At 65.1% G+C, this 57,671-nt stretch carries 49 protein-coding genes (2 of these 49 running past the window's edge); 29 read left to right on the forward strand and 20 right to left on the reverse strand.

The window, feature by feature from the left end:
- From dapE to map, 7 genes are all read right to left on the reverse strand, one after another.
- On the reverse strand, nt 1-722 hold the 5' portion of the coding sequence (gene dapE, locus ABIC75_RS06295) for a succinyl-diaminopimelate desuccinylase (RefSeq protein WP_354012978.1). The gene continues 412 nt to the left of window position 1, outside the view; the window shows 722 of its 1,134 coding nt (coding positions 1-722); it begins with the start codon at nt 720-722; its stop codon lies off the left edge, out of view.
- Between the two features lie 41 nt (nt 723-763).
- On the reverse strand, nt 764-1,825 hold the full coding sequence (locus ABIC75_RS06300) for a VIT1/CCC1 transporter family protein (protein WP_354013080.1): 1,062 nt from the start codon (nt 1,823-1,825) through the stop codon (nt 764-766).
- 19 nt (nt 1,826-1,844) lie between these two features.
- On the reverse strand, nt 1,845-2,342 hold the full coding sequence (locus ABIC75_RS06305) for a DUF2165 family protein (RefSeq protein WP_354012979.1): 498 nt from the start codon (nt 2,340-2,342) through the stop codon (nt 1,845-1,847).
- Between the two features lie 13 nt (nt 2,343-2,355).
- A complete protein-coding gene (locus ABIC75_RS06310) occupies nt 2,356-2,712 on the reverse strand; it encodes a Spx/MgsR family RNA polymerase-binding regulatory protein (RefSeq protein WP_354012980.1) in 357 nt (118 codons plus the stop codon).
- The gene (gene dapD / locus ABIC75_RS06315; protein ID WP_436407876.1) at nt 2,709-3,536 is read right to left on the reverse strand and encodes a 2,3,4,5-tetrahydropyridine-2,6-dicarboxylate N-succinyltransferase; all 828 of its coding nucleotides are present in this window, start codon (nt 3,534-3,536) and stop codon (nt 2,709-2,711) included. Before dapD ends, ABIC75_RS06310 begins: the two co-directional genes overlap by 4 nt.
- A gap of 109 nt (nt 3,537-3,645) precedes the next feature.
- On the reverse strand, nt 3,646-6,300 hold the full coding sequence (gene glnD / locus ABIC75_RS06320) for a [protein-PII] uridylyltransferase (RefSeq protein WP_354012982.1): 2,655 nt from the start codon (nt 6,298-6,300) through the stop codon (nt 3,646-3,648).
- A gap of 671 nt (nt 6,301-6,971) precedes the next feature.
- Nucleotides 6,972-7,739 carry a type I methionyl aminopeptidase gene (gene map, locus ABIC75_RS06325; RefSeq protein ID WP_354012983.1) on the reverse strand — a complete coding sequence of 256 codons (768 nt, stop codon included), beginning with the start codon at nt 7,737-7,739 and terminating at the stop codon, nt 6,972-6,974.
- 349 nt (nt 7,740-8,088) lie between these two features.
- On the opposite strand from map, the gene rpsB reads away from it, so the two are divergent.
- The 15 genes from rpsB to ABIC75_RS06400 all read left to right on the forward strand — a co-directional run bounded on the left by rpsB (nt 8,089) and on the right by ABIC75_RS06400 (nt 23,284).
- The gene (rpsB, locus tag ABIC75_RS06330; RefSeq protein ID WP_354012984.1) at nt 8,089-8,979 is read left to right on the forward strand and encodes a 30S ribosomal protein S2; all 891 of its coding nucleotides are present in this window, start codon (nt 8,089-8,091) and stop codon (nt 8,977-8,979) included.
- A gap of 59 nt (nt 8,980-9,038) precedes the next feature.
- The gene (gene tsf, locus ABIC75_RS06335; RefSeq protein WP_354012985.1) at nt 9,039-9,917 is read left to right on the forward strand and encodes a translation elongation factor Ts; all 879 of its coding nucleotides are present in this window, start codon (nt 9,039-9,041) and stop codon (nt 9,915-9,917) included.
- Nucleotides 9,918-10,150: 233 nt separating this feature from the next.
- Entirely contained in the window at nt 10,151-10,873 is a 723-nt protein-coding gene (gene pyrH, locus ABIC75_RS06340; RefSeq protein WP_354012986.1) for a UMP kinase, read from the forward strand.
- 156 nt (nt 10,874-11,029) lie between these two features.
- Complete coding sequence (gene frr, locus ABIC75_RS06345; protein ID WP_354012987.1) at nt 11,030-11,587, forward strand: ribosome recycling factor; 558 nt, start codon at nt 11,030-11,032, stop codon at nt 11,585-11,587.
- A gap of 20 nt (nt 11,588-11,607) precedes the next feature.
- The gene (gene uppS / locus ABIC75_RS06350; protein WP_354012988.1) at nt 11,608-12,348 is read left to right on the forward strand and encodes a polyprenyl diphosphate synthase; all 741 of its coding nucleotides are present in this window, start codon (nt 11,608-11,610) and stop codon (nt 12,346-12,348) included.
- Nucleotides 12,349-12,364: 16 nt separating this feature from the next.
- Nucleotides 12,365-13,183, forward strand: a complete 819-nt coding sequence (locus ABIC75_RS06355) for a phosphatidate cytidylyltransferase (protein ID WP_354012989.1) — start codon at nt 12,365-12,367, stop codon at nt 13,181-13,183.
- Nucleotides 13,180-14,367 carry a 1-deoxy-D-xylulose-5-phosphate reductoisomerase gene (locus ABIC75_RS06360; RefSeq protein WP_354012990.1) on the forward strand — a complete coding sequence of 396 codons (1,188 nt, stop codon included), beginning with the start codon at nt 13,180-13,182 and terminating at the stop codon, nt 14,365-14,367. Before ABIC75_RS06355 ends, ABIC75_RS06360 begins: the two co-directional genes overlap by 4 nt.
- Nucleotides 14,368-14,389: 22 nt before the next feature.
- Nucleotides 14,390-15,736, forward strand: coding sequence for an RIP metalloprotease RseP (gene rseP, locus ABIC75_RS06365; RefSeq protein ID WP_354012991.1), 1,347 nt, complete (start codon nt 14,390-14,392; stop codon nt 15,734-15,736).
- A gap of 216 nt (nt 15,737-15,952) precedes the next feature.
- The gene (gene bamA / locus ABIC75_RS06370; RefSeq protein WP_354012992.1) at nt 15,953-18,421 is read left to right on the forward strand and encodes an outer membrane protein assembly factor BamA; all 2,469 of its coding nucleotides are present in this window, start codon (nt 15,953-15,955) and stop codon (nt 18,419-18,421) included.
- Nucleotides 18,422-18,564: 143 nt separating this feature from the next.
- Nucleotides 18,565-19,593 (forward strand): UDP-3-O-(3-hydroxymyristoyl)glucosamine N-acyltransferase, encoded by a 1,029-nt coding sequence (lpxD, locus tag ABIC75_RS06375; protein WP_354012993.1) that lies wholly within the window; start codon nt 18,565-18,567, stop codon nt 19,591-19,593.
- On the forward strand, nt 19,586-20,059 hold the full coding sequence (fabZ, locus tag ABIC75_RS06380; RefSeq protein WP_046972869.1) for a 3-hydroxyacyl-ACP dehydratase FabZ: 474 nt from the start codon (nt 19,586-19,588) through the stop codon (nt 20,057-20,059). Before lpxD ends, fabZ begins: the two co-directional genes overlap by 8 nt.
- Nucleotides 20,056-20,829 carry an acyl-ACP--UDP-N-acetylglucosamine O-acyltransferase gene (gene lpxA, locus ABIC75_RS06385; protein WP_354012994.1) on the forward strand — a complete coding sequence of 258 codons (774 nt, stop codon included), beginning with the start codon at nt 20,056-20,058 and terminating at the stop codon, nt 20,827-20,829. Before fabZ ends, lpxA begins: the two co-directional genes overlap by 4 nt.
- A gap of 56 nt (nt 20,830-20,885) precedes the next feature.
- Complete coding sequence (gene lpxB, locus ABIC75_RS06390; protein ID WP_354012995.1) at nt 20,886-22,097, forward strand: lipid-A-disaccharide synthase; 1,212 nt, start codon at nt 20,886-20,888, stop codon at nt 22,095-22,097.
- The gene (locus tag ABIC75_RS06395) at nt 22,090-22,728 is read left to right on the forward strand and encodes a ribonuclease HII (RefSeq protein ID WP_354012996.1); all 639 of its coding nucleotides are present in this window, start codon (nt 22,090-22,092) and stop codon (nt 22,726-22,728) included. Before lpxB ends, ABIC75_RS06395 begins: the two co-directional genes overlap by 8 nt.
- Before the next feature lie 355 nt (nt 22,729-23,083).
- Nucleotides 23,084-23,284: a hypothetical protein gene (locus ABIC75_RS06400; RefSeq protein WP_354012997.1), complete on the forward strand. Its 201-nt coding sequence runs from the start codon at nt 23,084-23,086 to the stop codon at nt 23,282-23,284.
- A gap of 49 nt (nt 23,285-23,333) precedes the next feature.
- On the opposite strand, the gene ABIC75_RS06405 is transcribed toward ABIC75_RS06400, so the two are convergent.
- Complete coding sequence (locus ABIC75_RS06405) at nt 23,334-24,767, reverse strand: amino acid permease (RefSeq protein WP_436407888.1); 1,434 nt, start codon at nt 24,765-24,767, stop codon at nt 23,334-23,336.
- Between the two features lie 168 nt (nt 24,768-24,935).
- Here ABIC75_RS06405 and ABIC75_RS06410 point away from each other — a divergent pair, with 168 nt between their 5' ends.
- The 9 genes from ABIC75_RS06410 to ABIC75_RS06450 all read left to right on the forward strand — a co-directional run bounded on the left by ABIC75_RS06410 (nt 24,936) and on the right by ABIC75_RS06450 (nt 35,248).
- The gene (locus ABIC75_RS06410; RefSeq protein ID WP_354012998.1) at nt 24,936-25,487 is read left to right on the forward strand and encodes a TlpA family protein disulfide reductase; all 552 of its coding nucleotides are present in this window, start codon (nt 24,936-24,938) and stop codon (nt 25,485-25,487) included.
- Between the two features lie 92 nt (nt 25,488-25,579).
- The gene (dnaE, locus tag ABIC75_RS06415) at nt 25,580-29,140 is read left to right on the forward strand and encodes a DNA polymerase III subunit alpha (protein ID WP_354012999.1); all 3,561 of its coding nucleotides are present in this window, start codon (nt 25,580-25,582) and stop codon (nt 29,138-29,140) included.
- Nucleotides 29,141-29,768: 628 nt separating this feature from the next.
- Nucleotides 29,769-30,725 carry an acetyl-CoA carboxylase carboxyltransferase subunit alpha gene (locus tag ABIC75_RS06420; protein WP_354013000.1) on the forward strand — a complete coding sequence of 319 codons (957 nt, stop codon included), beginning with the start codon at nt 29,769-29,771 and terminating at the stop codon, nt 30,723-30,725.
- A 6-nt stretch (nt 30,726-30,731) separates the two neighbouring features.
- Entirely contained in the window at nt 30,732-31,112 is a 381-nt protein-coding gene (locus ABIC75_RS06425) for a VOC family protein (protein WP_354013001.1), read from the forward strand.
- Between the two features lie 84 nt (nt 31,113-31,196).
- On the forward strand, nt 31,197-31,952 hold the full coding sequence (locus ABIC75_RS06430) for an NYN domain-containing protein (protein ID WP_354013002.1): 756 nt from the start codon (nt 31,197-31,199) through the stop codon (nt 31,950-31,952).
- Nucleotides 31,945-33,234 (forward strand): tRNA lysidine(34) synthetase TilS, encoded by a 1,290-nt coding sequence (gene tilS / locus ABIC75_RS06435; protein ID WP_354013003.1) that lies wholly within the window; start codon nt 31,945-31,947, stop codon nt 33,232-33,234. Before ABIC75_RS06430 ends, tilS begins: the two co-directional genes overlap by 8 nt.
- A 49-nt stretch (nt 33,235-33,283) precedes the next feature.
- Nucleotides 33,284-33,535, forward strand: coding sequence for an exodeoxyribonuclease VII small subunit (locus ABIC75_RS06440; protein WP_354013004.1), 252 nt, complete (start codon nt 33,284-33,286; stop codon nt 33,533-33,535).
- Complete coding sequence (locus ABIC75_RS06445) at nt 33,519-34,418, forward strand: polyprenyl synthetase family protein (protein ID WP_436407877.1); 900 nt, start codon at nt 33,519-33,521, stop codon at nt 34,416-34,418. Before ABIC75_RS06440 ends, ABIC75_RS06445 begins: the two co-directional genes overlap by 17 nt.
- A gap of 131 nt (nt 34,419-34,549) precedes the next feature.
- A complete protein-coding gene (locus ABIC75_RS06450) occupies nt 34,550-35,248 on the forward strand; it encodes a hypothetical protein (RefSeq protein WP_354013005.1) in 699 nt (232 codons plus the stop codon).
- A gap of 45 nt (nt 35,249-35,293) precedes the next feature.
- Here ABIC75_RS06450 and ABIC75_RS06455 read toward each other — a convergent pair whose 3' ends face one another.
- Nucleotides 35,294-35,734 carry a DUF4870 domain-containing protein gene (locus ABIC75_RS06455; RefSeq protein WP_354013006.1) on the reverse strand — a complete coding sequence of 147 codons (441 nt, stop codon included), beginning with the start codon at nt 35,732-35,734 and terminating at the stop codon, nt 35,294-35,296.
- Nucleotides 35,735-35,836: 102 nt separating this feature from the next.
- Complete coding sequence (gene pmbA / locus ABIC75_RS06460) at nt 35,837-37,189, reverse strand: metalloprotease PmbA (RefSeq protein ID WP_354013007.1); 1,353 nt, start codon at nt 37,187-37,189, stop codon at nt 35,837-35,839.
- A 109-nt stretch (nt 37,190-37,298) separates the two neighbouring features.
- Here pmbA and ABIC75_RS06465 point away from each other — a divergent pair, with 109 nt between their 5' ends.
- Complete coding sequence (locus ABIC75_RS06465; protein WP_354013008.1) at nt 37,299-37,547, forward strand: DUF1653 domain-containing protein; 249 nt, start codon at nt 37,299-37,301, stop codon at nt 37,545-37,547.
- Nucleotides 37,548-37,576: 29 nt separating this feature from the next.
- The gene (gene yjgA, locus ABIC75_RS06470) at nt 37,577-38,161 is read left to right on the forward strand and encodes a ribosome biogenesis factor YjgA (RefSeq protein ID WP_354013009.1); all 585 of its coding nucleotides are present in this window, start codon (nt 37,577-37,579) and stop codon (nt 38,159-38,161) included.
- Nucleotides 38,162-38,402: 241 nt separating this feature from the next.
- On the opposite strand, the gene ABIC75_RS06475 is transcribed toward yjgA, so the two are convergent.
- The 3 genes from ABIC75_RS06475 to tldD form a co-directional block, all read right to left on the reverse strand.
- Entirely contained in the window at nt 38,403-39,824 is a 1,422-nt protein-coding gene (locus tag ABIC75_RS06475) for a YeiH family protein (protein WP_354013010.1), read from the reverse strand.
- 132 nt (nt 39,825-39,956) lie between these two features.
- Nucleotides 39,957-41,150 (reverse strand): DUF4034 domain-containing protein, encoded by a 1,194-nt coding sequence (locus ABIC75_RS06480; protein ID WP_354013011.1) that lies wholly within the window; start codon nt 41,148-41,150, stop codon nt 39,957-39,959.
- A 124-nt stretch (nt 41,151-41,274) separates the two neighbouring features.
- Nucleotides 41,275-42,714: a metalloprotease TldD gene (gene tldD / locus ABIC75_RS06485; RefSeq protein ID WP_354013012.1), complete on the reverse strand. Its 1,440-nt coding sequence runs from the start codon at nt 42,712-42,714 to the stop codon at nt 41,275-41,277.
- A 143-nt stretch (nt 42,715-42,857) separates the two neighbouring features.
- Here tldD and ABIC75_RS06490 point away from each other — a divergent pair, with 143 nt between their 5' ends.
- Complete coding sequence (locus tag ABIC75_RS06490) at nt 42,858-44,063, forward strand: sterol desaturase family protein (protein WP_354013013.1); 1,206 nt, start codon at nt 42,858-42,860, stop codon at nt 44,061-44,063.
- Between the two features lie 42 nt (nt 44,064-44,105).
- Here ABIC75_RS06490 and ABIC75_RS06495 read toward each other — a convergent pair whose 3' ends face one another.
- Complete coding sequence (locus tag ABIC75_RS06495) at nt 44,106-48,044, reverse strand: YhdP family protein (protein ID WP_354013014.1); 3,939 nt, start codon at nt 48,042-48,044, stop codon at nt 44,106-44,108.
- 6 nt (nt 48,045-48,050) lie between these two features.
- Complete coding sequence (gene rng, locus ABIC75_RS06500; RefSeq protein WP_354013015.1) at nt 48,051-49,541, reverse strand: ribonuclease G; 1,491 nt, start codon at nt 49,539-49,541, stop codon at nt 48,051-48,053.
- Nucleotides 49,542-49,720: 179 nt separating this feature from the next.
- On the opposite strand from rng, the gene ABIC75_RS06505 reads away from it, so the two are divergent.
- Nucleotides 49,721-50,218 carry a mismatch-specific DNA-glycosylase gene (locus tag ABIC75_RS06505; protein ID WP_354013016.1) on the forward strand — a complete coding sequence of 166 codons (498 nt, stop codon included), beginning with the start codon at nt 49,721-49,723 and terminating at the stop codon, nt 50,216-50,218.
- Here the strand turns inward: ABIC75_RS06505 and ABIC75_RS06510 are convergent.
- Complete coding sequence (locus ABIC75_RS06510) at nt 50,215-51,108, reverse strand: LysR family transcriptional regulator (RefSeq protein WP_354013017.1); 894 nt, start codon at nt 51,106-51,108, stop codon at nt 50,215-50,217. The two genes, ABIC75_RS06505 and ABIC75_RS06510, sit on opposite strands and share 4 nt — an antisense overlap.
- Nucleotides 51,109-51,198: 90 nt before the next feature.
- Here ABIC75_RS06510 and ABIC75_RS06515 point away from each other — a divergent pair, with 90 nt between their 5' ends.
- Complete coding sequence (locus ABIC75_RS06515; RefSeq protein WP_354013018.1) at nt 51,199-52,179, forward strand: NAD-dependent epimerase/dehydratase family protein; 981 nt, start codon at nt 51,199-51,201, stop codon at nt 52,177-52,179.
- Nucleotides 52,180-52,194: 15 nt separating this feature from the next.
- Here ABIC75_RS06515 and ABIC75_RS06520 read toward each other — a convergent pair whose 3' ends face one another.
- The 4 genes from ABIC75_RS06520 to ABIC75_RS06535 all read right to left on the reverse strand — a co-directional run.
- Complete coding sequence (locus ABIC75_RS06520) at nt 52,195-53,478, reverse strand: c-type cytochrome (protein ID WP_354013019.1); 1,284 nt, start codon at nt 53,476-53,478, stop codon at nt 52,195-52,197.
- Entirely contained in the window at nt 53,475-54,233 is a 759-nt protein-coding gene (locus tag ABIC75_RS06525) for a c-type cytochrome (RefSeq protein ID WP_354013020.1), read from the reverse strand. Before ABIC75_RS06525 ends, ABIC75_RS06520 begins: the two co-directional genes overlap by 4 nt.
- A 173-nt stretch (nt 54,234-54,406) precedes the next feature.
- Complete coding sequence (locus ABIC75_RS06530; RefSeq protein WP_354013021.1) at nt 54,407-56,089, reverse strand: MASE1 domain-containing protein; 1,683 nt, start codon at nt 56,087-56,089, stop codon at nt 54,407-54,409.
- A 230-nt stretch (nt 56,090-56,319) separates the two neighbouring features.
- Nucleotides 56,320-57,671, reverse strand: partial view of a class II 3-deoxy-7-phosphoheptulonate synthase gene (locus ABIC75_RS06535; RefSeq protein WP_354013022.1) — the 3' portion only. It continues 34 nt past the right edge of the window; 1,352 of the gene's 1,386 nt are visible here — the last part of the coding sequence; the start codon falls outside the window, past its right edge; its stop codon occupies nt 56,320-56,322.

Here is a 57,671-nt window from a genome sequence, read left to right on the forward strand (position 1 = left end):
GTGCCCGCATTGAGGTTCGACACCTGGAACGAGGTGGGCGGGAAATCCTGATTGCCCTCGTCCCAACGTTCGGCCGCCAATTCCGCCAGCGCAGGCGCAAACGCGTGGATGGGATTGCGCGCCTTCTCCGGATACGCCACATGCCCCTGGATGCCGCGCACATGCAACGCGCCAGACAGCGAACCACGCCGACCGACACGAATCAGGTCACCCAGCTTTTCCTTCGATGACGGCTCGCCCACCACGCACCAGTCGATGCGCTCGCCGGTGGCGCGGAAATGCTCCGCCACGCGACGCACGCCATCGAGGTTGGTCGGTCCTTCCTCGTCGCTGGTCAGCAACAATCCCACGCGGCCGCGATGATCCGGATGTGCCGCGACAAAGGCCTCCAGCGCCACCACCATCGCGGCTACCGAGCCTTTCATATCGGCCGCACCACGGCCGTATAGAAGGCCATCGCGAATCACCGGCTCGAACGGATCGCTGGCCCAGCTCTCGGCCGGCCCCGACGGCACCACGTCGGTATGTCCGAGAAACACCAGCAGCGGACCGCCCTGCCCATGCGTGGCCCAGAGATTGTCGACCTCGCCAGAGCGCAGGTGCTGGACCTGGAAGCCCGCACGCTCCAGGCGTTCGCCAATGGAAGCCTGGCATCCGGCGTCGTCCGGCGTCACCGAGCGGCGGCGAATCAGGTCAATGGCTAGATCGAGAACTTTGGACATGACATGCCTCAAACCATGAATATGCGATGCGCAGCGCGCTCTTATCCCGCCAACGCCGTTCCCAACACATGCCCCACCACGTACGTGATACCCGCAGCGGCGACGGTGATCGCCAGCTGACGGGCGATGGAAAACGCCATGCTGCGTCCGGTGAACAGCGCAGTGCCCATGCCAATCAACACCAACCCGGCGATGGTGGATGCAATGCTGGCGACGAAAGCGGCGTGGCCGTGCAGGAACAGGTAGGGCGCCACCGGAAACAGTGCGCCCAATGCGAACAGGCAGAACGAGGAAATGGCAGCGCCGTAGGCGGAGCCCCCCAATTCGTCGGGATCGATGCCGAGGTCTTCGCGCACCAGCGTATCCAGGGCGGTGCGTGGACGTTCGGCAATCTGCGCGGCCAGTTCGTCAGCGGTTTTCGCATCCATGCCCTTCTGGCGATAGATGCCGACGAGACTGCGCTTGCCGTCCTCCGGCGAAACGGCCAGGCGCTCGGCGCGCGCGGCGATCTGCGCCTGATAGAACTCGCGCGAGCTGTTCACCGACAGCCATTCGCCCAGCGCCATCGAACAAGCGCCGGCCACCAGGCCCGCGAAACCGGCCAACAGAATGGCGTGGTCGCCTGAAGCGGCGCCGGCCATACCCATCACCAGGCTGCCGTTGGAAACCAGTCCGTCGTTGGCACCCAGCACGGCGGCGCGCAGCGTGTTGCCGCTCTGCGTGCGATGCCGGCCGCTGGGCGCGGAGGGCGCCTGCGCCTCGAGGAAGTGATTGCGATGCCCTTCGCGATCCACCGGCGTCGGCAGATGGTCAGCGTGTTCCAGGCGCACCACCGTCGGCATCACGAACTCGGTGCCAAAGCGGCGCGCAAACCAGGTGAGCACCTTCACGCGTGCACCGATGCGGGCAGGCGGCGCCTGCACACCCATGTGCGTGAGCTGCTCTTCCCAGAACCCGGCGTTGGCTCGCTCGCCATCGGCAATGCGCCGGTAGGCACGCCGCAGGCGCTGGTCGGACGCGAGTTCGGACAGATGCTCGTATAGCGCTGCGTTGTCGCGTTCGATGCGAAGATTGTTGAGATAGTGCCGTGCGCGACGCTCCATCACGACGCCTCCCGAAGATTCATTCGTCCAGCTCGCCGTCGCGCTGCCCCAGATAGAGCAGCGCCGCCAGCAACACGACCACGAAACGGAACGCACTCTCCAAACCGTTCCACTGCGTGGACATCCACATGCCAAACCATTCGCCGCCAATGGCGATGAAGCCGCCCAACCAGAGCATGACGCCCACCGTGAGGCTGAGCACGCTCATGCGCTTGGCGCGATGAAACAACGCCGCCGGCATCTTGCGCGCACGCCACAGACGCCACACACCCAGCCAGCACAGCACCGCCGCCAGCGTTTCCGTAGCGATGATCAGTGCATAGGCCAGGTGTTGCAGCCATGGCAAAGTGATCGCCCGATAGTGGATGCCCGCACCCGGGAAAATGGTATCCATCGCCAGCACGTGCTGCACAAAGGGCCAGTTGCTGCCGTAATCGGTGAGGTTGCCGAAGGCAACCAGCGACAGCCAGAGCGCGATGGTCGCGAGCAACACTATTCGGGAGAGGCGCACCACCATGGCCGGGAGGTCCTCAGCGTCCGAACAGTTTCTTGAAACCGTTATCGGTGAAACCCACGCTGACGGAACCATCTTCCTGCACCACCACTGGGCGACGCACCAGCGCCGGGTATTCCTTGAGCAACAACGTCCACTCCGGATCGCTGCCCGGGTTCTTGCGTTGCGGCAACAAGGTGCGCCAGGTGGTGGAGGATTTGTTCACCAGCTTTTCCCAGCCGCCGAGTTGCTGCGCCCAGCTCTTCAGCGTGGTCGCCGGCACAGGGTTCGCGCGGTAGTCGACGAACGTGTAGCCCACCTCGAAACGATCAAGCCAGTTGCGCGCCTTGCGGCAGGTATCGCAGGTGGTGAGGCCGTACAGGGTCGCGCTCATTCGGCGCTCCGCAGCAGTTCGTTGATGCCGGTCTTGCTGCGCGTCTTCTCGTCGACCTGCTTGACGATGATGGCCGCATACAAGCTGTGCGAGCCGTCCTTCGCCGGCAGGCTGCCCGCCACCACCACGCTACCCGCCGGCACGCGACCGTAGCTGACTTCGCCGGTGGCACGGTTGTAGATGCGCGTGGACTGGCCGAGGAAGACGCCCATGCCGATCACGCTGCCCTTCTCCACGATCACGCCTTCGACCACTTCCGAACGCGCACCGATGAAGCAATTGTCTTCGATGATGGTGGGGTTGGCCTGCAGCGGTTCGAGCACGCCGCCAATGCCCACGCCGCCCGACAGATGCACGCCCGCGCCGATCTGCGCGCACGAACCCACGGTGGCCCAGGTGTCGACCATGGTGCCGGCGCCGACGTACGCGCCGATGTTCACATAGCTCGGCATCAGCACAGCGTCTTTCGCCACGTGCGCGCCGCGGCGCACCAGCGCACCCGGCACCACGCGCGCGCCCAGGCCTTCCAGTTCCTGGTCGTTGCCGTGGGCAAAGCGCAGCGGCACCTTGTCGAACGCCATCGCCGGGCCGCCATCCACCACGCGATTGCCGTTGAGGCGGAAATACAGCAGCACGGCTTTCTTGATCCACTGGTTCACCGTCCAGCCACCGTTGCCGTCGGGCTCGGCGACGCGGCGCTCGCCCGATTCCAGCAGGTCGATCACCTGCTCCACGGCCGGGCGCAGATGCGTGTCGATCTCGGCCTGGGTCAATTCGCTGCGGCGTTCGAAGGCGTCGTTGATGAGGGTTTCGATGGTTTGCATGGTGGTCACGGCAAGGGAAGCGGAAGGATGCGGCAACACGGCGCCGCAAGGGACATGGGATTCTGACAAGAAAAGGCGTGTACCGCGAGTCGACGGCCCCACGCCCGCCTCAGGCGCGCATTTCTTTCGCGGGCCCCAGGCGTTCGAGCAGGGCATGCAACAGGCGGTCCTGCAATTCGATGCCGAGCGGCGCGTCGTGGCGATCGGTGATGAGGAAGAAATCTTCCACGCGTTCGCCAAAGGTGGCGATGCGCGCATCGTGTACCCGCACGCCCGCATCCATCATGCCCTGCGCCACGGCCGCGAGCAGGCCTGGTCGATCGCTGCACACCAGCGCCAGCCGCGTGCGCCCATGGACCGTGCTGAAGGAAATCTTCGGCGCTGCCTGGAAGTGCTTGAGATGCCGCGACATGCTGCGGCGCGACGGCTGGTGCACGTGTCCCGGCTGCGACAAGGCGCGATGCAGGCGCTGCTTCAGCTCCTCGGCTCGCTCGGGCGTCGCCGGTTGCTGGGTGTCCGATTCGAGCAAGAGGAACGTATCGAGCGCCATGCCCGTGGGCGAGCTGAGGATGCGCGCTTCCATCACGGAAAGATGCAATCGGTCGAGCATGGCGGTGACCGCCGCGAACAAGCCGTCCCGATCGGGCACGTAGACGAACAATTCCGTCGTGCCTCGCACCGACTTCGGATGCACCTCCACCAATGGCGTGGCGCCCTTCGCGCGCAGGATGGCTGCGGTCTGCCACGCGATCTGTTCCGGGCGATGGCGCAGGAAACTCGATTCGGGAAAACCGCGCCACACGCGCTGGCACAGGTCGACGGAAAAGCCTTCCTGCTCCAGCAACGCCAGCGCCTGCTCGCAACAGCTGCGCACGCGCGCAGCGGCGTCGGAAGGCAATTCGTCCTCACTGCGCAACGCATAGCGCGTGGAAGTGTAGAGATCGGCAAGCAGGCGATCTTTCCAGCCGTTCCACAACTTCGGGCTGGTGCCGATGATGTCGGCGATGGTCAGCAGGTACAGGTAGTCCAGCCGCTCAGGTGAGCTTACCGTCTCGGCGAAACGATGCACCACGTCCGGATCGGTGATGTCCTGCCGCTGCGCTGTGGTGCTCATCAGCAGATGCCAGCGCACGAGCCACGCGATCAGTTGCGTGTCTTCTTCCGGCAGGCCGAGACGCCGACCGAAGGCGAGCGCTTCTTCCTCGCCCAATACCGAATGATCGCCGCCGCGACCCTTTGCAATGTCGTGGAACAACGCCGCCAGCAGCAACAGCTCCGGCTTGGGCAAGGTCGGCCAGATCTTGCAGGCGATGGGAAAATCAGTCGCGGCATCCGCATCGCCAAAGCGCGCCACGTTGCGCAGCACGCGCAGCGTGTGCTCATCGACCGTGTACACATGGAACAGGTCGTACTGCATGCGGCCGAACACCTTGCCGAACGCGGGAAGGATGGCCGCCAGCAGTCCGTGGCGATTCATGCGCCACATCGCCTCCACCGCCGGCGCACCCAGCTTCAGCAGGCGCAGGAAAGCGGCGAGCACGTCCGGATCGTCGGCCAGCGCGCGATCGAGCATCGCCGATGCCTGGTGCATGCGGCGCATGGTTTCCGCCGTGAAACCGGTGATGCCCGGCTCACCCAGTCGCGCAATAAAAGCTTCGACCAGCGACGCCGGCCTGCGCATGAAGAGATCCGGATCGCGCACGGCGAGGCGCTTGCCGTAACGCACGAAGTCCTCGCCAACCGGCTGCGGATTGGCGGGCGGCTCCAGCATTTCCTCGAAGCGCTCGGCGATCTGCACGCCAAGCCGCTCGACCTGGCTCGCCGCGCGGTAGTAGCCCTGCATGAACTGCTCGACGCCGAGGTTCTTCTCGTGTTCGTCCTGAAAGCCGAGTCGTGCCGCGAGCGCGCGCTGGTAGTCGAACAGCAGGCGTTCTTCGGCGCGCCCCGCTTCCAGGTGCAAGGCATAGCGATAACGACGCAGCGTTGCTTCCGATTGTTCCAGCGTGTCTTTTTCGGCAGGGTCGAGCAGGCCTTCCTCGACCATGTCGTCAAAGTCGTCCGCATGCGCGAGACGACGACCCAGCCAGCGCAACGCATCGAGCGTGCGCAAGCCGCCCGGACCATCCTTGAGATTGGGTTCGAGGTTGTAAGCGGTGTCGTTGTAGCGCGCGTGGCGCGCATCGCGCTCGGCGAGGCGCACGGCGAGATATGCCGCGGGCGGCCACAGCGCGGGATCGTCGACGATGCTCTTGAGCCCTTCTTCCATCGATGCATCGCCTACCAGCCGTCGCGCATCGAGCAGGCTGGTGAACACGCTCGCATCCTGCCTGGCGAGCGCACGGCACTGCACGAGATCACGCACGGCGTGACCCACTTTCAGGCCGATGTCCCACAGCGTGGCGAAGCACTGCTCCAGCGCACGCAGCCGCGCCGGCTCGGAAGGACCAACGAGCGCCAGCAGATCGACGTCCGAATGCGGAAACAGCAAACCGCGGCCGAACCCACCGACGGCGAACAACGCCGCGTCGCTCACATCGCCGAGGCAAGCCGTCCATACATGCACCACGATGCGTTGCACCGACTCGCTACGCCGGTGCGCCAGCGCCGTGGCGTCCGCACCATCACGAAACGCCGTGGCCAGGGCGCGATCCACATCGCCCAGCAGTTGCCGCAACGCCCGCCGCGCATCCGTCGACACACCCGAACGCGGCACCGCCGCACGCAGGCGTGGCAAGGGAGGCAACACGATCGGGGCGACAGGCATGGAAGAGGACGCATGTGGCGATGCAGCAAGTCTGCCACGCATGGGGGTCGAGCGCAGGGCAAATTGCGGTGGAGGACTGAAAAAACTCAAAAGCCCGAACGTTATGGAGAGGCCTCGGCTGCAATGTCACTACAAGCACCCACCTTTCGCCACCTGCTAGGCGGCAACGCTCCCGTAAAGTCGTCAACGCCTGCCAGCGCCCCTGGGAAAGGCGAAATACAGTGTGCAGCGCATTGCTCAAGCCATGCGAAGCGAGCCTCGCTTTAAGTCCTCAGGGATTCGGGCGCGTTGCGCAGCGCTTGGGAGTGCTCGCTATGTGGCCTCCCATGGGTGTCCCGCGACAACCATCCTCGAGCGTTCGGGCTTATCCCAGCACGATGCTGCGAGCCTTTGCTCTGAAGGCCATTTTCTTTGGGTCACTTTTCTTTTGGGCCAGCAAAAGAAAAGTGACTCGAGCGGCGGCAGCCGATCGAAACGCCCGCCGCGTAGGCGGCCAGGTCGCGTTAGCGTCACAACAGCGCGATCAGACGTGATCGCAACCACCTAACACCGAGGCGCTGGATTCCGGCCTGCGCCGGAATGACGAGCAAAAAAGGCCTGCGCCTGGACGGCGAACAAAAGAAAGGCCGCCGCAGCGACCTTCCCTCAACCTTCAAAATCGCAAGATAACCTCACGCCGCATCCGGCCAAGGCGTCAAAATCTCAAACCCATCATCCGTCACCGCAATGGTGTGCTCCCACTGCGCCGACAGCGAGTGATCCTTCGTCACCACCGTCCAGCCATCCGGCAACTGCTTGGTCTGCGGCTTGCCCGCATTGACCATCGGCTCGACCGTGAAGGTCATGCCCTTCTTCAGTTCCAGGCCCGTGCTCGGACGGCCGTAATGCAGCACCTGCGGTTCGTCGTGATACACCTTGCCGATGCCGTGACCGCAGTATTCGCGCACCACGGAGAAGCCGGCCGCTTCCGCGTGCTTCTGGATCGCTGCGCCGATGTCGCCCAGCGTGGCGCCCGGGCGCACCGCCTGGATGCCATGCATCATGGCTTCATAGGTGGTGTCCACCAGGCGCTTGGCCAGCACCGACGGGGTGCCGACGAAATACATGCGGCTGGTATCGCCGTGCCAGCCGTCCTTGATGACGGTGACATCGAGATTGATGATGTCGCCATCCTTCAGCACCTTGCCCGGCGTGGGAATGCCGTGGCAGATCACGTGGTTCACCGAGGTGCACAACGTCTTGGGAAAGCCGTTGTAGCCCACGTTGGCCGGGATCGCCTTCTGCACGTTCACGATGTGCTCGTAGGCCAGCCGGTCGAGGTCTTCGGTGGTCACGCCGGGCTTCACATGCTCCTTGAGCATGGCAAGCACTTCGGCGGCCAGCTTGCCGGCCTCGCGCATGGCCTGGATGTCTTCGGGGGTTTTAAGAGTGACTGCCATAGTTCTACTCACATGGCGGCAAACCTGCTGAAAATCCAGCGACTTGCCGCATCGCCGGCGCACCGGCTACAATTTCGAAGTTTTGCTGACCCGAGGTGTCCGTTTTCAACGGTCCGCACGGTCGTCGCAAAGCGAGGGAGATTGTAACCGCGTTGCGGTGCAAGCCCCACAAGTCCTTGATCGGACACTTAAACGCCACACACGTATCGGCACCGTCTTCGGGGTGCCTTGGTCAGCCTTCCCAATCATAGCGGGCTGCCGGGGTCGAAGTCGGGGATGCGTGGAGGTCCCAACCCCCGGGCCACTCACCTCCCTCATCGGGACGGCCCAACAATTTGGAGTTTTACCCATGGCACAAGTCACCATGCGCCAGATGCTTGAAGCTGGCGTGCACTTCGGTCACCAGACCCGTTACTGGAACCCGAAGATGGCCCCGTTCATCTTTGGCGCCCGCGGCAAGATCCACATCATCAACCTCGAGAAGACGCTGCCGCTCTTCACCGACGCGATGAACTTCCTGTCGGCCATCGCCCAGAAGCGCGGCACCGTGCTGTTCGTCGGCACCAAGCGCTCGGCCCGTGAGCCGTTGGCTGAAGAAGCCGCACGCGCCGGCATGCCGTTCGTCACCGCCCGCTGGCTGGGTGGCATGCTGACCAACTTCCGCACCGTGAAGCAGTCGGTTGCCCGCCTGAAGGAACTGGAAGCCGCCGAGACCGACGGTTCGTTCGACCGCCTGGTCAAGCACGAAGTGCTGGCTCGCCGCCGCGAGCGCGACAAGCTCGAGAACTCGCTGGGCGGCATCAAGGACATGAACCGTCTGCCCGACGCCCTCTTCATCATCGACATCGGTCATGAAGACATCGCCGTGCAGGAAGCCAAGAAGCTCGGCATCCCGGTGATCGCCGTGGTCGACACCAACTACAACCCGGAGCTGGTCGATTACGCCATCCCGGGCAACGACGACGCCATCCGCGCCATCCAGCTGTACGCCCGCGCTGCCGCTGACGCCATCCTGGAAGGCAAGGCCGCCGCGCCGGCCGCCGCCCAGGGCGACGCCAACGAGTTCGTCGAACTCGACGAGGAAGGCAACCCGGTTGCCAAGGAAGAGCGCAAGGCTGCCCCGCGCCGCGACGACCGCAACAATCGTGGTCCGGCCAAGAAGGGCGCTGGCGCGCCGCGTCGTGATGGTGGCCGTGGTGGCCGCGGTCGCGCCGACGAATCCTCGTCGGACGGCGAGTAAGCCTTACCGCCCCGGCCCTTCACGGGCCGGGGTGCATCAAAGATATTCGAGGAACCCAGATGACTGCCATTTCCGCAAAACTGGTTAGCGAACTGCGCGAGCGCTCCGGCGCTGGCATGATGGATTGCAAGAAGGCGCTGGTCGAGAACAACGGCGACATCGACGCCGCCATCGAGTACCTGCGCAAGACCGGCCTGGCCAAGGCCGACAAGAAGGCTGACCGCGTGGCCGCCGAAGGCCGCATCGCCACCGCCCAGGCCAACGGCAAGGCCGTGCTGGTCGAAGTGAACAGCGAGACCGACTTCGTCGCCAAGGCACCGAACTTCGTGCAGTTCACCAACGAAGTGGCCGAGGCCGTGCTGGCTTCCGGCGCCACCGACATCGACGCCGCCAAGGCCGCCGCCTTCCCGGGCGCCGACAACGTCGAGGCCGCCGCCAAGTCCCAGACCGCCACCATCGGCGAGAAGATCGAAGTGCGCCGCGTCGCCCAGATGGCGAACGACGGCCCGCTGGCCACCTACTCGCACGGCGGCAAGATCGGCGTGATCGTGGCCCTCAAGGGCGGCTCGGAAGAGCTGGCCAAGGGCATCGCCATGCACGTGGCGGCCATGAACCCGCCGCACATCAAGCCGGAACACGTGCCGGCCGAGTTCATCGCGAAGGAGAAGGAAATCGCGCTGAGCCAGATGACCGACAAGGACAAGGCCAAGCCGGCCGACATCCTGGAAAAGATCATCTCCGGCAAGATCAACAAGATCGTCTCGGAAGTGACCCTGGTCGGCCAGCCGTACGTGCTGGACACCAACACCACCGTTGGCGACGCCCTCAAGAAGGAAGGCGCTGACGTCGTGGCCGTGGTGCGCCTGGCCGTGGGCGAAGGCATCGAGAAGGTGCAGGAAGACTATCTGGCCGAAGTGGCCAAGGCGATGCAGGTCTAAAACCTTGCTTCCCTGAAGTCTCGAAGAAGCCGCGGGCAACCGCGGCTTCTTTTTTTATGAAAGCCCGCCACCCCGCCCCGCGTTCCCCAGCGCGGGCCCGTCCAGGCGGACTCCATCGCCAACCCCACGATGGAACTGGGTTTTCTTACCCCCGTAACGACACGCAACCCTTACCCGTTCGCGTCACTCTCGTTACAATGCGCGCGTTTTGCCCCACACAATCCGGAGACCCCATGAGCGCACCGCTTAATTACCGCCGCATCCTGCTCAAACTCTCCGGCGAAGCCTTGATGGGTGAAGCCGACTACGGCATCGACCCCAAGGTGATCGGCCGCCTGGCCGATGAAATCATCGAAGTCCAGAAGGCCGGCATCCAGATCGGCGTGGTCATCGGCGGCGGCAACATCTTCCGCGGCGCCGGCCTTGCGGCTGCCGGCATGGACCGCGTCACCGGCGACCACATGGGCATGCTGGCCACCGTGATGAACGCACTGGCCATGCAGGATGCCATCGAGCGCCGCGGCGGCTTTGCCCGCGTGATGAGCGCCATCCAGATCCACGACGTCTCGGAAGACTTCATCCGTCGCCGCGCGATCCGCCATATCGAGAAGGGTCGCATCGTGCTGTTCGCGGCCGGCACCGGCAACCCGTTCTTCACCACCGACTCGGCCGCCGCGCTGCGTGCCGTGGAAGTGGGCGCGGATCTGCTGCTGAAAGCCACCAAGGTTGACGGCGTGTACACCGCCGATCCGGCCCGTCACAAGGACGCCACCCGCTACGACACGCTCACCTACGACCAGGTGATCGAACGCAAGCTGGCCGTGATGGACACCGCCGCCATCGCGCTGTGCCGCGACCACGGCATGCCGCTGCGCATCTACGACATGACCGTGCCGGGCAACCTCATGCGCATCATGCATGGCGAAGCGATCGGCACGCTGGTGTCGGGCGACTAGCGAGAAGCGAAGGAAGAGAATTGAGGAGTGAGAACGCCAGGACCGTCAATCTGGGCGAGTCCGGCAGGCACTCTCACTACTCACTCCCCTCCCTTCGTTCCTGCTTTCCTCCCCCTGCTATACTCGCGGGCTTGCACGGTTTGAGGGGTGTTTCCCATGCTTAATGACATCAAGAACGATGCCCAGACCCGCATGGGCAAGAGCATCGACTCGCTCAAGCACAGCCTGACGCGACTGCGTACGGGTCGCGCGAGCACCGCGCTGGTCGACGGCATCAAGGTGCCGTACTACGGTTCGGACATGCCGCTGAACCAGGTCGCCACGGTTGCGCTGGGTGATTCGCGCTCCATCATCATCACGCCGTTCGAAAAGAGCCTGGTCGCGCCGATCGAAAAGGCCATCATGGCGTCGGACGTCGGCATCACGCCGAACACCGCTGGCACCACCATCCGCCTCAACATGCCGCCGCTCACCGAAGAGCGTCGCCGCGAGCTGGCCAAGCACGTGGCGCACGAAGGCGAGGAAGCCAAGATCGCCATCCGCAACGTGCGCCGCGACGCCATGCAGCAGGTCAAGGATCTGCTCAAGGAAAAGCTGATCACGGAAGACGATGAGCGCAAGGCGGAAGACGAAATCCAGAAGCTCACCGATCGCTTCGTGAAGGACGTCGACGGCGTCGTCAAGAACAAGGAAGAGGAGCTGATGGCGCTCTGAGCGCCATCGCTGCCGCTCCAATGACCAGCGCCGATCCTGCGCGGATACCGCGCCACATCGCCATCGTGATGGATGGCAACGGCCGCTGGGCGAAACTGCGCCATCGGCCGCGCACCTTCGGCCACAACGCCGGGCGCAAGGCCGTGCGCAACGCCGTCGAAAACTGCCTGCGCCAGGGCGTCAAGGTACTCACCCTGTTCGCGTTCTCCAGCGAGAACTGGCAGCGTCCGCAGGACGAAGTCGGCGCGTTGATGGAATTGTTCGTGCGCGCGCTGGACAAGGAAGTCGACGAACTGCACAGCAACGGCGTGCGCATTCGCTTCGTCGGCGACCTGGGCAGCTTCGAGAGCGGCTTGCGCCAGCGCATGATGGCCGCCATGGCGCGTACGGCGGGCAACGATGCGCTGCACCTGAACATCGCGGTGAGCTACGGCGGCCGCTGGGACATCGTGCAGGCCGCGCGCAAGGCAGCCGAAGCGGTGGCGCGTGGCGAACTGCGCGCAGAGGACATCGACGAGAAGCTGCTCGGTCACTGGATGTGCCTGGCCGACCTGCCGCCGCTGGACCTTTTCATCCGTACCGGCGGCGAGTACCGCGTCAGCAACTTTCTTTTGTGGCAGCTTGCCTACGCGGAGCTGCACTTTACCGATACCCTGTGGCCCGATTTCGACGAGGCTTGCCTCAAGAGCGCCATCGACGATTACGCACGCCGCGAACGCCGCTTCGGCAAGACCGGCGAACAGATCGCCCAGAAGGCTTGAGGGCCTAAGGACATCCATGCTGCTCCAGCGCACCCTGACCGCACTGCTGCTCGCTCCGCTGGTGATCGCGCTGATCCTGCTGGCGCCCACGGGCATCTTTGCCGCCATCGTCGCCGCCGCCTTCCTGGCCGCCATGTGGGAATGGACCCGCCTGTCGGGCCTGAAGGAAACCGCGCCGCGCGCCGCCCTGCTCCTGCTCACCGCCGTGGTGTTCGCGCTGTGCTGGTGGATCCGCGGAGGCATCGCCTGGCCGTTGCTCATTGGCATCGGCGTGAGCTGGTGGATCGTGGTGGGACAGTGGCTGCGCCACTTTGCTTTTGGCGCTGCGCCCACCCGCGAAAACTGCCTGATGAAGCTGGGCGCGGGCTTCCTCGTGATCGTTCCGACGTGGATCGCCGCGGTGACCATCCACGGCTCGTCCGATCACGGCAACTGGTGGACGCTGGTGGCCCTGTTCATTGTCTGGGCCGCTGACATCGGCGCCTATTTCAGTGGCCGACAGTTCGGTCGCCGCAAGCTCGCGCCCACCATCAGCCCGGGCAAGACCTGGGCGGGCGTGTATGGCGCCTTCGTTGCCGGCGCCATCGTGGCGGGCGTGGGCGGCTCGATGCTCGGCGCCACGGGCAGCAAGCTTGTCGGCGTGCTCGTGCTGTCGGTGTTCGTGGTGGTCGCCTCCATCGTGGGCGACCTGTTGGAAAGCCTGATGAAGCGGCATGCCGCGGTGAAGGATTCCGGCAGCCTGTTCCCCGGCCACGGCGGCCTGCTTGATCGCCTCGACAGCGTGTTCGCGGCCCTGCCCGTCTTCGCTGCCGGCATGCTTCTGCTGGGTCTATGAGTCACGCGCTTCGCAAGGTTGCCGTGCTCGGCGCTACCGGCTCGATCGGTGGCAGCACACTCGACGTCATCGCCCGCCATCCCGATCGTTTTCGCGCCACCGTGCTCGCGGCGCACAGCAACGTTGCTGCGCTGGCCGAACTGTGTATCCGTTTTCGCCCGGAACTCGCGGTCATTGCCGATCCCGCACTGGAAGGCGAGCTGTCCCGTCGCCTGAGCGCGGCAGGCGTGGACTGCGATTTCGCCAGCGGGCACGACGCCGTGACGCAAGCGGCGTCGGGCACTCTTTGCGACACAGTGGTTGCCGCCATCGTGGGCGCGGCGGGACTCGACTCGACCTTGGCCGCGGCGCGCACCGGCAAGCGCCTGCTGCTGGCCAACAAGGAATCCATCGTGATGGCCGGCGCGCTCCTACTGGAAGCGCTGGCCGTCGGCGGCGGCGAACTGATTCCGGTGGATTCGGAACACAACGCCATCTTCCAGTGCCTGCCGGGCGGACGCCCCAACCTGGCGGCCAGTGGCGTACGTCGCCTCATCCTGACCGCCTCCGGCGGCCCGTTCCGTGGCCGTACCCGCGCGGAGCTTGCCGGCGTCACGCCCGAGCAAGCATGCAAGCACCCGAACTGGGTGATGGGCCGCAAGATCTCGGTGGACTCCGCCACCCTGATGAACAAGGGCCTGGAAGTCATCGAGGCGCACCACCTGTTTGGCGCGGCGCCCGACGTCATCGACGTGCTGGTGCATCCGCAAAGCCTGGTGCATTCGATGGTCGAGTACGTCGACGGTTCGGTGCTCGCCCAGCTGGGCAACCCGGACATGCGTACGGCCATCGCGCATGCGCTGGCGTGGCCGACGCGCATCGAGGCTGGCGTCGCCCCGCTGGATCTCGCCGCCTGCGCGCCGCTGACCTTCCAGCAGCCCGACCTGGCCACCTTCCGCTGCCTTGCGCTGGCCTTCCAGGCCCTGCGCGCGGGCGGTGACGCCACCGCCATTCTCAACGCCGCCAACGAGGTTGCCGTGGAGGCATTCCTGGCCGGCGCGCTCCCCTTCCTCGGCATCGCCGATCTCGTCGAGAGCGTACTTACGGAACTGCCGCCGCAAGCTGTGGTCGATGTCCAGACCCTGAATGAACGCGACCGCACGGCCCGCGAGGTCGCCCGCCGCATCCTTCGCAACGCTTGCTGACAAGCCTGATAAGCTCTCACCGATGAATAGTGTATTTGGCTCAGTGTTTTGGTTGCTCGTCACGCTCGGCGTGTTGGTGACCTTTCACGAATTTGGACACTACTGGGTGGCACGGCGTTGCGGCGTCAAGGTGCTGCGTTTCTCCGTGGGTTTCGGCAAGGCCATCTGGAAGCGCATCGGCAAGGACGGCACCGAATACCAGGTGGCCATGATTCCCCTGGGCGGCTACGTAAAGATGCTCGACGCCCGCGAAGGTGAGGTCGATCCCGCACTCGCCGGCCAGGAATTCACCGCCAAACCCGTATGGCAACGCATCGCCATCGTGGCCGCCGGCCCCGCGTTCAATCTCATCTTCACGCTGTTCGCGTTCTGGCTGATGTTCATCGTCGGCAAACCGGACGTGGCGCCCGTCATCGCCGCGGTGCCGCAGAGCATTGCCGCGCAGGCAGGCGTCCAAACCGGTGACCGTATTCTTAGCGTGGGCGGGCGCGCGGTGCAGACATGGAGCGACTCCATGGATGTCGTCGCCAACTCCCTGCTCGGCCGCGATCCGCTGCCCATGCAGGTGCGCGGCACGGACGGCGCCACGCGCAACCTCGTGCTGCCGCTAGACCACCTTCCGGCCGGCCAGGACATTGGCCAGTACCTGGACGAACTCGGCCTCAAGCTCGCCCCCTCGCCGGCCGTCGTGGCCCTCGTGCTTCCCGGCAAACCTGCCTCGGTGGGCGGCATGCAGGGCGGCGACCGCGTGATCGGTCTCAACGGCACCGCGGTGGACAGTTACGAGGAGTTCCAGCGCCTGGTGCCGCAGGAAGCGGCCAAGTCGCCGACCCTGGCCATCGTGGTGGAACGTGGCGGCAAGACCCTCCCGCTCTCCGTCACGGCCCGCATGGAGTCGCTGGAAGGCCAGCCGACCAATTGGGTGATCGGCGTGCAGTTCGCCCAGCGCGAACCGGCCGTGCTTCGCTATGGTCCGCTCAAGGCCATCGGCGGTTCGCTGGAGATGACCTGGAACAGCGCCGCCTCCACGTTCAACATGATCGGCAAGATGTTGACCGGTCAGGCATCGACCAAGAATCTCTCGGGCGTCATCGGCATCGCCCAGGTCGCCAATGCCTCGGCGAGCATGGGGATGGGCTGGTTCTTCAGCTTCCTGGCCATGGTCTCGCTAAGTCTTGCGATCCTCAACCTCATGCCGATTCCCGTCTTGGACGGTGGTTGGCTGCTGTATTACCTTATTGAGTTGGTTAAAGGCAGCCCCGTCAGCGAACGTGCGATGATGGCAGGTCAGTATGTCGGCCTAGTCATGTTGTTCACGTTAATGGGATTGGCTTTCTACAACGACATCCACCGCTTCCTGCCCACGTGACGCGCGCCGGCTTTGCCGAAAGTCGCGCTTTCGTCCGACGGACAGGTGTACCTGCGGCGTGCGCGATCACGCGCTTGCCACGGGCACACGGCGGTGGTTCACCCGGCGCATCTGGGGAAGATGCAAGCACCCTTTCAAGGCTGGGCTTGTCCTGGCTTCACGTATTGATCGGGGCGGTTTCGGCCGCCTCATCGGAATAAACCAACGGAATCGACGATGAAGCGTATCGCCGCCCTGATCCTGCTTGCCTCACTCTCCGCCAATGCCCTCGCTTTCGAGCCGTTCGTCGTTTCCGATATCCGTATCGATGGCCTCAGCCGCATTTCCGCCGGTACGGTGCTCAATTACCTGCCGGTCAACCGTGGCGACCGCCTGACCAACGACGGCGCCCAGCGCGCCATTCGCGCCCTTTACCAGACCAAGTTCTTCAGCGACGTCGAAATCGATCGCGAAGGCGACATCATGGTCATCAAGGTGGTCGAGCGTCCCTCGATCGCCAAGCTCACCCTGCGCGGCAACAAGGACATCAAAGAAGAAGATCTGCGCAAGGGCCTGAAGGAAATCGGCCTGTCCGAAGGTGAAACCTTCGATCGCCTGTCGCTCGATCGCGTGCAGCAGGAACTGGTGCGCCAGTACTACAACCGCGGCAAGTACAACGTGTCGGTCGATCCGCACGTGACCCAGCTCGATCGCAACCGCGTCGCCATCGATATCGAAATTCGCGAAGGCAAGGTCGCGAAGATCAAGGAAATCAACATCGTCGGCAACAAGGCGTTCACCGACAAGGACATCCGCAAGGGTTTCGAGTCGGACACGTCCAACCTGCTGTCATGGTATTCGAAGGACGACCAGTACTCGCGCGAAAAGCTCTCGGGCGACCTGGAGAAACTGCAGTCCTACTACATGGACCGCGGCTACGCCGACTTCGGCGTCGACTCCACGCAGGTGACCATCGCGCCGGACAAGCGCTCGATGTACATCGCCGCGAGCGTCAAGGAAGGTGACATCTACACCATCTCCGACGTGCACCTGCTGGGCGAACTGATTCTCCCCGAAGATGCGCTGCACCAGCTGGTGTACGTGCACAAGGGCGACACCTTCAATCGCAAGGCGATCGAGGCGAGCACCAATTCGATCAAGAACATCCTGGCGAGCATCGGTTACGCGTTCGCCAAGGTGACGCCGGTGCCCAAGCTCGACAAGGACAAGCGCACCGTCGACCTCACGCTCTACATCGAGCCGGGCAAGCGCGTGTACGTGCGCCGCGTGATCTTCCAGGGCAACACCCGCACGGAAGACGATGTGATGCGCCGCGAAATGCGTCAGCTGGAAGGCAGCTGGTTCTCCCAGCCGGCCATCGACCGTTCGAAGATCCGCCTGCAGCGCCTGGGTTACTTCAAGACGGTCAACATCGACAAGGCGCTGGTGCCGGGCACCGAAGACCAGGTCGACCTGACGGTGAAGGTGGAAGAACAGTCCGCCGGCAGCCTGATGTTCGGCGTGGGCTACTCGCAGTACTCGGGCATCATCCTGTCCGCGTCGGTGTCGCAGAACAACTTCATGGGCACCGGTGACAGCTTCACCGTGGGTGCGTCGCGCAGCGACTACTCCACCAGCATCAACGCCAGCTACTTCAACCCGTACCTCACCGACAGCGGCGTGGGTATCGGTTACAACGCCGGCTACACCAAGAGCAACTACGGCGACACCAACAGCGACTTCGTGAACTACGAAAGTTCGATGAAGTCGTTCTCCAGCTTCCTGAGCTTCCCGATCTCCGAAACGGACAACATCCGCGCGGGCCTGGGCCTCAGCAGCAACAAGATCAACCTCAGCTACCAGTACCTGACCGTCGACGAGAACGGCAACACGGTTACGCAGACGGCCAACTACTCGCCGCAGGTGCTGATCGACTACCAGAACGCGCTGGGCCACCAGACCATCCACACGTGGGATGCCACGCTGGGCTGGAACCATGACACGCGCAACGGTTACTGGGCGCCGACCCGCGGTGGCTTGATCTCGCTGTCGACCGATATCGCCCTGCCCGGCTCGACCGTGCAGTACTACAAGATCATGGGCGAGGCGAATCATTACTGGCCGATCGGCAAGGGCTTCGTGCTCTATGTGGACGGTCAGGTCGGCTACGGCAAGACCTACGGCCAGACCTTCGACAACGACGGCGGCACCACCTACACGGCTGGCGAGAAGATCACCTTCCCATTCTGGGAAAACTTCTACTCCGGCGGTGTGCGCGACGTTCGCGGCTTCCAGGACAACACGCTCGGTCCCCGCGTCTGCGTGGGCACCGTGGCCGACGCCAGCGGCAAGCAGGTGCCGATCACGCCGTCGGCGAACGGCACCTGTAACGGCAGCGTGTACAGCTACGCGCAGCCGCTGGGTGGTGCGTTCAAGGTGCTGGGCACGGCGGAGCTGTACCTGCCGCTGCCGTTCCTCAAGGACATCAACACGGCTCGCGTGTCGTGGTTCGTGGACGTCGGCAATGCTTACCAGGATTACCAGAGCTTCACGGCCAAGACGCTGCGCGTCTCCACCGGCCTGTCGCTGCACTGGCAAGCGCCGATCGGCCCGCTGATCATCAACTTTGCGGTGCCGCTGCGCACCCAGGCGGATGATGGTCACTACGAAGAGCGCATCCAGTTCACCTTCGGCAGCCAGTTCTAACCAACCGGCAGTCCAGGGATCGAACCACCAGGAGGCGCGGCATGGCCGCGCCTTCTTTTTTGCGGCCACCATCGCTGGCGCGATGCGATTTTTTGATGCCCTTCACGGGCCGCCCTACAATGCATCGATTGCAGGGAGCTGATATGAGCGTTTTCCAGATCACCGTATCCGAGCTGGCCGAGCGTTTTGGCCTGGTGTGCCATGGCGACGGCTCGCACGTCATCGATGGCGTCGGCACCCTCGCTGGCGCAGGCCCCAGCCAGTTGAGCTTCCTCTCCAACAGCAAGTACGCCTCGCAACTGGCCGCCACGCGGGCCGGCGTGGTAGTGATGCGCGAGGAGAACGTCGCCGACAGCCCGGGCATCGCCCTGGTGGCCCGCGACCCGTACGTGGTCTACGCCAAGATCGCCGCCCTGTTCGAACGCCTGCCCGCGGCGCCGCAGGGCGTCCATCCCACCGCCGTGGTGGCGCCGACGGCCCGTGTCGCGCCCACCGCGAGCATTGGCCCGGGCTGCGTGATCGAAGACGGTGCCGTGGTGGAAGACGGCGCCATCCTCGGCCCGCATTGCATCATCGGCCCCGAGTGCACGGTGGGCGCACAATGCCGCTTGGTGGCGCGCGTGACCCTGGTCATCCGCGTCACCCTGGGCAAGCGCGTGCTGGTGCATCCGGGTGCGGTGATCGGATCGGACGGCTTCGGCCTCGCCTTCGACCGCGATCACTGGATCAAGCTGCCCCAGCTGGGCGGCGTGCGCATCGGCGACGACTGCGAGATCGGCGCCAACACCACCATCGACCGCGGCGCGCTGGACGACACCGTGCTCGAGGAAGACGTGCGGCTGGATAACCAGATCCAGATCGCCCACAACGTCTACATCGGTGCGCATACTGCTTTGGCAGGCTGTGCCGCCGTGGCCGGCAGTGCCAAGATCGGCCGTTATTGCATGATCGGCGGCAATGCTGGCGTGCTGGGCCATCTGGAGCTGGCCGACCGGGTTACCATTACCGCCAAGAGCCTGGTCACGCACTCCATACGCGAGCCGGGCGAATACTCTTCGGGCGTTCCGCTGCAGGAGAACCGCCTGTGGCGGCGCAACGCAGCCCGTTTCAAGCATCTTGATGAATACGCGCGCCGGATCTCGGCGCTGGAGAAGGACAGCAACAATGAGTGACCTGACCGTGCCCTTCCACCTTCCCGTGAACGTGGAACAGATCCAGCAGCTGCTGCCGCACCGCTATCCGTTCCTGCTGGTGGACCGCGTGATCGAGCTGGTGCCCGACAAGAGCGCCGTGGCGATCAAGAACGTGACGATCAACGAGCCGTTCTTCCAGGGCCATTTCCCTGGTCATCCGGTGATGCCGGGCGTGCTCATCGTGGAAGCCATGGCGCAGGCCGCCGGCCTGCTCACGCAGATCTCCAGCCGCCTCAAGGGCACCACGGGCAGCCCGCTGTTCTACCTGGCCAAGGTGGACAATGCGCGCTTCAACGCACCGGTGGTGCCGGGCGACCAGCTCCGCCTCGAAGTGGAACTCAAGCGCCTGCTGCGCAGCATGGGCCTGTTCGAGGCGCGCACCATCGTCAACGGCAAGGAAGTGGCCAGCTGCGAACTGATGTGCGCCGCGAGGTCCGACAAATGATCCATGCCACCGCGCAGATCGATCCTTCTGCCGTCATTGCCAATGACGTCAGCATCGGCGCGTACAGCGTGATCGGTGCCGACGTGCATATTGGCGAAGGGTCGGTGATTGGTCCGCACGTGGTCATCGAAGGTCCCACGCGCATCGGCCGCGAGAACCACATCAGCCAGTTCGCCTCGCTGGGTGGCGCGCCGCAGGACAAGAAGTTCAAGGGCGAGCGCACCGAGCTGATCATCGGCGACCGCAACCAGATCCGCGAGTTCGTCACCATCAACCGTGGCACCGAAGAAGGCGGCGGCGCCACGCGCATCGGCAACGACAACTGGCTGCTGGCGTACGTGCACGTAGCCCACGACTGCCAGATCGGCAACAACACCGTGTTCTCCAACTACTCCGCGCTGGCTGGCCACGTGGAAGTGGGCGACTGGGTGGTGATGGCCGGTTTCTCGGGCGCGCACCAGTTCTGCAAGATCGGCGCGCATGCCTTCATTGGCATGGGCTGCCTGCTGGGCTCGGACGTGCCTCCGTTCGTGATGATGGCCAACGAGCAGCGCGGCCGTCCGCGCGGCATCAACAGCGAAGGCCTCAAGCGCCGCGGCTTCGACACCACGCGCATTTCGGCGATCAAGCGCGCGTACCGCACGCTGTACATGGCCGGCCTCACCTTGGCCGACGCACGCGAGCAGCTGAGCACGCAGGCCAACGACAGCGACGACGTGCGCGCCATGCTGGAATTCCTCGATCGCAGCGAGCGCTCGCTGGCGCGTTGATATGGGCTTTGCTCATATCAACAAAACAGGCGCTGGCTCTTACGGCGGATGGCGACATGCTTGAGAACCAGGTGACAAGGCGCGCCCCCACCATCGCCGTGATTGCCGGCGAAGATTCCGGCGATCAGCTGGGTGCCGACCTGGTCGCCGCGCTTCGCCGCCGTTATCCCGAGGCGCGCTTCGTCGGCATCGGCGGTGCGCGCATGCAGGCCACCGGCTTCGATTCCTGGTACGACATCAAGGAACTGTCGCTGTTCGGCTTCGCCGAAGTCGTCTCGCATTTGCCGCGACTGTTGAAGCTGCGCAAGGAGCTGGTGGCACGGCTCATCGCCGCGCGCCCCGACGTGGTGGTCGGCATCGATGCGCCCGACTTCAACCTCGGCGTCGAAAAGCGCCTGCGCGAAGCCGGCATCCGCACCGTGCACTACGTGAGCCCTTCGGTCTGGGCGTGGCGCGAAAAGCGTACGGAGAAAATCGGACGCAGCGCCAACCGCGTGCTGTGCCTGTTCCCGATGGAACCGGCCATCTACGCACGTCACGGCGTCGACGCGCGCTTCGTAGGGCATCCGCTGGCCGATCGCTTTGCGCTGGTGTCGGATCGCATCGGCGCACGCGATTTCCTCGGCATTCCGCTCAGTGTTCCCGTGCTTGCCGTATTGCCGGGAAGTCGCGGTTCCGAAATCAAGCAGCTGGGCGCGGCCTTCATCGAAGCCGCGCGCAAGATCGCGGCACAGATGCCGGGACTGCGCATCATCGTGCCCGCCGCGAACGAGCGCGTGCACGCCAGCCTGAAAGAAATCATCGGCCACGCCGAAGGCGAAAGCGCGCCGCAACTCATCGACGGTCACGCGCACGAAGCCATGCTCGCGGCCGACGTGGTGATGCTCGCCTCGGGTACGGCCACGCTGGAAGCGATGCTGGCCAAGCGCCCCATGGTGGTGGGTTACCGCGTGTCGCCGGTGAGCTACCGCATTGCGCGCGCGCTTAACATGCTCAAGACGGACGTCTATTCGCTGCCCAATATTCTGGCCCGCGCCAACGGCATGGGCGACGACGTGGTGCTGGTTCCCGAACTGATGCAGGATGATTTCACCGCCGACAAGCTGGCCGAGGCCACGCTGTCGCTGTTTCACGACAGCGAAAGGCGCGGCGCCATCGTGGCCGCGTTCGAGCAATTGCATCTTGCGTTGCGTGGCAATCTCGAAGGGCACGCCGGCGATCTTGCCGCCAACGCCGTCGCGGAACTGATCGAGGCACGCCATGGTTGAGGTGAAGGCCAGGACGCGTCGCGAGGCGCCTGCCGCCGATGCCGTCGTGCGCTTTATCGCTGGCGTGGACGAAGCGGGACGTGGGCCACTGGCTGGTCCCGTGGCCGTGGCTGCGGTGATTCTCGATCCATCCAAGCCACGCATCCGCGGCCTGGACGACTCCAAGAAACTTACGCACGCCAAGCGCGAATCGCTCTACGAGAAAATCGTGGAACGCGCGCTGTCCTACAGCATCGTTTTGGTGATGTCCGACGAGATTGACCGCATCAATATTTTCCAGGCCACCATGACGGGCATGAGCCGCGCGCTGGCGGGGCTCACGCCTTCCGCGCACGAAGCGTGGATCGACGGCAACGCACTGCCACGCGACCTTCCCTGCGCGGGACGCGCCATCGTCGGTGGCGACGCACTGGAACCTGCCATCAGTGCCGCATCCATTCTCGCCAAGGTCACGCGCGACCGCTGGATGGTGCAGCTCGATCGCGAGCATCCCGGTTATGGCTTCGCCGAACACAAGGGCTATGGCACGCCTGCGCATCTGGCCGCACTGCAGCGGCTTGGTCCCTGCCCGCATCATCGGCGCAGCTTTGCGCCGGTGAAAATCCTGGTGGACCAGGGCGTTCTGTTCTGAGCTGAAGGCTGCTCTCGCGAGCGCTGATACCGCATCGCCGAATGCAACAGCGAGGCCAATCCGTGCCTCTTCCTGCATGCCCAATGACCCACGTCATCGGCGCGCAACAGCGCTAAGCTACGCTTGAAATCAAGGAGCAGCGCAGGCTGCCGCCACGCGTACGTCGAAGCAACCTTTTTCGCTGCAGCTGCATCCGAAGGGATAAGGAAGCGAAGCCACCGGCGCTCGGCTCACCCCATGCAACGCACCACGGTGCGGTGTGCTTCCATCAGGCACGGATGCTGGCCCCACGCGGCCTCCCCAGCGGCGTGGGCTCTCGAACTCCAAGCGCGCATTCGACCGCAGGAGTTGCGTCATGAGCACCTACCGCCGCCCAAACGACCCTGACGTCAGCCCCAACCTCACACCGTCGTCGCAACTCACACCCGATGAGATGTCCGCGATCGCCGAGGCCGAATACCAGCACGTCGACTACGACCGCCAACCGCTAAGGGTGCAGGGACTGGACCACTACCTCCAGCCATACGACATGAGCGAGCGCTTCCACATCTGGTGAACCGGAGGTCGGCGACGATGGAGCGCCATCGTCGCCGCGCGATGCGTGCTCAGCCGCGCGCCCTGAGTGCGCTGTGCCGGTAGCCGTAGCCGATGTAGATGAGCATGCCCAGCGCGGTCCAGCCGGCGAGCAGCATCCAGTTGCCGGCATTCATCTGCGCCAGCAGGAACAGGCACACGATCACACCGAGCGAGCACACCGCCGGTGCGGCGGGCACGCGGAACCCACGCGGCAGATCCGGGCGCGTGTGGCGCAGCACCAGCACGCCGATGCACACCGTGGCAAACGCCAGCAGCGTGCCCATGGAAAGCAGATCGCCCAGCAGGCTCAGCGGAAACACCGCGGCAAGCACGCCGCCAATCACGCCCACCAGCACGGTCGTGCGATGCGGCGTCTTGAAGCGCTCATGCACCGCGCCAAACGTACGCGGCAGCAGGCCATCGCCAGCCATCGTGTAGAGAATGCGCGCCAGGCCCAGGTGCATCACCAGGATCACCGACGTCAGACCGGCCACGGCGCCCACCTGCGTCAGCAACTTCAGCCACGCAAGCTGCGGATGGGCCGCCAGCGCGGTGGCCACCGGCTCGGCCGTAGCCAGCTGCGGATACGGCACCAGGCCCGTCAGCACCGCCGCCACGATGATGTAGAGCACCGTGCACACGGCCAGCGAGATGAGGATGCCGGCCGGCACGTTCTGCTGCGGGTTGCGCGTTTCCTGCGCCGCCGTCGCCACCGCGTCGAAACCGATGTATGCGTAGAACACGCTGGTCGCCGCGCGGAACACGCCGCTCCAGCCGTAATGCGTCCCGCCCTGGTTCGCCGGCACGTACGGGTGCCACAGCGAGGTGTCGATGTACTGCAGGCCGAACACCACGAACAGGATCACCACCAGCACCTTGAGCACCACCACGACGCTGGCGAACAGCGTCGACTGGCGCGTGCCGGAATACAGCAGCGCGGTGATCGCGGCGACTACCAACAGCGCTGGCAGATTGATCAACGCACCGGTCACCACGAAGTGCCCGTCGACGAATGCCAGCGGCGCATTCGCCAGCACGGCCGGCACGTCGATGCCCATGCTGTGCAACAGGCCCACGCCGTAACCGGACCAGCCCACCGCCACCGACGACACCGCCAGCAGATACTCGGCCACCACGTTCCACCCGATGAACCAGGCCAGCAATTCGCCGAACGTCGCGTACGCGTAGACATACGCACTGCCCGACACCGGCAGCATGGCCGCGAATTCCGCGTAGCTCAGCGCCGCCAGCGCGGCGGCGAGTCCGGCCAGCACGAAGGATATGGTGAGCGCCGGACCGGCATGCTCGGCGGCCGCCTGGCCGGTGATCACGAAGATGCCCGCGCCGATCACCGCACCCACGCCCAGGACGATCAAGTCCTTCAGCCCCAGCGTGCGCCGCATGTTGTCGCTGGCCGAGAGCGAGGCCTCGATAGGCTTGACGGTGAACAGCGAACGGATCAATGACATCAGTGCTTCCCCGGCGAGCGCCAAGGCTGCCGTCCAGATGGATAAAGCACCGGACCATGCCAGTCCCCGGCCTTCCCTGCAACCGCCACAGGTCCGGCCTGCCTCGGCCCGATGCGGGTCTCCACGCCTCGGCTATGCTTGGCCGGTCAAAGGGGAGACGCCATGAAACGCTCGATGCGAAATGCACTTGCCGTGCTGGCCCTGGGCATGGCCACCTTCTGCCAGGCGCTGCCGGCTCCGGGCGAGGTGCCGCCGGACTATCTCGGCCACGACCGCGACGGACACGACGTGCTCATCTCGGGCATGCACGGCAAGGTGATCATCGTGTCCTTCTGGGCCTCGTGGTGCGCTTATTGCCGGAAGGAGCTGCCGGTGCTCGCGGCGCTGCAGAAACTGAAAGGCGCTGACGAGCTGAAGGTCGTCGGCGTGAACCACGACGACGAATACGACAAGTTCAAGGACTTGCGCCGCCGCTGGAAGAACCTCGACGTCATCCTCACCTACGACGCCGCGGACAACCGCATCGGCAAGCCATACAAGATCAACGGCCTGCCCTTCATGGTGATGATCGGGCGCGATGGGCGCATCGCCCACGTCCATACCGGCTACGGCGAAGACTCGCTGAACACCATCATGACCGAAGTGGACGAGTTGCTCGCCCAGCCCGCGCCCGAAGCGCCAAGCACCGCCAGCGCAAGCCCGGCATCCTCCTGATACCGCGCGGAAAAGCCGGGGCGGAACCAATGTCAATTCTTGCCCGCCCCGTGCCGCACCGTTAGGCTGGACATCCATCTTGCGCGTGCGCCATGTCCGTCCGCTTCGCTCACCTCCACCTTCACAGCGAATACTCGCTGGTCGACTCGACCATCCGCATCAAGGGGCTGGTTGAAGCGTGCGTGCGCCTGGGTATTCCGGCCGTCGCGCTGACCGACGACAGCAACATGTTCGCGCTGGTGAAGTTCTACAAGGCCTGCAGCGCGGCCGGCATCAAGCCGATCGGCGGTTGCGACGTGTGGGTGAGCGCACCCGATGACCCGCGCCCCTGGCGTCTCACCCTCATCTGCCAGGACCGCGAGGGTTATCTGAATTTGTCGCGGCTGGTGTCGCGCGCGTGGCGCGACGGCCAGCACAGTGGACGCGCGCTGGTCGATGCCAGCTGGCTCACGCCGGAAACCACCAAGGGCCTGATCGCCCTGCTCGGCCGCGAAAGCGAAGCCGGGCGCATCGCCGTGAACCAGGGCGTGGACAACGCGGCAGCGCGCCTGCGTCCGTTCGCCAACCTGATGGCCGACCGCCTCTATCTCGAACTCACGCGCACCGGCCGCGAAGGCGAGGAAAACTGGAACGTAGCCGCGCTGGCGCTCGCCGCGCAGCTCGACCTTCCCGTCATCGCCAGCAACGACGTGCGCTTCCTCAAGGCGGACAACTTCGAATCGCACGAAGCACGCGTGTGCATCAACCAGGGACGCGTGCTCGCCGACCCCAAGCGCCCGCGCGACTACAGCGACCAGCAATACCTCAAGTCGCCCGAGGAAATGGAAGCGTTGTTCGCCGACCTTCCCGAGGCGCTGGAAAACACCGTCGAGCTGGCCAAGCGCTGCACGTTGCAGCTCGATTTCGGCACGTACTACCTGCCCGACTTTCCGGTGCCGGAAGGCCACGACCTGGCCAGCTACATCCGCGCGATCTCGCGCGAAGGCCTGCGGGAACGTCTTGAGTTCGCCGGCGTGGCGCCCGGCCGCACGCGCGAGGAATACGAAACGCGCCTGGAACGCGAGCTGGACGTCATCATCAAGATGGGCTTCCCCGGCTACTTCCTGATCGTGGCGGACTTCATCAACTGGGGTAAGCAGAACGGCATTCCCGTCGGCCCGGGCCGCGGTTCGGGCGCGGGTTCGCTGGTGGCGTGGGTACTCAAGATCACCGACCTGGACCCGATCCAGTTCGACCTGCTGTTCGAGCGATTCCTCAATCCCGAACGCGTGTCGATGCCCGACTTCGACATCGACTTCTGCATGGATCGCCGCGACGAGGTGATCGACTACGTCGCGCGCAAATACGGCCGTGACCACGTCAGCCAGATCATCACCTACGGTTCCATGGCCGCGAAGGCCGTGCTGCGCGACTCCGGCCGCGTACTCGGCATGGGCTACAACGCCGTCGATCGCATCGCCAAGCTCATTCCCGCGCGCCCGCTCGACCTCACGCTGCAATGCGCGCTGGGTCGTTCGGAAAAGGCAAAGAAAGAACCCGATCGCATCGTCAAGGAATTCTGCGAACTCTACGAGCAGGACGAAGAAGCACGCACGCTGATCGACCTGGCGTTGAGCCTGGAAAGCCTCACGCGCAACGTCGGCAAGCACGCCGGCGGCGTGGTGATCGGTCCCAAGCCGCTCACCGAGTTCGCTCCGCTGTACTGCGAACCGGGTGGCGCGGGCGTGGTCACGCAGTACGACAAGGACGACGTGGAAGCGGTCGGCCTGGTGAAGTTCGACTTCCTCGGCCTGCGCACGCTGACCATCATCGATTGGGCCGTGAAGGCGATCAATCTGCGCCGCGCGAAAACCGGCGAAGAAGCGCTGGATATTTCCGCGCTGCCGCTGGATGACGCGTACACCTACAACGAGGTGTTCAAGAAAGCGCAGACGGTGGCGATCTTCCAGTTCGAATCGGCCGGCATGCAGCGCATGCTCAAGGATGCGAAGGCCGACCGTTTCGAAGACCTGATCGCCCTGGGCGCACTGTATCGCCCCGGCCCGATGGACCTGATCCCCAGCTTCGTGGCGCGCAAGCACGGCCGCGAAGAAGTGGTGTACCCCGATCCGCGCGTCGAACCCGTCCTGAAAGAGACCTACGGCATCATGGTCTATCAGGAGCAGGTGATGCAGATGGCGCAGATCGTGGGCGGTTATACGCTCGGCGGCGCCGACCTGCTGCGCCGCGCGATGGGCAAGAAGAAAGTCGAGGAAATGGCGAAGGAACGCGCCAAGTTCCGCGAGGGTGCCGCGAAGGACGGCGTCGGCAGCACCAAGGCCGACGAAATCTTCGACGTGATGGAGAAGTTCGCCGGCTACGGCTTTAACAAGTCGCACGCTGCCGCGTACGCGTTGGTGTCGTATCAAACCGCATGGCTGAAGGCGCACTACCCCGCCGAGTTCATGGCCGCGACGATTTCGTCGGACATGGACAACACCGACAAGGCCGTCACCTTCATCGACGAGTCGAAGGCCATTGGCCTGAAGGTGCTGCCGCCGGACGTGAACGCGTCCGAGTTCATGTTCGTGGCGGTGGAGCCGAAGGTGATCCGCTACGGCCTGGGCGCCATCAAGGGCGTGGGCCAGGGCGCGTGCGAAGCGATTGCCGACGAGCGCAAGCGCAACGGCCCGTACAAGGACCTGCCCGATTTCTGTCGTCGCGTGGATTCGACCAAGCTCAATCGACGCGTGCTGGAAGCATTGATTCTCTCCGGCTCGCTCGACGCGCTGGCGGACAATCGCGCCAGCCTGATGGCGCAATTGCCGAACGCGATGAAAGTGGCCGAGCAGCATCTGCGCGATCGCCAGAGCGGCCAGAACGACATGTTCGGCGCCATGATGGGAAGCGTCGCGCCCGTCGTGCAGGTGGAGCTGCCCACCGTGCCGGAGTGGCCGCTGGAGCAGTTGCTGCAAGGCGAACGCGACACCCTGGGCCACTACCTTTCCGGCCATCCCACCGATCCGTGGAAGGACGAACTCGCCCAGCTTTCCACCTGCCCGCTGGGCGAGATCGCCGAGCGCTACCAGCCACCCAAGCCGCGCAAGAACGACGACGGCGACAACAACCGCTTCCGCCGCGGCCCCGATACGCCGTGGACCGTCGCCGGCATGGTTACCGCCATCCGCAAGCGCGGCGATAGCGACGCGTTCGTGCGCCTCGAAGACGGCACCGGCATCGTCGAAGTGAGTTTTTTTGGCGAGCTCTACCAGCAGGTCGCGCCGCTGCTCACGCGCGACGAACTGCTGGTGGTGGAAGGCGGCCTGCGCATCGACGATTTCTCCGGCGGCGGCTTCGCACTGCGCGCCCGCAGCGCCTACACCCTGGGCGATGCCTGCCGCCGATATGCGCGTCTGCTGCGTTTGAAACTGAACGGGGTGAACCCCACTTTCATCGAGGACCTTCGTCGCACGCTGGCCGGGTACCGGGGTGGGCGAGCCAGTGTGATTCTTCACGGCTACCACAACGCCACCGCACAGGCCGACCTGGAACTGGGTGAGGAATGGCGGGTGGACGCCATCCCCGAGCTCCTGCGCGCGATCCGGGCGGTGCCGGGCGTGGAGGCGGCCAAGCTGCGCATCGTGAAGACGGATGATCGGCCGCGGGGCGATTGAGCCCCTAGCTCGTCATCCCGGCGCAGGCCGGAATCTAGCTTTTGATCGTCATTCCTGCGAAAGCAGGAGGCGCTTTTTCAACAGCCGAATGGCTGGTCATCCAGTGCCTTTGCCCTTCGTTTAGGCGGCAGTGTTGCTGCCGCCCCTCTGCAACGCTCCCGCCAGCGTGCCGCCTACGCGGCGGGCGTTTCGATCGGCTGCCGCCGCTCGAGTCACTTTTCTCTTGCTGGCCCAAGAGATCCCACGGGGACTAGCTTCGCGTCGAAAGTAACCCAAAGAGAATGGCCTCAAGAGCTCACACTGACTGCGGTATACGAACCCGAGGGATTTGGAGCCCGGATCGTCACGATCTCCCTAAACAGCGGTGTGGCCACATCGCGAGTAAGGCGGTGTTGAGGACTTAGAGCCGAACGTTGCACGCCTTGGCGCCTCCTCTCCGGTGGCTAGAGGGCCGAGGTCTTGCCACCTTCACGGTGGAGAGAGGGGATGGCCTAGCCAATTCCCACCTACCGCATGGCGGCACAGCCCAGCGACGCTTTTCACCCTTTCCTAACCCCATACGCCCCCGTTCCCGCGAAATTCCGCGGCCCGGTATACTTGCGCGCTTCCGTGTCATGAACTGCACCGAATGAATCCCAACTTCCTCGATTTCGAACAACCCATCGCCGAGCTGGACGCGAAGATTGAAGAGCTTCGCCATGCCAGTCACGGGCAGGCGTTCAATATCGACGAAGAAGTCGCCCGCCTGCGCGAGAAGCTGAAGCTCAAGACCAACGAGATCTTCCGCAACCTCACGCCGTGGCAGGTGACGCAGCTGTCGCGCCATCCGGGTCGTCCGTACACGCTCGACTACATCAGCGTGATGTGCGACGAGTTCCACGAGCTGGCGGGCGACCGTGCCTATGCCGATGACGCCGCCATCGTGGGCGGCCTGGGTCGCATCAATGGCCGCTCGGTGATGATCATCGGCCACCAGAAGGCGCGCGATACCAAGGGCAAGGTGCGCCGCAACTTCGGCATGCCGCGTCCCGAGGGCTACCGCAAGGCGCTGCGCCTGATGAAGATGGCCGAGCGTTTCGGCCTGCCGCTGATCACCCTGATCGATACCCCAGGCGCCTACCCGGGCGTGGGCGCGGAAGAGCGCGGCCAGTCCGAAGCCATCGCCCGCAACCTGCTGGAAATGGCGGACCTGAAAACGCCCATCGTCTGCACCGTCATCGGTGAAGGCGGTTCGGGCGGCGCGCTCGCCATCGGCGTGGGCGATCGCACCGTCATGCTGCAGTACTCCACGTATTCCGTGATCTCGCCGGAAGGCTGCGCGTCCATCCTGTGGAAGAGCGCCGAGAAGGCGCGCGACGCCGCCGAGGCGCTGGGCCTCACCGCGCCGCGCCTGCTGGAGCTGGGCCTGATCGACAAGGTCGTGCGCGAACCGTTGGGTGGCGCGCATCGCAATCCGCATTCGATGGCCGTGCGCCTCAAGGCCGTGCTGCTCAACCAGCTCGACGAGCTGGAAGCGCTGCCCATCAAGGACCTGATGGAACTGCGCTACAAGCGCCTGCGCGGCTACGGCGCGTACACGGAATAAGCCGTCATGAGCGTGCGCAGGCTGGACCACGTCAACCTGCGCGCGCCGGCCAACCTCATCGAGCAGGCGAGGCGCTTCTACATCGACGTGCTCGGCTTCGAAGAAGGCCCGCGTCCCATCGTGCGTTCCCGCGGCCATTGGCTCTACGCCGGTGGCGCGCCGCTGATCCACCTCAGCGTGATCGAAGAAGCCCACGGCGAACCCGCACCGACCGGCTGGATCGCCCACATCGCCCTGGCCTGCGAAGACGCACCGCGCATGCAGGCTACGCTCGATCGGGCCGGCGTGCCCTATCGCGTTGGCGGCTCGCCGGAACAGGTCCAGTTGTTCCTGCTCGATCCCGCCGGCGTAACAGTGGAACTCAATTTCCGCACCAGCCTCGCCTGACTGCACAGCGCCGTTGGGCGCGCGTCACCGCCCACTCACGCACGCGCGCTACCATCGGTGACAACGCCGCCCGGAAACGCGTCCATGGCCAACGAACACGCCACCAAGCTCGCCGTCCTCATCGATGCCGACAACGCGCAGCCGGCCATCGCCGAACCGCTGCTGGCCGAGGTGGCGAAGTACGGCACCGCGCACGTCAAGCGCGCCTATGGCGATTGGACGTCCAATCACCTGAAAAGCTGGAAGGAGCAACTGCTCACGCAGTCGATCCAGCCGATCCAGCAATTCGGTTACACCAGCGGCAAGAACGCCACCGACTCGGCGATGATCATCGACGCGATGGACTTGCTGTATTCCGGTCGCTTCGATGGTTTCTGCATCGTCTCCAGCGACAGCGATTTCACGCGACTGGCCGCACGCATCCGCGAATCCGGCTTGATCGTCTACGGCTTTGGCGAACGCAAGACGCCCGACCCCTTCGTGGCGGCATGCGACAAGTTCATCTACACCGACATCCTTGCCGCCAAGCCGGATGAGGAACAACCGCTCAAGCCGCGCACGGCGGCGCAGCTCAAGCAGGATTCCAGCCTGGTGAACCTGCTGCGCAATGCGCTGGAAGCCGCATCGGACGACGACGGCTGGGCGGCCTTGGGCGGCGTGGGTTCCATCATCACCAAGCAACGCCCCAACTTCGACGCGCGCAGCTACGGCTACAACAAGCTGAGCGAACTGATCGCGGCCACTACGCTGTTCGACATGGACCGCCGCAGCCCCGGCGAAGGGCGTCCGAAGGTGATCTACGTACGCAACAAAGGCAAGAAGCCCGCAACCCGTGAATAAGCTGATCGACACGCTTCGCCACGCCTTGCAGCGAGAGCCGCAAGGCCACTTGTGCGTGGCCTACAGCGGCGGCCCCGACTCCACCGCCCTGCTGCACGCACTCTCGCAAATGCCCCAAGCGCAGGCGCGCGAGTTGCGCGCACTGCACATCGACCATGGCCTGCACGAGCAAAGTCATCGCTGGGCCGTGCATTGCAAACAGCTGGCGAACGAATGGGGCGTAGCGTGCCTCGTGCTGCGCGTCGAGGTGGACCACGCGCGTGGCTATGGACTGGAAGCGGCCGCGCGCGATGCGCGTTATCGCGCCTTTGCCGCGTCGCTGCGCAGGGGCGAGCGCCTGTTGCTGGCGCATCACCGCGATGACCAGGCCGAAACCGTTCTGCTGAAGTTGTTGCGCGGCGCCGGGCCGGAGGGCCTCGGCGGCATGCGCGTCACGCGCCGCCTCGGCGAAGGGTTGCTGTGGCGCCCGTTGCTCGATACGCCTCGCGAGGTATTGCGTCGCTACGTGGAGCAGCACGAACTGCCCTGCATCGACGATCCGTCGAACCAGGACGCGCGCCTCTCGCGGAATTTTCTTCGTCACGAAATCCTGCCGCGCCTCAGTCAGCATTGGCCACAGGCGGTGGAATCGATCGTCCACAGCGCCAGCCTCAATCGCTCCGCCACCGAAACGCTGGAACGCCAGTGGCGTGCCGCGCAGGCGCATTTGCTCGACACCACCAACGGCAGTCTCGATGCCGCCGGCTGGCTCGCCCTGTCGCCGGCGTTGCGCCATCCCCTGCTCGACGATTGGCTGCATTCGCGCGGGCTTTCCGCGCCCACCACCGCGCAGCGCGAACAGATCGAACGCCAATGCAGCGCGCGCGACGGGCAACTCCCCTGCATCCGCTGGGCGGGCGCCGAAGTGCATGTGTGGAAGGGACGGCTGTGGGCGTTGCCGCCGCAGCCCTCGATCGACCCGCACTGGAACGCTCCCTGGCTGGGCGAACCGCTGGCCCTGCCCGATGGCGGCAGCCTGCGGATGGAACCGCAAGGACGGCTCGCCGAAGCCCTCACCATCCGGCTTCGCCGCGGCGGCGAGCAGCTTCGCCCCGCGGGCGATGCGCATACCCGCGAACTGCGCGACCTGTTCCAGCAGAGCAGCATGCCGCCGTGGCGCCGGCTAGCCTGCCCCCTGCTTTATGCGGGTGACGAGCTGATCGGCGTGGGCGACCGCTGGCTTACGGCGCGTGGCCTCAGCCTGTTCGGCGAGGCCCGTCCGCTATGGCAATCGGCCTACTGATACCTGCCGTGATTGATTCCACTCGCCCCCTGCGCTAGCTTTGCGGGCCATGGCCAAGTCTGCATCCGTCCCCGTCGCCCCCGCCGCCGATTTCGAACACTCGCTGGACGAACTCGAGCAGCTGGTTGCGCGTATGGAAGGCGGTGAATTGAGCCTGGACGAATCCCTGTCCTCCTTCGAACGCGGCATCGGCCTATACCGCCATTGCCAGCAGGCATTGGAAAATGCCGAGTTGCGCGTACGAATGCTGCTCGATCCCGATGCCCCAGACACAGCCGAACCTTTTGAACCGGAGCTCTGAGCTCGGCGCACAGCTCAAAACGCTGATCGCCCGCGCCGAAGAGACGCTCGTCCGTTCGCTTCCCCCTGAAGACACTGCACCGGTCGAATTGCACCGGGCGATGCGTTACGCCGTGCTCGGCGGCGGCAAGCGACTGCGGCCCCTGCTGGTCTACGCCGCCGGCCACGCCTTCGGCGAAGCAGGTTCGCGGCTGGATGCCCCCGCCGTGGCGGTGGAGCTGATCCACGCGTATTCGCTGGTGCACGACGACCTTCCGGCCATGGACGACGACGCCATGCGCCGCGGCCGCCCCACCTGTCACATCGTATTCGGCGAAGCCATGGCCATCCTGGCTGGCGATGCCCTGCAGGCGCTGGCCTTCGAGCTGCTTGCCCACGACGTGGACGCCGGCGTTTCGCCCGCGCGCTGTGTCGAGATGCTGCGCGTGCTGGGCCGCGCCTGCGGTGCCGACGGCATGGCCGGCGGGCAGGCGCTGGATCTGGCCGCCGTGGGCCGCAAGCTGACGCTGGCCGAGCTGGAGTTCATGCACGCCTGCAAGACCGGCGCGTTGATCCGCGCTGCCGTGCACCTGGGCGGCCTTGCGGCGGGCGCCTCCGACGACGAACTGGCCGCGCTGGACCGCTACGGCCACGCCGTCGGCCTGGCGTTCCAAGTGCGCGACGACATTCTCGATGTGGAAGGCGAGTCGGTCGTACTGGGCAAGACCGCGGGCAAGGACGCCGCCGCCGACAAGCCGACGTTCCCCTCGATCATCGGCATGGAAGCGTCGCGCGAGCATCTCGCTCGCCTCACGCAGGACGCGCTGGACGCCATCGCACCCTTCGGCGAACGCGCCAGCCTGCTGGAAGAACTGGCCCGTTACGCGGCCGCGCGCCTGCGCTAACCGCTGCCGCTGCGGGTCAACAGTCGCCACGCTGGAACGTTCCAGCGTGATAGATCCCCGACCGTTGCGACGCGATGCCCCTCTTCCGCCCTGTCCGTGCTTTCCGTGCCCCGTGGCTCGGCGCCGTCGTCTTGCTTGCCGCAGGCACGGCGTTTGCCCAGAGCACCGACTTCTCCGGCGCCTGGCGCCTTGACGATCGCAATAGCGACAGCGCCGATGGCCTGACCACCGCGATGCGCGTGGAAGCGCGCAAGGAGCTGGCCGCCCGGCAGCAATCGGCACCTGCTTCATCCTCATCCAGCGCAGCGCCCGCCAGCGGCGGGCATGGCGGCGGCCGCCATGGCGGTGGCATGGGCGGCGGAGGGATGGGCGGTGGCGGCATGGGTGGCGGTGGCCACGGCGGCGGCATGGGTGGCGGCGGTCATGGCCGTCACGGCGACAGCGGCAGCGACGCCAAACCCGCGGATGCTGGCGACAAAGACCCCATCGCCACGGCCACCTATCCGATGCCACCGTCGCTGAAGACCGACTCGGTGTTGCTCGTGCAGCAGGACGCCAAGACCTTTCAGGTGCATTTGAGCAACGGCGACCAGCTCACCGGCAAGCTGGACGGCGTCGCGCGCCAGTCGCTCAACGGCAATGCCATGGTGCGCGGCCAGATCATGAGCGGCCAACTGGTGGTGAACATCCGCTACGCCGATGGCACGCAGCTCGACCAGACCTGGGCAATGTCGCCCGATGGCCAGCAGATGGTGGTGACGGGTGCGTGGAAAGTGCCCACGCTCGAACAGCCAGTCGGCTTCAAGCGCACCTACGTGGGGCTGCACTGAAACGAAAAAGGCGACCCGAAGGTCGCCTTTTTCCTGGGTGCCGGCCTAACCGATCAGCCGCAGCGTGAAGGGGTAGCGATAACGCACGCCCTCGTTCGCACGGATGGCCGCGATGATGGTGAACACCAGCCAGGCCACACCGACCACCACGCCGACAGGGATGGCGATCAACACGCCCAGGCCCAGCGTGATCAGCGTGAGCACGAACAGCGCGAAGAAAACGATGGCCACGGTGATGTTGAAGTTCAGCGCCTCTTTCCCCTGGTCGTTGACGAAGGGCATCGTGTCCTTCTTCACCAGCCAGATGATCAGTGGCCCGAGGAAACACCCCCAGCCGAACCAGTGACCCGTGACGATGAGGCCCAGCAAGGCGGACAGATGGGCAAACATCGCCCATTGGCGCTCCTGGACGGAAGGGACATCGGACGGCGGCACGGCGGAGCCGTTCGACGGCGGCGGTACGACGGACTCGGGCGGAACGCTCATGCGTACATCTCCTAGGTCGTAAAGGCCTGATGGTTCTGTCAGCGGAGAGCTGACGGCCCTGATCCTAGCAAGTGTCCGCCCGGATTACCGGTGTGAGAGGTCCTACTCACCCGCGATGGTCATCTGCTCCAGCAGGATCGAACCCGTGAGCAGGTGCGAGCGATGATCCACATCCGAACCCACGGCCACGATGTTGGCGTACATGTCGCGCAGGTTCGCTGCGATGGTGATCTCTTCGACCGGGTAGACGATCTGGCCGTTCTCCACCCAGAAACCCGCCGCGCCGCGCGAATAGTCGCCGGTCACCGTGGATACGCCCTGCCCCATCACCTCAGTCACTACCAGGCCGGTGCCCATGCGCTTGAGCAGCGCGGCGAAATCGTCCTGGCCGGGCTCGACGATCATGTTGTGGATGCCGCCCGCATTGCCGGTGGACTGCAGCCCCAGCTTGCGCGCCGAGTAGCTGCCCAGCACGTAGCGCGCGAGCACGCCGCTTTCGATCAGCGAGCTGTCGCGGGTGGCCACGCCTTCCGCATCGAATGCACCGGAGCCTTGCCCGCGCATGAGGAACGGACGCTCGACGATGTTCATCCACGACGGCATCACCTGCTTGCCCGCGTGGTCCAGCAGGAAGCTGGCGCGGCGATACAGCGCGCCGCCGCTCACCGCGCCGATCAGATGCCCGATCAGGCCGCGCGCCACGTCCGGCGTGAACAACACCGGCGCCTGGCGCGTGGAAAGCGAACGCGCGCCCATGCGCGCCAACGTGCGCTGTGCCGCCTTGTCGCCCAGCGCCTGTGGGCTCATGAAATCATCGGCGGAGCGCACGCTGTCGTACCAGTAGTCGCGCTGCATGCCGTCGTCGTCGCCGGCGATGAGCGCCACCGACAATGAGTGGCGAGTGCCGCGCTCGCGCCCGAGAAAACCATGCGAATTCGCATAGACGGCCAGGCTCTCGCCCATCTGCACGCTGGCGCCGTCGGAATTGGTGATGCCGGCATGCGCGCGACCGGCGTCTTCGATCTGCTTGCCCAGCGCGATGGCCTGGTCGGTCTCGATGCGCCACGGGTGCCACAGATCCAGGTCCGGAAATTCGGTCGCCATGCGCGAGGCGTCGGCCAGACCCGAGGCCGGGTCTTCCTCGGTGTAGCGGGCGATGGCACAGGCCTGCTCCAGCGTGGCCTGGATCGAATCGGCGTTGAGGTCGGCCGTGCTGGCCGACCCCTTGCGCTGGCCGAAATACACGGTGAGCCCGAAACCGCGGTCACGCGTGTGCTCCACCGTTTCCACCTCGCCCAGGCGCACGTTCACGTTCAGCCCCGTGTCGATGCTGGCGGCGACCTCGGCCTGGCTGGCGCCAGCGGCGCGGGCCCGGCGGATCACGTCCTCGGCCAATTGGGCCAGGCGGTCGAGTTCGTCGTTGCTGCGGTCCTGGGTGGGCTTGAGCTGGGTCACGTGAATTCCTGCAGAAAAACGGGGAACGGGTAGAATACGCGGTCCTACCCGCGCAACTCCGGAAGATGGGGTCGCGCGCCCGAAAGCAAAGAGCGTCGCGGAGAACGCCATGTCACTGACAGCCGGCATCTACCGCCACTACAAAGGCCAGCGTTATCGCGTCCTGGGCACGGCCCGGCACAGCGAAACCATGGAGGAAGTAGTGGTCTACCAGGCGCTCTACGGCGACTACGGCCTGTGGGTGCGTCCCGCCGTGATGTTCTGCGAAACCGTGGAGCTCGATGGCGAGCCCATCCCGCGGTTCGCGCTGGAACAGGCCGAACCCGACCTGCTCGATGGCGTTGTTGCCGCACCCTGAGCGCCCGCTCCACCTGTTGGAATGAACCCGTGAATCGCACTTACACCGACAACCCGGACCACGACTACGGCCCGACCCGCACGCAGCAGCGCAAAGACGCTTTGGCCGTGCTGGCACTGGCCAACCAGTTGATGGAGCTGCCGCCAAGCAAGCTGGCCAAGCTCGAATTGCCGGAAGACGTGCAGCGCGAAATCGCCAACACGCGCCGCATCACCTCTCACGGCGCGCGCAAGCGCCAGATGGCCTTTCTGGCCAAGGTGATGCGCCGCCATGAGAACAGCGTGTTTGACGGCATAAGGGCTGCGCTCGGCGAAAACCGCGACCTGCAGCGCCAGGAAACCGCAGCGATGCATCGCCTGGAAGCCACGCGCGATCGCCTGCTGGCCGATCCGGACAATGCGATGAGCGATGTGATCGCGCAGTTTCCCAACGTCGATCGCCAGCACCTGCGTTCGCTGGTGCGCCAGGCCAAGATCGAAAAGGACGGCAACAAGCCGCCGCGTGCGTATCGCGAGATCTACCAGTTGCTCAAGGAGCTGGCCAAGGGCAGCACCACCGACGACGTCGAGATCGACGAAGGCGACGTTGAGTCATCGGAAGAAAGCGAAGACTGAGCCGCATCCGCCGCGCGGCATGGCGCAGCAGATGCCTCGCCATCGCGCGGCGTGAATCGCCTGCACGTGTCCAGCGGCGACACGAAACAATCGTGCACCTCGCACAGCGCACTCGCCGCGATGCTCGCGCCATAGGCCGAACCGAACGAGGTCAGCCCCGGTATGAGCTGCTCCGTCACGCGCGGATCGTTGCGGCGATGCCGGCAATGCTCGCAACGCGGCGGGAGCGTGACCGCCACGCTCATCCGCCCAGGCCGTTCCAGTAGTTCGCGAACACGTGCACGGACAGCACGTAGCCGATGATCACGTTCACCACCACGCCCGCCGTGAATGCCAGCAACGGACGCCAGCCGGTGGCCGTGAGCGAACGCAGGCGCGTCGTGAGCCCGATGCTGAGGAAGCAGAAGGTGAACGCCCAGGTTCGCAGCGTGCTGATCGGTGCGACGAGATCGGGCGTGACGATCTTGCGGTAATCGGCCAGCGAATAGTGGCTGGCGATCCACGTGACCAAGGCCGACGCCAGCACGAAGCCGAACACGAACTTCGGGAAGCGCGCCCAGATGTCGCGCACATCCGCCTTCGCCTGCACGCCATCTTCCGAGGTATTCCAGCGCGTAATGGCTACCCATGCCAGCACGAACGCCCAGATGCCGATCCAGATATCGCGGCCCACTACCTTCATCAGCGTGAACGCCTGCACCGCCGCATCCGGCGCACCGGCAATGGCGCCGCCTGCGTTGCGTGCCGCATCGCCGTATGCCTGCGCCGCAGCGACACCGGCGGCATCCGCGAATTCGGACGTGCCGATCCACGCACCCGCCACCGCCGTCGACAAACCCAGCGCGCGCGACGCGAACGGCAGCACGAAGATCATCACGATGGCCCACACCACCACCAGCGTGATGGCCACCGAGGTATCTTCGCGACGCGCACGCACCGCGCCACCGCTGGCAATGGCCGCGGAAACACCGCACACCGCGCCGCCGACGCCGAGCACCGCCGCGAAACGCTTGTCGAGGCCTAGCGCCTTGCCGGCGAGGAAGATGGTGAAGAACGTCGCGAGTGACACGATGGTCGCCTGCCCCACCGCCACCGGGCCTGCCCACACCAACAGCGTGAGCGGCAACGTGGCACCGAGCAGCACAATGCCGACCTTGATGTAGAACTCCACGCGCAGCCCTGACTGGAACCAATCAGGCAGCTTCACCGTGTTGGACACGATCAGGCCCAACCCCAGCGCGAGCAACGGCGCCTCGAGGTTGTAGCGCGACGCCTCGACCCAGGCAGAAGCAGTGAAGATCAGCAACGACACCACGAACAGAATCGCAAAGGCCGGCAGAAAACGCGCCAGCGAATGCCCAAGCACCGCGAGCCCCGTACCGAACAGCAGCGCGAACGCGGCAAAGAGCGCGAGATAGTTGGGAGCGTGCGACACGATGCCCTGCCACGCCTCCGCCAGCGTCTTCCACTTGGCCGGCGCCACGGCCAGCCATTTCAGGCTGCTGCCGTTGGCGAACAAGGCCCACGCCACCACGATTACCAGCAGGCCGATCCACACCGACCACCAGTCTTCGTTGGAGAACACGCCCCATCGCACAGGACGCGCAGCGGCATCCGCTGGGGCACGGGCCTGACCCGGCAGAACACGTGTCGCTTCGCTCATCGCACCGCCCCTCACCGAAAGATGACCGGACGTCCAGACGTCCGGGCGGCCAACGGGAAAAGCCGCAGCGGACACTGTCCGCGCGGCACGGGTCAAAGCGAAATGAGGTTTTGTTCTATCGATATAGCCGCATCATCGATCGACCAGCCCGGGCCAGCGAGGCGTCAGCGAAGGATCGATGCCGGCCATGGCTGTGCGCAGATTGCCACGCGTCACCGCATCGTTGGGATCGAAACGCAATGCCTCGGCAAGGTACACGGTGGCCACTTCGTACTGCTTGTTGTCGAGCGCGTTGGCGCCAGCGCCGATAAGGCTGCTTCCCGTCCCCACCTGATCGAAGACGGTTCGGTAGGCGGCGCGCTGTTCCGGCAGATTGCAATCGCAACTTACCAGGTCCGCCTGATCCATGAGCACCGACGTGCGGACGACGAGAAGGAGCGGTTGTTTCGACGATTGCTTGTCTATCAGGGCCATCAGCCGGGCTTGCGCCTCTAGCGATCCGAACCAGCGCGGCTCCGTGATCATGGCAAACGAATCAAGAACGGGAAAGCTCGTGGGATCCGCAGCAATGCCATCCTTCATGGCCGATACCATCAACTGCCGGTCGCTCTCCAGCATCGCCATGTCCATCAGCGCCGCATAGCCCACAGCCAATCGGGGATCGAGCTTCACCGCTCGACGCAAATCGCCATCGGCACGGGCGAGAAGCTGGCTCATGCCATCAAACCGCTCCTGCGGGGTATCGCTGGCAAATTTCCCGCCGCGCACTCGCCATGCACTTCTGACAAAAGTGAAGCCACTGGCTGCGTAGGCGAGCGCACTTTGCGGCGACTGCTGTTTCCATGCCTCCAGCACGTCGCGTGCTTCAGGCCGCGGCGCGAAGAAGTTGGCATTGAGGAATCGCCAGAACGCTTCGGGATGATGGATGGAGTCTTTCGACCAATCGGCCAATCGGCGGTCGACCTCCGCCGCATGGCCGCTGTTGACGAGATCCTTCAATTCGGCAAAACCGATGGTCGACTGCAGCCGATAGTGGCAATAAGCCTCCAGGCCCTCGCGCGACCAGTGACTGCCCGGCGGATCGGGAAAATGCAGGCACCGCTGCATGACGTCACCGATCTGATCGGCCTTCGCCGCCTCCCCCAGGAACGCGCGCACCTCGTCGGCCGTGAATGGGCTGAGTGGATCATGCACCAGCGGCTGCACCACCACCGGCTGAGGCTGTGCCGCCAAGAGTTGCGCTTGTTGACGTTGGGCCATCACGTCGGCCGAAGCCGCGCAGGCCACCATCGCCAGGATGACCAGGCGACCAAGACTTCGATGCAAGACCATAGCTCCCCCGCTATGTCATCCGCGGCCCGGCTGGGCCGTCTTGCCGACGATCTTCACACAAGCATCAGGCGAGGCGGAAGCCGCTCCTTGCTTACTGGGCGGGGGAAGGCATGGCGAATCAGGACGCCGTGCCACCTACCGTCATCGCATCCACCTTCAGCGTCGGCTGGCCCACGCCCACGGGCACGCTCTGGCCATCCTTGCCGCACACGCCCACGCCTTCGTCCAGCGCGAGGTCGTTGCCGATCATGGAGACGCGGGTGAGCACGTCGGGGCCCGAGCCGATCAGCGTGGCGCCCTTCACCGGACGCGTGACCTTGCCGTCTTCGATGAGATAGGCCTCGCTGGCGGAGAACACGAATTTGCCGTTGGTGATGTCCACCTGGCCGCCACCGAAGTTCACGGCGTACAGGCCTTTCTTCACCGAGCGGATGATTTCCTGCGGATCGTGCTGGCCGGCGAGCATGTAGGTGTTGGTCATGCGCGGCATGGGCAGTTGCGCGAAGGATTCGCGGCGGCCGTTGCCGGTGGGCGCCATGCCCATCAGGCGTGCGTTGAGCTTGTCCTGCATGTAGCCCTTGAGGATGCCGTCCTCGATGAGCGTGGTGCATTCGGTGGGCGTGCCTTCGTCGTCCACGCTGAGCGAACCGCGACGGCCCTGCAGCGTGCCGTCATCCACCACGGTGACGCCTGGCGCGGCCACGCGCTGGCCGATGCGGCCGGCAAAGGCGGAGCTGCCCTTGCGGTTGAAGTCGCCTTCCAGGCCGTGGCCGATGGCCTCGTGCAGCAGCACGCCCGGCCAGCCGGGACCAAGCACCACCGGCATGCTGCCGGCCGGCGCATCGACGGCCTCGAGGTTCACCAGGGCGCCGCGTACGGCCTCATCGGCAAACGCCATGGCGCGGCCGTTGTCGATCAGCTCGCGATAGCCGTAGCGACCACCGCCGCCCGCACTGCCCTGCTCGCGGCGGCCGTTCTGCTCGGCGATCACCGTGACGTTGAGGCGCACCAGCGGGCGCACGTCGGCGGCCAGCGTGCCGTCGGAGGCGGCGACCAGCACGGTATCCATGGTGGCAGCCAGGCTCACGATCACCTGCTTCACGCGCGGGTCGCGGGAGCGCGCATAGGCGTCCACTTCGCGCAGCAGAGCGATCTTGTCAGGGTTGGGCAGGCTTTCGACCGGGTCAATAGCCGGATACAGCTGCCGCGCGCCGTTGAGCGCCAGCGGCTTGCCGACGCCATTGCCACCCTGGGCGATGGCACGGGCTGCCTTGGAAGCCTCCAGCAGCTGCGGCAGCACGATCTCGTCGGAATAGGCGAAGCCGGTCTTCTCGCCGCTGATCGCGCGCACGCCCACGCCCTGCTCGATGGAGTGGCTGCCGTCCTTGACGATGCCTTCCTCCAGCACCCAGGACTCGCTGCGCGAATGCTGGAAATACAGGTCCGCAGCGTCGATGGAAGGGCCCATCAGCTGGTTGAAGACACGGTCGAGGTCGGTGGCGGCCAGGCCGCCCGGCGACAGCAGGCGACGTTCCGCCTGCGCGATCAGGGAATCCATGAAGTCGGTGCCGTATGCAAAAGGGGGACTTTAGCAAGTTGGGGCCGCCCGTCGGGCGTTTAAAGTCTTTTCCGATAGAGCCGGACCGGCGCAGCGGTTAGGATGCCGCCATCCGTTTATGACGCGCATGTGAAGGAACACGTATGAGCGACGCACCCCGGCAGCCGCTGGCCCATAAGGTCATCGACCGCGCCATCAAGGCCCCCATCGAGGAAACCCGCGAACTGCTGCACCGGGATGGCGAGCTCAAGCCCGGCCAGGGCAAGGTGAGCAGCGTCATCGCGCTGTCGCTGGGCTTCCTGTGCCTGCTGGGCGTGCTGGCCTTCCACTTTCCCCAATACCTGACCACGCCGGACCTGCGCCACAAGTATTCGGTGGACCTGCTGCGCCAACTGCTGCTGGCCGCCCTGCTCGTCTCGGGCGGCATGTCGCTGGCCAACATCATCCTTGGCCGCGCACGGCAACTGAGCATGGTGGCATTCGCGCTGGTGATCGTGGCGACGGCACTCGGCGGCTCGCGCGTGCCGGTGGGCAACTTTCCGGATCACACGCCATACATCGGGCTGGACTGGTTCATCCTCGACCTGCTCGGCTCGACGCTGATCTTCGTGGTGATCGAGAAGCTGTTCCCGCTCTACAAGGGCCAGTCGCTGTTCCGCAAGGAATGGCAAACGGACCTGAAGCACTTCGCGGTGAATCACTTCATCGTGGGCCTGGCGCTGCTGGTGGTGAACTTTCTGCTGCATCACCTGTTCGGCTGGCTGGTGCGCAGCGACTTCCAGCAGTTCGTGCAGCACACGCCGTTCGTGCCGCAACTGCTGGTGTGCATCCTGGTGGCCGACCTGGCGCAGTACTGGACGCATCGCGCGTATCACGAAGTGCCGTTCCTGTGGCGCTTCCATGCCGTGCATCATTCGGTGAAGACGATGGACTGGCTGGCCGGTTCGCGCCAGCACATGCTGGAGTTGATCGTCACGCGCGTCGCCGTGCTGGCGCCGCTCTACATCCTCGGTTTCAGCGAGGGCGTGATGAATGCGTACATCATCGTGGTCGGCTTCCAGGCGGTGTTCAACCACGCCAACGTGCATCTGCCATGGGGTCCGCTGAAGTACGTGATGGTGACGCCGGACTTCCATCACTGGCATCACGCCTCCGATGAAGAAGCCATCGACAAGAACTACGCCGCGCACTACGCGTTCCTCGACTATCTCTTCGGCACGGCGGTGAAGTCGACCAAGAAATTCCCGGAGCACTACGGCGTGGTGGGTGACTACATGCCCGACGGTTTCATTCGCCAGCAACTGTTCCCGTTCCACGGCAGCACCAAGCCGCGCGAATCGACGGACTGAGCGAGTCCTGGCGGGAGGAGCGCAACGCTCGCTTCCGCCTTGTCAGCGGGCGCTGCTGCTCGCTGGTGCTGGTGACACATCGCTTCCCGGCGTCAGCACCGTGGGCGGCACCGGAACATCCTTTTTCTCGATCAGCGTGATCACCGGCTTGTCCCAACTGCCGGTGATCTTGTAGCGCGCGCTGGCCGCGCGGTTAATGCCATGGCCCAGCAAGCCCTGCGCCACGAAGCCCGCCGCGATACCGATGGGACCACCCACGAAGGCGCCCACCACCGGCAGGCTGTTGCCCGCGTGCGGAATGGCTAGCACCTGCATGTCGTAATCCTTGGCGCGTACACCGGTGCGCCCGGTGATGGAAATTTCCGCCGCGGGGCTGCGGATCTGCAGGTTGTCGGTGGTCGCACTGCCATCGCCCAGCTTGAAGTCGCCGACAATGGCATCGAAGGCAAGCCCCTTGCCGAACACGTCGCCGAAATCGAACGAAAGACGGCGCGGCAATTCCAGCACCGAGACGAGGCCGAACAGGCGCGCCACGCCGGGCGTCACTTCGGGCATGCGGCCATCGGTGATGTTGATGCTGAGCTTGCCGTCCATGTTGCCCAGCTCCATCGCGGAGGGCGCGCCCGGCCAGGTCGCGTCGAGCGTCGCGCGTACCTTGCCGCCCGCCAGCAGACCTTCATAACCGAAGGCGCCCAGCATCTCGCCCATGTTGTCGGCGGCGAAATCGAAGCGCATGTGCGAGTGGCTGTCGGTGGCCGAGCCGTTCCAGTCGCCGACCGCGTTGATCTGCACGCCATGCGACAAGGTGCGCAGCTGATCGATGTGCATGCCGCGATCGGTCGGCCAGGTTTCCAGTCGCGCGTCGCCCAGTTTTGAATCGCCAAAGCGCAGGTCGTTCACCCACAGATGGAAAGGCGGCAGCGCGGATGGCGTGATGCCGGTGACCGCCGGATTGGGTGGCGGAGTCGCCGGGCCGCCTGCCGGCTGGGTAGCCGTGCCCTGTGCAGCCGTCGCATCCGCGGTACCCGTCGCGCCCTTCTTCGGCGCCACCACATCCTTGGGCCAATACAGACGTTGCAGGCGAGCCGTGACACCACGACGGCCGAGATCGGCCAGTGGAATATTGAAGCGTCCCGCCAGCGCGGCACTGTCGACATCCACCACCAGGCCGTCGGCTTGCGATGTCGCCAGCAGATGCATGTCGGCAAATGGATGGCCAAACACCATCGCCTGCTCGGCGGTCACGTCGATGCTTTCCAGTCCCGGCCCGTTGGCGCTGCTGCCCGATGCCGCGTATTGGGTCCAACCCGTTACATCGAGCCTGGCTGGCCGGCCGCGTATGCGTATGCCTTTTTCCGGCACGGAATCGGGCGCCTTGGTGCCGAAGACGAAAGTGGCCGCGAGCGACTGGTTGTCGTTCTGCGGAAGACGCATGCGCGCGCGGACCACCTGCCCCACGCTCAACTGCACGTCGCTGCCCTGCATCGGCAGGTTCATGTCCAGGTGGAGCGGCAGCGTTCCCTCGGCGGATTTCTTCAGCGGCGTGGGGAAGTCGAGCGTCATGCCGTTGAGCATGGAATCCACGGACAGTTGCTGCGTGCTCGCCGCCGAACCCGGCGTGTTGATGATGTTGAAACCCACGGTGAAATCGCTGCGGCCGTCGGCCACCTGATTCAACCAGTCGAGCTGCTTATAGCCCTGCGTGAGCTCGGCCATGCTGAAACGACCAGCCAGCTTGGCTGACAACACGGTGTTGGGTTGACCGGTGGCGCCGGCAATCGCCAGATCCAGTTTGGACGGCTGTCCGCGAAAGCTGGTGTCGAGCGGCCCGGCGTGGAAGCCGGCCTTGTCGAAGGTGGCCGGACCGGTGAGCTTGTCGAGCTTGAGGTTCCATTCCGGCGCATCGAAGTCCATGCCTTTCAGTTGCGCGCGGCCATCGAGAACGAGATTGCTCGCATCCGCCACGGGCAGCGACAAGTGGAAATCGAAAGCGCCGGTGCCGCCCAGATGCAACTTGGACAGGATGTCCGCATGGTGCATGCCAATGGGGCTGCGCTGCACGAAGTCGAGCATGCTGGCGCCGGTACCATTGCCGCTCACGTTGAGGTCGAGCACGGTCTGGCCGAACTCCGGGATCAACGCCACCGCGCGATCGACCTTGTTGCCCAGCGATTCGCCTGCGCTCGCTTCCACGAACATGCCGCTGTTGATGAAGTTGGCGACGGCGGTAACGTTCTGCGCGTTGGGCCAGTCCCTGCCGTATTTCAGCTCCAGGCCGCTGATCTCGGCGCGCGCCTCGAAGCGGCCCTCGTTGTGGTGGAACGGCCAATCCTTGAGGTCGCCGCGCACCAGCACGTCGGCACGGTCCAGCTTGCCACCCACCAAGGCCTGATCCAGCCACTGCACGGCGGCCGGCGACATCGAATCCACCGGCCAGAACAGTTTGGCGGCCACCACGTCGGCATGGGAAATCGCGGCGTACAGGTCGAGGAACGGACGTCCACCTGCATTCGGCAACGCCACCTCACCGCGCGCTTCACCGCCAAAGCCCGCACCTTCGAAAGCGAACGCTTCGGTGCCGATGTGCAAGGCATCGTCGTCATGCCAGAACGCCACATCGCCGCCGAACTTCGACATCACGAACGGTTCGCGAAACGTGTGCGGAAAACGCAGCACCGTCGCCTGCACCGGCAGCGACACCACCATCGCCTGCGCATCGCCGCGCAACTCACCACGCACGCCATCGATGCCAGGCAACTTGCCGACCGGGTTGATGGCAACGTTGGCGAAGGCGACATCGAGCACGTGCAGGCCTTCGGCGTGATTCCAGACCAGGTGTGCCTGTGTGACCTGGCCGCGCGGCTTGCCGGTACCGACCCATTGCGCGAGCCCCGCGGAGAGCTGCGGCTTGAGCGCCAGCCACGGCACCAACGGCGCCAGTTGCAGGTTGCGCGCGGCAACGTCCACGTTGGCCTGGTCGGTGCCCATGTCCTTCAGCGAGGCCACGGCAATGCCGCCATCATCGGCCGCCCAGCGCACGGTGTAACCGTCCTTGCCGATCGAGACTTCCGCCAGGCCGTCCAGCCCTTCGGTGCTGGCGGTGGCGCCGTCAGGATTCCCGAGCTTCAGGTCGCGCAGATGAAAACGGGTGAGGCTGCGCACCACGCGCGCATCGCGCCAGTCGAGCCAGCTCTCGAACGAACCGCTGCCGCTGTCGGCCGTATAGCCGGCCATATCAATGCCGCTGGACATCGCGTGCAGATCGACGTCGCTGCCGCTGATCCACAGCTTGCCGTCCGCACCGTCCTCGCTGAAATTGCCGGCGCCACGCAATTGCCCGGACGTGCCTTCCCGACGCAGCAACGCGCCCACCCGGACGCGACTGCCCTGCCGGCTCAGGCGTAGCTGATCAGCGAGCAGGGTGAAGTGACGATTGATGCGATTGTCGGTGATCTCCAACCGCGTATCGGTGAGCAACAGGCCGATCGACAACTGGTTGAATCCCGGCTGCTGGCGTTCGTTGCCACCGGCCAGGCCGATGCCGTTGACGTGCCAGGTGCCGTCCATGTCGCGGCTGAGGTCGAATTGCAGGCCACGCGCCTGCAGGTTCACCAGGTGCCGTGACGGCAGCAGCAGGCCGCCCGGATCGAGCTTGAGTTCGGCTTCGGGAATCTGCAGCGGCGTGCCGCCGTCGCCCGAGCCGATGGTGACGCCGCGCATGATGAACAGCGGACCGGTCGGCTGCCAGCGACCTTCCATCGACTTGAATGTCACCGGCCGATGCAGCCTGCTGGCGAGCTGCGTCTCCACCCATTCCGGATGCCGGGCCAGCAGCGGCAACAGCAATTGGCCAAGCCCGATCAGCACGGCCAGTGAAATCACGGCCACGCCCGCAACCCAGGCGAGAGCCCGGCAGCAGAAGTGGGTTCGTTTCAACCAAGGTGCGCTCACGGCGGGCTCGCGACGCAAGGTGCCTGGCACCGCGTCTTAAAGCAGAACCACATCGAACTGTTCCTGCGAATAATGCTCTTCGGCCTGAAAGCGTATGCTTTTGGAGATGAACTCTTCCAATTCGGCCACCGCGACGGACTCTTCCTCCAGGATGCGGCCGACCACTTTCGGGCTGGCCATCACCAGTAGTTTTTCGGTGTTGAACTGGCGCACCGCGCGGGTGATCTCGCGGAAGATCTCGTAGGTCACGGTTTCAGCGGTCTTGAGGGTGCCGCGCCCGCTGCAGGCCGGGCACGGTTCGCACAATTGGCGCTCCAGGCTTTCGGTGGTGCGCTTGCGCGTCATCTCCACCAGGCCCAGGGCCGACATGGGGTACACCGTGGTCTTGGCGTGGTCGCGCAGCAGGCCCTTTTCGAGCATGCGCAACACCTGGCGCCGGTGTTCCTCGTCCGTCATGTCGATGAAGTCGATGATGATGATGCCGCCCAGGTTGCGTAGCCGGAGTTGGCGTGCCGCGGCTTGTGCGGCTTCCAGGTTGGTCCGGTAAACGGTTTCCTCGAGATTTCGCGTACCGACGTAGCCGCCGGTATTGACGTCGATGGTGGTCATCGCCTCGGTCTGGTCGACGATGAGGTAACCGCCCGACTTGAGCGGCACCTCCTTCTTCAGGGCGCGCTGGATTTCGTCTTCCACGCCGTAGAGGTCGAAGATGGGGCGCTCGCCGGAGTAGTGCTCAATGCGGTCGTCCAGCTGCGGCATGAACTTGTGTACGAACTTCACGACCTTGTCGAAGGTCTCGCGCGAATCCACGCGCACCTTCTCGATGTCGTCGTTGAGCATGTCGCGCAGGCTGCGCAGCGGCAGCGACAGCTCCTCGTACACCCGCTCGCCGACCTTGGCCTTGGCGATGTTTTCCTGCACCACGCGCCATACCTTGCCCAGGTAGGTGACGTCGAACGCGAGCGATTCGGCGGTCTGCCCCTCGGCGTTGGTGCGCACGATGTAACCCAGCGGGTTCTCGCCGATCAGCGAGTTGAGCACTTCCTTGAGGCGCTGGCGCTCGGCCTCCTCCTCGATGCGCGCCGAGATGCCGAGCGTGCGCGCGTGTGGCAGCAGCACCAGGTAGCGGGAAGGAATCGACAGATGGGTGGAAAGCCGGGCGCCCTTGGTGCCGATCGGGTCCTTCACCACCTGCACCACGATTTCCTGGCCTTCGTGCACCAGTTCGCTGATGGAGGGCGTGTGGCCATTGCAGGCGCCGGGGCTCACTTCCGCCCCTTCTGCGCTGGGCGGCGACGGCGGACGCACGATGTCCGAGGCGTGCAAGAAAGCCGCACGCTCCAGCCCGATGTCGACGAAGACCGCCTGCATGCCGGGCATCACGCGCTGCACGCGCCCCTTGTATACGTTGCCCACGTAACCTCGGCGGGAGGCCCGCTCGACGTGCACCTCCTGCAACATGCCGTTTTCGACCACGCCGACGCGCGTCTCGCGAGGGGTCACGTTGATCAGGATTTCTTCGCTCACCGGTGACTCCAATGCGTGGGCGATCTTTATAGCGGCATGACGCGCACACTGTCGATGCGTGTAAGAACCTGTCGCGCGCGCCGTCAGCCACGCCGCCAACCAGCGCGCAAATCACGGATTTGGTGTACCGGCGAGTGTTCCATTGGGTGGGTATGGAACGACCCGCTATGCTTGGGCGAATGCCCGACCCGATTCTTCCCGACGTGCTCCAGCCAGGCCTTGCCCTGGTGTTCTGCGGTACCGCTGCCGGACGCCGCTCCGCCGAGGAAGGCGCCTACTACGCGCATCCCGGCAACCTGTTCTGGCGCACGCTGCACGCCGTGGCGCTCACGCCCCGGCTGTTTGCGCCTGCCGAGTTTCCGTTGCTTCCCGCGCTCGGCATCGGCCTGACCGACGTGGCCAAGCACCATATGGGCAACGATGACCAGCTTCCGCGCGATGCCTTCGACGTCGCTGCGCTGCGCGAACGCATCGAACGCCACGCGCCACGCGTGCTGGCCTTCACCAGCAAGGCGGCGGCACGTGCGGCGCTGGGCAAGGTGGCGGGCTACGGGCTCCAGCAGGAGCGCATCGGCGACACGCAACTGTTCGTGCTGCCCTCGCCCTCCGGGCAGGCGCGCGGGCATTGGGATGTCGCCCACTGGCAGGCCTTGGCCTCCCTGGTGCGCGGGCGCTAGGCGCGCGCGTACTGCTCCAGTGCCGCGGCGAGATGGTCGAACAGCCGGCGCACCCGCAGGCTGGGGCGCAGGTCTTCATGCATGACCACCCAGGCTTCCAGCGGCAGCGACACCTGGGCTGGGAACAGGCGCACCAGCAGCGGATCGCGCCGCATCAGGTTTACCTGCGCAATGCCGATGCCGAAGCCGGCGCGGATGGCGGCCAGGGCGGTAAGGTCGCTGTCGGTGCGGAGCGCAAACTGCTCCCGCGCGTAGGGCAGGCCCTCGGGCCGCAGGCGCCGGATGTAGGGCGTTTCCGTGTCGAAGCCGATCAAGGTATGCCCGGTCAGTTCGGCGAGCGTCTGCGGGTGGCCGTGGGCATCCAGATAGCGTCGATGGGCGAACATGCCCAGCTCCACCCGGCCCACGTGGCGGGCGATCAAGGCGTCCTGCGTCGGCTGGACCATGCGGATGGCGATGTCGGCATCGCGCCTCAACAGGTCGGCCGCCGTGTTGGATGGCGCCAACTCGATCACGATGCCCGGATGGCGTTCGCGGAACTCGGTGAGGATGGGCGGCAGCACTTCGGCGCCGATTACCTCGCTGGCCGTGAGCCGCACGGTGCCGCCCACGTCTTCCCGACCGGCAGAAGCGGTGCGCCGCAGGGCGGCGGACGCGGATGCCATGGCTTGCGCGTGCGGCACCAGTTCTCGCGCCAGCTCTGTCGGCACCAGGCCCTGTGGCGAGCGGGCGAACAGCGCGGCACCCAGGGCGGCTTCCAGTTCGCGCATGTGGCGACCCAGGCTGGGCTGGGTCATGCCCAGCGCGCGAGCCGCGCCAGACAGGCTGCCTTCCCGCATCACGGCGAGGAAGGAACGGTAGAGCTCCCAACCGGGTTCAATGTCAGCCATGCATATCTGTATAGCAGATCTTCGACATTAGGTAATTTTCTTTGAGCCGCCCGCCCCGCAAGCTGGCGTCCTCTCAACGAGGACTTCGTCATGCAGACACAGCGAACGGCTCTGGTGATTGGTGCCAACGGCGGCATCGGCCACGAAACTTGCCTGGCTTTGCTCAGGCACGGCTGGCGGGTGCGCGCCCTGGTGCGCAAGGCTCTCACGATCGAACAAGGCGGCATCGACTGGCGAACCGGCGACGCCATGAAGCGCGCCGACGTGGTCGAGGCAGCGGCCGGCGTGGATGTGATCGTGCACGCGGTGAATCCACCGGGTTACCGGGCATGGAACCGGCTGGTGCTGCCGATGATGGACAACACCATCGCTGCCGCCCGCGCCCACGATGCCCGCATCGTGCTGCCCGGTACCGTCTACAACTACGGCCCGGATGCCTTTCCCTTGCTTCGCGAGGACACGCCGCAACACCCGCAGACACGCAAGGGGGAAATTCGCGTGGCCATGGAGCAGCGCTTGCAGGCCGCGTCGGACACGGGCACGCGCGTGCTCGTACTCCGCTGCGGCGATTTCTTCGGCCCACGTGCCGGCAACAACTGGTTTGCGCAGGGCCTGATGCAGGCCGGCAAACCGGTGACGCGCGTGACCTACCCCGGCGACTACGCCATCGGCCACAGCTGGGCGTATCTGCCCGACGTCGCCGAAACGTTGGCGCGCCTATTGGATCGCGAAGCGGAGCTGCCGCGCTTCGAACGTTTCCACTTCGGCGGTTATTGGGTGGATGGCCACGCGATGCTCGACGCCGTGCGTCGTGGTGCCGCTGACCAGAGCATCAAGGCGGGCCAATTTCCCTGGTGGCTGGCGCAGTTGATGTCGCCGTTCAACGAAACCATGCGCGAGCTCTGCAAGATGCGTTATCTGTGGCGTGAGCGCGTTCAACTGGATGACAGCAAGCTCAGGGCGTTTCTTGGTACGGACGTCCATACGCCTTTCGATGAAGCGGTGCGCGCGGCGCTCATCGGCGCCGGTTGCGTCGCCGGAACGCCGTCCCACGCACCGGCAACCGCCTGACGCACGCTACGCCGATCAGTCGATCGGCGTGTGGCGATACTTCACCACGTCGCGCTCCAGCACCACTGACGCCGTGTTCGACCACGAGCGGCGAATATAGGTCACCACCGCGGCAACATCGGCATCGCTGAGCTGCTGCGCAAACGGCGGCATGGAGTAAGGACGCGGATTGCCTTGCGTCACCGGCGCAAAACCGCCGAGCAGGATCACGCGCATCGCATTGATGCCGGTCGGTTCGTTCACCGATGAGTTGCCGTTGAGCGGCGGGTAGATGCCGGCCACGCCGTTGCCGTCCTTGCCGTGGCAATCTGCGCAACGTTCGCCATAGACCTTGGCGCCCTGCGCCATGATGGCGCGCGTGTCGATCTGCAACGCCTCCGGCGCATTGGCAGGCCGCGCCGGCAATGACTGCAGGTAGGTGGCGATGGCGCGCAGGTCATCGTCGTGCAGGTGCTGCGTGCTCTGCACCACCACGTCGGCCATCGGGCCGAAGGCTGCGCCGCGCTCTGATTGTCCGGTCTTCAGCAGATCGACGATGTCCTGCTCACTCCAGCCGGCAAGACCACCATTGGCCTGCGTGCTCAGGTCAGGCGCATACCAGTTCTGCGCGGGAATTTGCCCGCCCGCCAGCGATGCCTTGCCTTCCTGGCCACCCAGCGAATCACGTGGCGCGTGGCATTCGTTGCAATGGCCAAGGCCTTGCACGAGATACGCGCCGCGATTCCACGCATCGGACTTCGACGGATCGTGCTGGAACTCGCCTTCGTGGAAGTACAACGCACGCCACGCCTTCAGGCTGCTGCGCACGCTGTAGGGAAATTCCAGCGAAGGCTGCTGGGAACGCGCATGCACGGGCGCCAACGATTGGAGGTAGGCGAACATCGCCAGCGCATCGTCGCGTGACACCTTGGTGAAGGAGGTATACGAAAACACTGGGTAGAGGAATTCACCGTGGCGCCCTTTGCCGGCATGCAGCGCCTGCCAGAAATCCTCGAAGCTCCAGTTGCCCAGGCCGGTGTCGTGATCCGGCGTGATGTTCGGCGATGGGATGTTGCCGAACGGTGTAGGCAACACGCGGCCACCGGCATAGCGGTCGCCACCCTGCGCGGTGTGGCAAGAGACGCAATCGCCCGCGATGGCGAGGTACTCGCCTTTCGCGATGAGTGCCGGATCCTTCAAGGCGGCCGCATCCACTTGGCTCGCTGCGCTGGATATGGGTTGCCTTGCCTCGTTGTGGAACCACCACCAGCCACCTGCAGCGAGCAGCGCGAGGATAACGATGACTGCGATGCGCTTCATACGCCGTCTCCCTTGTCGCCGAGCACACCGCAATGAAGCGGCGGCGTCACGCTGCCTGCGGCCTGCGCATGCATGTCGGCGGGCAGCTCACGCGTGGCCAGCCACGCCGATACGGCAGTGATGTCCGATTCGCTCAGTCGATTGGCGATCTCCGCCATGCAATCGGGCGCCACCGTGGCACGCGTCTTCGTTCGCCATGAGCCCAGTTGCGAACTGACGTAGTCGTACGGCAAACCCACCAGGCCTGGAATATCCGGTTGCACACCGGTGAGCTGGCTGCCGTGGCAGGCCTGGCAGGGCGGAATCTGTCGCGACGGATCGCCGTGCATTACCAGTGTTTCGCCGCGTTGACGTATCTCCGCCGAAATAGTGGGCACCGGCGAACGCGCGTACGGCACGTCCTGCGCAGCGAAATACTCCGCGATCTCGCGCATGTAGTCGGGGCTGAGTTGCCGCACGGTGTATTCCATCGGGCCGTATTTGCGCAGGCCGTCCTGGAAATCCTTCAGCTGTCGAGCGAGATAACCCGCGGGCTTGCCGGCGAGTCGGGGAAAGAAGCCGCTTTCCGGCGTGCCTTCGCCGTGCACGCCATGACACGCGGTGCACGCGGCGATGCGCTGCTGCAACGTGTCGGGAATGGGCGGATGCGGGGCGTCCTGCGCACTCGCGGTGCCGGCATGCGCCATCGAAGCCAACAGCATCCATGCGGCCAAGGTGCGCGCGAACTGCGACCACTTCGCTGAGAGGGTTTTCATGATTCCCCGACCTACGCGTGATGGCGCAGCGATGGAATGCTGCCGCGCCGGAACGATGGCCGATTATAGGCGCGCGCGCCGACGGCGCAGGGTGAAGCCGCCCGCCAAGGCGACTCAGCGACATCATGCCGCACGAGATTGATTCCCGTCGCGTCGACTATCGTCGGCGATGGTCAGGCGGAAGCGACGCGCGCCACCGGTGGCATGTCCTGCGCCGGTGGAGCATCAGCGCGCAAGGCGTCATGCAGCAACAATGTGACGCCGAGGTGATCGTCATTCTCGCGTTCGTGTACCACGCCGCCATAGATCAACGCGCGTTCGCGCACCGTGGCCATGCCCTGCCCGTTGGTGCCGAGCAATGACACCAGCTGACGCCATTCCGGCACCGGCCGGCCACGCAGCGAAGGCGCCGAGCGCACCGCCGTCATGCGCAACACCACCCAACGCCTGCCATGCGAGCAGCCACCGCGAATATGCACGCGAATGCGCTTCATCGGCTCGCGCGCCAGCATGTAGACCAGCACTTCGCAGGCCTGCCGGTACAGCATCATGTGCACGTCGGGCGCCAGCAGGTTGAGGCCACTGCCCGTCAACGTGCAGCCGTAAGCCGCGCCCACCAGCGATGCCGCCTTCGACAACGGACCACGCTCGAATGTCGCCGCCAAACCGTGTTCGCGCCAGGCGCGCGGATGCAAGGCATCGGCGAGGCGCTGCATTTCCATCTGCGTGAGGTCCAGATGCCGCGCGTAGGCCTGCTCCATGTTGGCGGGCAACACCGGACGCAGGCGCTCCATCATGCGGTGCTGGCCATCGCGCATCGACTGGCCCAGGCGATCGAGCGACTCGGCCACGTGACGCAGCCGCAGCTCTTCCTGATAGAGGCCCTGTTGGGCCAGCAGGAATCCGCGCTGCGCATCGTTGGTTTCCTCGTTCCCTGCTCGACCGCGTGCCGACTTGGGCGACAGCCGCGCACCCAGCATGATCAGGCTGGACACCGCGAAGGCAACGAGTGCCTGCGCCTGCATGACGGCAGGATCGCGCTCCACCGTCATGGTGAGCTCGATGGCCACACTGGCCAGCAGGCCACCGATCGCGGCGCCCTGCCAGCCGAGGCGCAGGGTGAGCCACGCCACCGGCAGGAACATGGCCATGCGGGCGATCTCCACCACATCGTCGCCGTAGCGGGTGGATGCCAGCCACATCAGCAACAGCAGCGGCGGCAGCACACCTTTCAGGCAGTCGATGACGGCAACTTTCCTCATCGAGACGACACCGGGAAGCTGCCGCTGGGACGACCAGCTACGCCAGGCGAACACCGGCGGTACCAGCGTCAGCGCGCCCAGGTAACTGCCGAGGAAGAATTCGAGCACGGTGTGCACCGTCAGCGGATGCGGCACCTCGTGGTGAAACGTCATCGTGGCGAATGACCCGCTGTTCACCAGCGTACTCACGACACTGCCGGCAAGGATGCACGTCATGAGCGCGGTCATGTTCACGCGCCCCTCCACGAACAGGGACATGCGGCGCCGGCACCATGCGATCACCGGTGCCGTCAGCATCATCGGTGACACAGCGACCGAACATGCCCAGAGTGCGCCAAAACGGTCGTGGTAGGTCCAACCCAGACCAATCAGCGGAATCGTCTCGCCGATGATCATGGCCGGCCAATAGCGGTACGGCACCAGCAACAGGCAGAGCATGCGCAGGCCGGCAATGAGGTTCCAGTGCGATGCGGAGACTTCCTTGAGCAGCGAGAATCCCACCGCGTAGGCGATGACGATGCCAAGCTGGAGAAGACCTGCATGGGACGCCGCGCGCTTCCCCGCGTCGCTGTGCCCTTTCGTTGCCGTGACCATCGAGTAGTGCCAAACCCCTGTATCAGAAACGCGCTGGACCGATCCCTTGTTGGAGGACCGGCAAGTTCGCGTGGCCAGCGTGCCCGGGATTGTCGCAGGAAACTCCCTGCACAACGCGCTGCAATGCGTCAGCCTCGCGATTCCCCTTGGGCCATGCAAAAAGAAAGCCCGGCGACGGGGCCGGGCTTTCTTTTTCACAACTTTTTTTGTGTCGGCACGTCCACCGCCCTTCAGCGGGGCGAGGATCCGACGGATTTGCGCACGATCAACATGGCCAATTCCAGCGATTGCTCGTAGTTGAGGCGTGGATCGACCATGGACTTATAGGCCCGATCCAGGTCCGCCTCGTTGAGATCGCGAGCGCCGCCCATGCATTCCGTCACGTCTTCGCCGGTGAGCTCCAGGTGCACGCCCCCCAGGCGCGTACCGGCGGACGCGTGGATATCGAAGGCCTGGTCGAGTTCGCCCCGGATGTTGTCGAAGCGGCGCGTCTTGTAGCCGTTCGAGGTCGTTTCGGTATTGCCGTGCATGGGATCGGCGACCCACAGCACCCGCCTGCCCTCGCGCTTCACGGCCTCGAGCAGCGGCGGCAAGGCCTTGCCAATGGCCGCGTTGCCCATGCGATGGATCAGCGTGAGGCGGCCCGCTTCGTCCTCGGGATTGAGCGCATCGATCAGCGGCAGCAGCTGATCAGGCGTCACCGACGGGCCAACCTTCACCGCGATCGGGTTGCGAATGCCGCGGAAGTACTCCACGTGCGCGCCATCCAGCGCCGCCGTGCGCATGCCGATCCACGGGAAATGCGTGGACAGGTTGAACCAGCCCAGGTGGCGTGGCACCTGACGCGTCAACGCCTGCTCGTAGTGCAGCAGCAGCGCCTCGTGCGAGGTGAAGAAATCCACGCGCGAGAACCCGGCGATGGGACCGGCCAGCGTCTCCATGAAACGCAGCGAATCGCCGATGGCCGCCACCATGCGACGGTATTCGGCAGCCAACGGCGAATGTTCGACCCAAGCGAGATCCCAGTATTCGGGGTGATGCAGGTCGGCGAAGCCGCCATCGATCAGCGCACGCACGAAGTTCATCGTGAGCGCCGAATGTGCGTGCGCCTGGATCAGGCGCTGCGGATCGGCGCGCCGGGCTTCCGGCGTGAATTCAGGGCTGTTGACCAGGTCGCCGCGAAAGCTCGGCAAGGTCACGCCGTCGCGCGTTTCGGTATCCGTCGAACGCGGCTTGGCGTACTGGCCGGCGAAACGACCCACGCGCAGCACCGGCTTCTTCAGCCCGTGCACCAGCACCAGGCTCATTTGAAGCAGCACCTTGAGCCGGTTGGAAATGATCGGGCTGGTGCAGTCGGCGAAACTCTCGGCACAATCGCCGCCCTGCAGCAGGAAGCGGTGTCCTTCCTGCGCTTCGGCCAGCGCCTTTTTCAGCGACAGCACTTCCCACGACGTCACCAATGGCGGCAGCGTGGCCAGCCGCCCCGTCGCACTGGCCAGCTCGAGGGCATCCTCATACAGCGGCTGCTGCAGCGCCTGCCGGCTCTGCCAGCTCTGTGGCGACCAGCCTTCGGAATCTGACG

This window comes from Dyella japonica, from assembly GCF_040545895.1.
GTDB lineage: Bacteria > Pseudomonadota > Gammaproteobacteria > Xanthomonadales > Rhodanobacteraceae > Dyella > Dyella japonica_D.

What these genes read in the sequence shown, in the direction of transcription:
- ABIC75_RS06300 (WP_354013080.1), bottom strand. Translation starts at nt 1,825, where the DNA reads ATGGAGCGTCGCGCACGGCACTATCTCAACAATCTTCGCATCGAACGC.
- ABIC75_RS06305 (WP_354012979.1), bottom strand. Translation starts at nt 2,342, where the DNA reads ATGGTGGTGCGCCTCTCCCGAATAGTGTTGCTCGCGACCATCGCGCTC.
- ABIC75_RS06310 (WP_354012980.1), bottom strand. Translation starts at nt 2,712, where the DNA reads ATGAGCGCGACCCTGTACGGCCTCACCACCTGCGATACCTGCCGCAAG.
- dapD (WP_436407876.1), bottom strand. Translation starts at nt 3,536, where the DNA reads ATGCAAACCATCGAAACCCTCATCAACGACGCCTTCGAACGCCGCAGC.
- glnD (WP_354012982.1), bottom strand. Translation starts at nt 6,300, where the DNA reads ATGCCTGTCGCCCCGATCGTGTTGCCTCCCTTGCCACGCCTGCGTGCG.
- map (WP_354012983.1), bottom strand. Translation starts at nt 7,739, where the DNA reads ATGGCAGTCACTCTTAAAACCCCCGAAGACATCCAGGCCATGCGCGAG.
- rpsB (WP_354012984.1), top strand. Translation starts at nt 8,089, where the DNA reads ATGGCACAAGTCACCATGCGCCAGATGCTTGAAGCTGGCGTGCACTTC.
- tsf (WP_354012985.1), top strand. Translation starts at nt 9,039, where the DNA reads ATGACTGCCATTTCCGCAAAACTGGTTAGCGAACTGCGCGAGCGCTCC.
- pyrH (WP_354012986.1), top strand. Translation starts at nt 10,151, where the DNA reads ATGAGCGCACCGCTTAATTACCGCCGCATCCTGCTCAAACTCTCCGGC.
- frr (WP_354012987.1), top strand. Translation starts at nt 11,030, where the DNA reads ATGCTTAATGACATCAAGAACGATGCCCAGACCCGCATGGGCAAGAGC.
- uppS (WP_354012988.1), top strand. Translation starts at nt 11,608, where the DNA reads ATGACCAGCGCCGATCCTGCGCGGATACCGCGCCACATCGCCATCGTG.
- ABIC75_RS06355 (WP_354012989.1), top strand. Translation starts at nt 12,365, where the DNA reads ATGCTGCTCCAGCGCACCCTGACCGCACTGCTGCTCGCTCCGCTGGTG.
- ABIC75_RS06360 (WP_354012990.1), top strand. Translation starts at nt 13,180, where the DNA reads ATGAGTCACGCGCTTCGCAAGGTTGCCGTGCTCGGCGCTACCGGCTCG.
- rseP (WP_354012991.1), top strand. Translation starts at nt 14,390, where the DNA reads ATGAATAGTGTATTTGGCTCAGTGTTTTGGTTGCTCGTCACGCTCGGC.
- bamA (WP_354012992.1), top strand. Translation starts at nt 15,953, where the DNA reads ATGAAGCGTATCGCCGCCCTGATCCTGCTTGCCTCACTCTCCGCCAAT.
- lpxD (WP_354012993.1), top strand. Translation starts at nt 18,565, where the DNA reads ATGAGCGTTTTCCAGATCACCGTATCCGAGCTGGCCGAGCGTTTTGGC.
- fabZ (WP_046972869.1), top strand. Translation starts at nt 19,586, where the DNA reads ATGAGTGACCTGACCGTGCCCTTCCACCTTCCCGTGAACGTGGAACAG.
- lpxA (WP_354012994.1), top strand. Translation starts at nt 20,056, where the DNA reads ATGATCCATGCCACCGCGCAGATCGATCCTTCTGCCGTCATTGCCAAT.
- lpxB (WP_354012995.1), top strand. Translation starts at nt 20,886, where the DNA reads ATGCTTGAGAACCAGGTGACAAGGCGCGCCCCCACCATCGCCGTGATT.
- ABIC75_RS06395 (WP_354012996.1), top strand. Translation starts at nt 22,090, where the DNA reads ATGGTTGAGGTGAAGGCCAGGACGCGTCGCGAGGCGCCTGCCGCCGAT.
- ABIC75_RS06400 (WP_354012997.1), top strand. Translation starts at nt 23,084, where the DNA reads ATGAGCACCTACCGCCGCCCAAACGACCCTGACGTCAGCCCCAACCTC.
- ABIC75_RS06410 (WP_354012998.1), top strand. Translation starts at nt 24,936, where the DNA reads ATGAAACGCTCGATGCGAAATGCACTTGCCGTGCTGGCCCTGGGCATG.
- dnaE (WP_354012999.1), top strand. Translation starts at nt 25,580, where the DNA reads ATGTCCGTCCGCTTCGCTCACCTCCACCTTCACAGCGAATACTCGCTG.
- ABIC75_RS06420 (WP_354013000.1), top strand. Translation starts at nt 29,769, where the DNA reads ATGAATCCCAACTTCCTCGATTTCGAACAACCCATCGCCGAGCTGGAC.
- ABIC75_RS06425 (WP_354013001.1), top strand. Translation starts at nt 30,732, where the DNA reads ATGAGCGTGCGCAGGCTGGACCACGTCAACCTGCGCGCGCCGGCCAAC.
- ABIC75_RS06430 (WP_354013002.1), top strand. Translation starts at nt 31,197, where the DNA reads ATGGCCAACGAACACGCCACCAAGCTCGCCGTCCTCATCGATGCCGAC.
- ABIC75_RS06440 (WP_354013004.1), top strand. Translation starts at nt 33,284, where the DNA reads ATGGCCAAGTCTGCATCCGTCCCCGTCGCCCCCGCCGCCGATTTCGAA.
- ABIC75_RS06455 (WP_354013006.1), bottom strand. Translation starts at nt 35,734, where the DNA reads ATGAGCGTTCCGCCCGAGTCCGTCGTACCGCCGCCGTCGAACGGCTCC.
- ABIC75_RS06465 (WP_354013008.1), top strand. Translation starts at nt 37,299, where the DNA reads ATGTCACTGACAGCCGGCATCTACCGCCACTACAAAGGCCAGCGTTAT.
- ABIC75_RS06475 (WP_354013010.1), bottom strand. Translation starts at nt 39,824, where the DNA reads ATGAGCGAAGCGACACGTGTTCTGCCGGGTCAGGCCCGTGCCCCAGCG.
- tldD (WP_354013012.1), bottom strand. Translation starts at nt 42,714, where the DNA reads ATGGATTCCCTGATCGCGCAGGCGGAACGTCGCCTGCTGTCGCCGGGC.
- ABIC75_RS06490 (WP_354013013.1), top strand. Translation starts at nt 42,858, where the DNA reads ATGAGCGACGCACCCCGGCAGCCGCTGGCCCATAAGGTCATCGACCGC.
- ABIC75_RS06505 (WP_354013016.1), top strand. Translation starts at nt 49,721, where the DNA reads ATGCCCGACCCGATTCTTCCCGACGTGCTCCAGCCAGGCCTTGCCCTG.
- ABIC75_RS06510 (WP_354013017.1), bottom strand. Translation starts at nt 51,108, where the DNA reads ATGGCTGACATTGAACCCGGTTGGGAGCTCTACCGTTCCTTCCTCGCC.
- ABIC75_RS06515 (WP_354013018.1), top strand. Translation starts at nt 51,199, where the DNA reads ATGCAGACACAGCGAACGGCTCTGGTGATTGGTGCCAACGGCGGCATC.
- ABIC75_RS06520 (WP_354013019.1), bottom strand. Translation starts at nt 53,478, where the DNA reads ATGAAGCGCATCGCAGTCATCGTTATCCTCGCGCTGCTCGCTGCAGGT.
- ABIC75_RS06525 (WP_354013020.1), bottom strand. Translation starts at nt 54,233, where the DNA reads ATGAAAACCCTCTCAGCGAAGTGGTCGCAGTTCGCGCGCACCTTGGCC.
- ABIC75_RS06530 (WP_354013021.1), bottom strand. Translation starts at nt 56,089, where the DNA reads ATGGTCACGGCAACGAAAGGGCACAGCGACGCGGGGAAGCGCGCGGCG.